Origin of the sequence: Staphylococcus sp. LKG4-2 (assembly GCF_050955665.1) — a bacterium.
Classification (GTDB): Bacteria; Bacillota; Bacilli; order Staphylococcales; family Staphylococcaceae; genus Staphylococcus; species Staphylococcus saprophyticus.
Genome location: NZ_CP194532.1, coordinates 1,730,146 through 1,787,816, shown reverse-complemented (window position 1 = coordinate 1,787,816; position 57,671 = coordinate 1,730,146). Strand labels below are relative to the sequence as shown.

General features: G+C 33.2%; 44 protein-coding genes and 6 pseudogenes (2 of these 50 only partly in view). 47 read left to right on the top strand and 3 right to left on the bottom strand.

Going from position 1 to position 57,671, the window contains the following annotated elements:
- The 13 genes from pyrH to ACM6UH_RS08750 all read left to right on the top strand — a co-directional run.
- A protein-coding gene (gene pyrH, locus ACM6UH_RS08810; RefSeq protein ID WP_048787216.1) for a UMP kinase crosses the window boundary here: on the top strand, window positions 1-220 show its end. The gene continues 503 nt to the left of window position 1, outside the view; 220 of the gene's 723 nt are visible here — the last part of the coding sequence; the start codon falls outside the window, past its left edge; it ends in the stop codon at window positions 218-220.
- A 16-nt stretch (window positions 221-236) separates the two neighbouring features.
- Window positions 237-791: a ribosome recycling factor gene (gene frr, locus ACM6UH_RS08805; RefSeq protein WP_002483464.1), complete on the top strand. Its 555-nt coding sequence runs from the start codon at window positions 237-239 to the stop codon at window positions 789-791.
- Between the two features lie 229 nt (window positions 792-1,020).
- Window positions 1,021-1,785 carry an isoprenyl transferase gene (locus ACM6UH_RS08800; protein ID WP_011303261.1) on the top strand — a complete coding sequence of 255 codons (765 nt, stop codon included), beginning with the start codon at window positions 1,021-1,023 and terminating at the stop codon, window positions 1,783-1,785.
- 17 nt (window positions 1,786-1,802) lie between these two features.
- A complete protein-coding gene (locus ACM6UH_RS08795; RefSeq protein WP_002483462.1) occupies window positions 1,803-2,585 on the top strand; it encodes a phosphatidate cytidylyltransferase in 783 nt (260 codons plus the stop codon).
- Between the two features lie 323 nt (window positions 2,586-2,908).
- Complete coding sequence (rseP, locus tag ACM6UH_RS08790; protein WP_011303260.1) at window positions 2,909-4,195, top strand: RIP metalloprotease RseP; 1,287 nt, start codon at window positions 2,909-2,911, stop codon at window positions 4,193-4,195.
- Window positions 4,196-4,214: 19 nt separating this feature from the next.
- Complete coding sequence (locus ACM6UH_RS08785) at window positions 4,215-5,915, top strand: proline--tRNA ligase (RefSeq protein ID WP_011303259.1); 1,701 nt, start codon at window positions 4,215-4,217, stop codon at window positions 5,913-5,915.
- Between the two features lie 406 nt (window positions 5,916-6,321).
- Entirely contained in the window at window positions 6,322-10,638 is a 4,317-nt protein-coding gene (locus ACM6UH_RS08780; protein WP_011303258.1) for a PolC-type DNA polymerase III, read from the top strand.
- A 290-nt stretch (window positions 10,639-10,928) separates the two neighbouring features.
- Window positions 10,929-11,396, top strand: a complete 468-nt coding sequence (rimP, locus tag ACM6UH_RS08775) for a ribosome maturation factor RimP (protein ID WP_002483458.1) — start codon at window positions 10,929-10,931, stop codon at window positions 11,394-11,396.
- 23 nt (window positions 11,397-11,419) lie between these two features.
- On the top strand, window positions 11,420-12,613 hold the full coding sequence (gene nusA, locus ACM6UH_RS08770; RefSeq protein WP_002483457.1) for a transcription termination factor NusA: 1,194 nt from the start codon (window positions 11,420-11,422) through the stop codon (window positions 12,611-12,613).
- A gap of 17 nt (window positions 12,614-12,630) precedes the next feature.
- On the top strand, window positions 12,631-12,915 hold the full coding sequence (gene rnpM, locus ACM6UH_RS08765) for an RNase P modulator RnpM (RefSeq protein ID WP_002483456.1): 285 nt from the start codon (window positions 12,631-12,633) through the stop codon (window positions 12,913-12,915).
- Window positions 12,912-13,229, top strand: a complete 318-nt coding sequence (locus ACM6UH_RS08760) for a L7Ae/L30e/S12e/Gadd45 family ribosomal protein (RefSeq protein WP_002483455.1) — start codon at window positions 12,912-12,914, stop codon at window positions 13,227-13,229. The genes rnpM and ACM6UH_RS08760 overlap by 4 nt, the downstream gene beginning before the upstream one ends.
- Before the next feature lie 4 nt (window positions 13,230-13,233).
- Complete coding sequence (infB, locus tag ACM6UH_RS08755; RefSeq protein WP_011303257.1) at window positions 13,234-15,339, top strand: translation initiation factor IF-2; 2,106 nt, start codon at window positions 13,234-13,236, stop codon at window positions 15,337-15,339.
- Window positions 15,340-15,974: 635 nt separating this feature from the next.
- A complete protein-coding gene (locus ACM6UH_RS08750; protein ID WP_011303256.1) occupies window positions 15,975-16,973 on the top strand; it encodes a hypothetical protein in 999 nt (332 codons plus the stop codon).
- 49 nt (window positions 16,974-17,022) lie between these two features.
- Here the strand turns inward: ACM6UH_RS08750 and ACM6UH_RS08745 are convergent, their stop codons facing one another.
- The gene (locus ACM6UH_RS08745) at window positions 17,023-17,628 is read right to left on the bottom strand and encodes a hypothetical protein (RefSeq protein WP_199189036.1); all 606 of its coding nucleotides are present in this window, start codon (window positions 17,626-17,628) and stop codon (window positions 17,023-17,025) included.
- Between the two features lie 87 nt (window positions 17,629-17,715).
- A complete protein-coding gene (locus ACM6UH_RS08740) occupies window positions 17,716-17,895 on the bottom strand; it encodes an HTH domain-containing protein (RefSeq protein WP_011303254.1) in 180 nt (59 codons plus the stop codon).
- A gap of 442 nt (window positions 17,896-18,337) precedes the next feature.
- Between ACM6UH_RS08740 and rbfA the strand changes: the two genes are divergently transcribed.
- The 18 genes and pseudogenes from rbfA (at window position 18,338) to rny (ending at window position 39,019) form a co-directional block, all read left to right on the top strand.
- Window positions 18,338-18,682 (top strand): 30S ribosome-binding factor RbfA, encoded by a 345-nt coding sequence (gene rbfA, locus ACM6UH_RS08735; RefSeq protein WP_283995355.1) that lies wholly within the window; start codon window positions 18,338-18,340, stop codon window positions 18,680-18,682.
- A 227-nt stretch (window positions 18,683-18,909) separates the two neighbouring features.
- A pseudogene (truB, locus tag ACM6UH_RS08730) lies at window positions 18,910-19,828 on the top strand (tRNA pseudouridine(55) synthase TruB).
- 13 nt (window positions 19,829-19,841) lie between these two features.
- Window positions 19,842-20,814, top strand: a pseudogene (locus ACM6UH_RS08725) (bifunctional riboflavin kinase/FAD synthetase).
- 104 nt (window positions 20,815-20,918) lie between these two features.
- Entirely contained in the window at window positions 20,919-21,188 is a 270-nt protein-coding gene (gene rpsO, locus ACM6UH_RS08720) for a 30S ribosomal protein S15 (protein ID WP_002483448.1), read from the top strand.
- A 154-nt stretch (window positions 21,189-21,342) separates the two neighbouring features.
- The gene (gene pnp / locus ACM6UH_RS08715) at window positions 21,343-23,436 is read left to right on the top strand and encodes a polyribonucleotide nucleotidyltransferase (RefSeq protein ID WP_047503628.1); all 2,094 of its coding nucleotides are present in this window, start codon (window positions 21,343-21,345) and stop codon (window positions 23,434-23,436) included.
- A gap of 380 nt (window positions 23,437-23,816) precedes the next feature.
- Entirely contained in the window at window positions 23,817-25,490 is a 1,674-nt protein-coding gene (gene rnjB, locus ACM6UH_RS08710; protein ID WP_433911954.1) for a ribonuclease J2, read from the top strand.
- Between the two features lie 301 nt (window positions 25,491-25,791).
- Window positions 25,792-26,677, top strand: a pseudogene (locus ACM6UH_RS08705) (cell division protein FtsK); the annotation flags it as partial.
- A gap of 101 nt (window positions 26,678-26,778) precedes the next feature.
- Window positions 26,779-28,242 (top strand): annotated as a pseudogene (locus ACM6UH_RS08700) (DNA translocase FtsK); the annotation flags it as partial.
- A gap of 2 nt (window positions 28,243-28,244) precedes the next feature.
- The gene (locus ACM6UH_RS08695; RefSeq protein WP_011303248.1) at window positions 28,245-28,958 is read left to right on the top strand and encodes a GntR family transcriptional regulator; all 714 of its coding nucleotides are present in this window, start codon (window positions 28,245-28,247) and stop codon (window positions 28,956-28,958) included.
- Between the two features lie 31 nt (window positions 28,959-28,989).
- Window positions 28,990-30,258 carry an EF-P 5-aminopentanol modification-associated protein YfmF gene (gene yfmF / locus ACM6UH_RS08690; RefSeq protein WP_225791758.1) on the top strand — a complete coding sequence of 423 codons (1,269 nt, stop codon included), beginning with the start codon at window positions 28,990-28,992 and terminating at the stop codon, window positions 30,256-30,258.
- On the top strand, window positions 30,258-31,550 hold the full coding sequence (gene yfmH, locus ACM6UH_RS08685; protein ID WP_047503636.1) for an EF-P 5-aminopentanol modification-associated protein YfmH: 1,293 nt from the start codon (window positions 30,258-30,260) through the stop codon (window positions 31,548-31,550). Before yfmF ends, yfmH begins: the two co-directional genes overlap by 1 nt.
- A gap of 2 nt (window positions 31,551-31,552) precedes the next feature.
- On the top strand, window positions 31,553-32,257 hold the full coding sequence (ymfI, locus tag ACM6UH_RS08680; protein WP_011303245.1) for an elongation factor P 5-aminopentanone reductase: 705 nt from the start codon (window positions 31,553-31,555) through the stop codon (window positions 32,255-32,257).
- Window positions 32,258-32,598: 341 nt separating this feature from the next.
- The gene (locus tag ACM6UH_RS08675; protein WP_002483440.1) at window positions 32,599-33,429 is read left to right on the top strand and encodes a DUF3388 domain-containing protein; all 831 of its coding nucleotides are present in this window, start codon (window positions 32,599-32,601) and stop codon (window positions 33,427-33,429) included.
- Between the two features lie 32 nt (window positions 33,430-33,461).
- A complete protein-coding gene (locus ACM6UH_RS08670; RefSeq protein WP_011303244.1) occupies window positions 33,462-33,854 on the top strand; it encodes a helix-turn-helix domain-containing protein in 393 nt (130 codons plus the stop codon).
- A 50-nt stretch (window positions 33,855-33,904) separates the two neighbouring features.
- Window positions 33,905-34,486 carry a CDP-diacylglycerol--glycerol-3-phosphate 3-phosphatidyltransferase gene (gene pgsA, locus ACM6UH_RS08665; protein WP_011303243.1) on the top strand — a complete coding sequence of 194 codons (582 nt, stop codon included), beginning with the start codon at window positions 33,905-33,907 and terminating at the stop codon, window positions 34,484-34,486.
- Between the two features lie 229 nt (window positions 34,487-34,715).
- On the top strand, window positions 34,716-35,858 hold the full coding sequence (locus tag ACM6UH_RS08660; RefSeq protein ID WP_011303242.1) for a CinA family nicotinamide mononucleotide deamidase-related protein: 1,143 nt from the start codon (window positions 34,716-34,718) through the stop codon (window positions 35,856-35,858).
- 175 nt (window positions 35,859-36,033) lie between these two features.
- Window positions 36,034-37,083, top strand: coding sequence for a recombinase RecA (recA, locus tag ACM6UH_RS08655; protein ID WP_002483436.1), 1,050 nt, complete (start codon window positions 36,034-36,036; stop codon window positions 37,081-37,083).
- 376 nt (window positions 37,084-37,459) lie between these two features.
- Window positions 37,460-39,019, top strand: coding sequence for a ribonuclease Y (gene rny, locus ACM6UH_RS08650; RefSeq protein ID WP_011303241.1), 1,560 nt, complete (start codon window positions 37,460-37,462; stop codon window positions 39,017-39,019).
- A 281-nt stretch (window positions 39,020-39,300) separates the two neighbouring features.
- On the opposite strand, the gene ACM6UH_RS08645 is transcribed toward rny, so the two are convergent.
- Window positions 39,301-39,516 (bottom strand): hypothetical protein, encoded by a 216-nt coding sequence (locus ACM6UH_RS08645; RefSeq protein ID WP_002483434.1) that lies wholly within the window; start codon window positions 39,514-39,516, stop codon window positions 39,301-39,303.
- Between the two features lie 162 nt (window positions 39,517-39,678).
- On the opposite strand from ACM6UH_RS08645, the gene ACM6UH_RS08640 reads away from it, so the two are divergent.
- The 16 genes and pseudogenes from ACM6UH_RS08640 to glpK all read left to right on the top strand — a co-directional run.
- Window positions 39,679-40,467, top strand: a complete 789-nt coding sequence (locus tag ACM6UH_RS08640; RefSeq protein ID WP_002483433.1) for a TIGR00282 family metallophosphoesterase — start codon at window positions 39,679-39,681, stop codon at window positions 40,465-40,467.
- A gap of 114 nt (window positions 40,468-40,581) precedes the next feature.
- On the top strand, window positions 40,582-42,342 hold the full coding sequence (locus ACM6UH_RS08635; protein ID WP_011303240.1) for a 2-oxoacid:acceptor oxidoreductase subunit alpha: 1,761 nt from the start codon (window positions 40,582-40,584) through the stop codon (window positions 42,340-42,342).
- Window positions 42,343-43,209: a 2-oxoacid:ferredoxin oxidoreductase subunit beta gene (locus tag ACM6UH_RS08630; RefSeq protein WP_002483431.1), complete on the top strand. Its 867-nt coding sequence runs from the start codon at window positions 42,343-42,345 to the stop codon at window positions 43,207-43,209.
- 160 nt (window positions 43,210-43,369) lie between these two features.
- A complete protein-coding gene (locus ACM6UH_RS08625) occupies window positions 43,370-43,996 on the top strand; it encodes a poly-gamma-glutamate hydrolase family protein (protein ID WP_047503640.1) in 627 nt (208 codons plus the stop codon).
- A gap of 188 nt (window positions 43,997-44,184) precedes the next feature.
- A pseudogene (locus tag ACM6UH_RS08620) lies at window positions 44,185-44,697 on the top strand (poly-gamma-glutamate hydrolase family protein).
- A gap of 68 nt (window positions 44,698-44,765) precedes the next feature.
- On the top strand, window positions 44,766-45,146 hold the full coding sequence (locus tag ACM6UH_RS08615) for an RrF2 family transcriptional regulator (protein ID WP_433911953.1): 381 nt from the start codon (window positions 44,766-44,768) through the stop codon (window positions 45,144-45,146).
- Window positions 45,147-45,362: 216 nt separating this feature from the next.
- Window positions 45,363-45,659, top strand: coding sequence for a thiamine-binding protein (locus ACM6UH_RS08610; RefSeq protein WP_002483427.1), 297 nt, complete (start codon window positions 45,363-45,365; stop codon window positions 45,657-45,659).
- A 597-nt stretch (window positions 45,660-46,256) separates the two neighbouring features.
- The gene (miaB, locus tag ACM6UH_RS08605) at window positions 46,257-47,798 is read left to right on the top strand and encodes a tRNA (N6-isopentenyl adenosine(37)-C2)-methylthiotransferase MiaB (protein WP_047503645.1); all 1,542 of its coding nucleotides are present in this window, start codon (window positions 46,257-46,259) and stop codon (window positions 47,796-47,798) included.
- On the top strand, window positions 47,798-48,148 hold the full coding sequence (locus ACM6UH_RS08600; RefSeq protein WP_041080475.1) for a RicAFT regulatory complex protein RicA family protein: 351 nt from the start codon (window positions 47,798-47,800) through the stop codon (window positions 48,146-48,148). The genes miaB and ACM6UH_RS08600 overlap by 1 nt, the downstream gene beginning before the upstream one ends.
- 39 nt (window positions 48,149-48,187) lie before the next feature.
- Window positions 48,188-48,676, top strand: coding sequence for an energy coupling factor transporter S component ThiW (gene thiW, locus ACM6UH_RS08595; protein WP_002483424.1), 489 nt, complete (start codon window positions 48,188-48,190; stop codon window positions 48,674-48,676).
- A gap of 468 nt (window positions 48,677-49,144) precedes the next feature.
- Window positions 49,145-51,515: pseudogene (gene mutS / locus ACM6UH_RS08590) on the top strand (DNA mismatch repair protein MutS); the annotation flags it as partial.
- Window positions 51,516-51,820: 305 nt separating this feature from the next.
- Window positions 51,821-53,788 carry a DNA mismatch repair endonuclease MutL gene (gene mutL, locus ACM6UH_RS08585; protein ID WP_011303231.1) on the top strand — a complete coding sequence of 656 codons (1,968 nt, stop codon included), beginning with the start codon at window positions 51,821-51,823 and terminating at the stop codon, window positions 53,786-53,788.
- Window positions 53,789-53,799: 11 nt separating this feature from the next.
- The gene (locus tag ACM6UH_RS08580; protein ID WP_002483421.1) at window positions 53,800-54,333 is read left to right on the top strand and encodes a glycerol-3-phosphate responsive antiterminator; all 534 of its coding nucleotides are present in this window, start codon (window positions 53,800-53,802) and stop codon (window positions 54,331-54,333) included.
- A 205-nt stretch (window positions 54,334-54,538) separates the two neighbouring features.
- Window positions 54,539-55,573 (top strand): S66 family peptidase, encoded by a 1,035-nt coding sequence (locus ACM6UH_RS08575; protein ID WP_047503656.1) that lies wholly within the window; start codon window positions 54,539-54,541, stop codon window positions 55,571-55,573.
- A 171-nt stretch (window positions 55,574-55,744) separates the two neighbouring features.
- Entirely contained in the window at window positions 55,745-56,563 is an 819-nt protein-coding gene (locus tag ACM6UH_RS08570) for an MIP/aquaporin family protein (RefSeq protein ID WP_011303229.1), read from the top strand.
- Window positions 56,564-56,740: 177 nt separating this feature from the next.
- Window positions 56,741-57,671, top strand: the 5' portion of a protein-coding gene (glpK, locus tag ACM6UH_RS08565; RefSeq protein WP_011303228.1) for a glycerol kinase GlpK. Its footprint extends 572 nt past the window's final position; 931 of the gene's 1,503 nt are visible here — the first part of the coding sequence; it begins with the start codon at window positions 56,741-56,743; the stop codon falls past the right edge of the window.

The following is a 57,671-nucleotide window of genomic DNA, read 5'->3' as shown; positions in this document are numbered from 1 at the left end:
TGTTTATTCTGCTGATCCAAAAGTAGATCCAAATGCAATCAAATATGAGCACCTAACGCATATCCAAATGTTACAAGAAGGTTTACAAGTTATGGATTCAACAGCTTCATCATTCTGCATGGATAATAATATTCCATTAAATGTATTTTCAATAACTGAAGAAGGTAATATTAAACGCGCTGTCATGGGTGAAAAAATAGGAACATTGATTACAAAATAATTAGAGGTGTATGACTATGAGTGACATTATTAATGAAACTAAATCAAAAATGCAAAAATCAATAGACAATCTTTCAAGAGAATTAGCTAATATCAGTGCTGGTAGAGCGAATTCAAACTTATTAAATGGTGTAAATGTTGATTATTACGGTGCGCCAACACCAGTTCAACAACTTGCTAGTATTAGTGTGCCAGAAGCACGCTTATTAGTCATTTCTCCATATGATAAATCATCAGTTGGCAATATTGAAAAAGCAATCAATGCAGCTAACTTAGGTGTTAATCCTTCAAGTGATGGAGAAGTTATCCGTATCAGTGTACCAGCATTAACTGAAGAACGTCGTAAAGAGCTTGTTAAAGATGTTAAAAAAATTGGCGAAGACGCTAAAGTTGCAGTAAGAAATGTGCGTCGTGACTCAAACGATGAGCTTAAAAAACAACAAAAAAATTCTGACATCACTGAAGATGATTTAAGAACACAAACAGATGATGTACAAAAATTAACTGACGATTCAATAAAAGAAGTTGAAAAATTGTTAGAAGAAAAAGAACAAGATATTATGTCAGTATAAACATGGTAATGATGATAATGGCTTCAATCATTAAGGCGATATAATTGAACTTATATTGTTGCTGATTAAGAGGCTAATCATATTTTTATCTGAACTGTATCAAATCAGACTTTGGTACAGTTTTTTTATTTGTTTATTCAATGCAACAATCTAGTATGATAAAATGGTAGATAATTGCATCTAGAACCTATTATAATAAACATAGATGATCACGCTCGGAGGAAATACCATGTTTAAAAAGTTAATTAAAAAAAATAAAAATCAGCCAATCCAATCAGAGTTTGGCTTGGACTTACATAACATACCTGAACATGTTGCTATAATCATGGACGGTAATGGTCGCTGGGCAAAACAAAGAAAATTGCCTAGAATTAAAGGTCACTATCAAGGTATGCAAACAGTTAAAAAAATCACAAAAGTTGCTAGTGATATTGGAATTAAATATTTAACATTGTATGCATTTTCTACAGAAAATTGGACTAGACCTGAAAATGAAGTCAATTATATCATGAACTTGCCAGTTAACTTTTTAAAAACATTTCTACCAGAGTTGATAGAAAATAATGTAAAAGTCGAGACAATTGGTTTTATGGAATATTTGCCATCATCTACACTCAAAGCAATCGCTAAAGCCAAAGAAGATACTAAAGATAATACAGGTTTAAAATTAATCTTCGCGATTAATTATGGTGGTCGTGCTGAAATATTAAACAGTGTAAAAACAATCTATGATGAACTAACTGCTAAAGGATTAACTAGTGATGACATTACAGAACAGATGATTGATGATCATTTGATGACACATGCATATCCTGACCCAGATCTTTTGATAAGAACATCAGGTGAACAAAGAATAAGCAATTTCCTTATTTGGCAAGTATCTTACAGTGAATTTATTTTCAATGAAAAGCTATGGCCAGATTTCGATAAAGAAGAATTAATAAATTGTATTAAAATTTATCAATCACGGCAGCGTCGATTTGGTGGATTATAAATAGTTAGGAGAATAGTATGAAAGTTAGAACTTTAACGGCAATTATAGCACTTATCGTTTTCCTCCCAGTTTTACTTAAGGGTGGCCTTATTCTAATGCTATTTTCATATTTATTGGCATTCATCGCTTTAAAAGAATTGCTTAATATGAATATGATTAAGTTCTTATCAATACCAGGGATAATTAGTGCATTAGGTATTTTAATCATTATGTTACCTCAAGATGCGGGGAGCTGGGTTAACGACCTTCAATTAAAATCGTTAATAGCAATGAGTTTTATTTTATTAAGTTATACAGTACTTTCTAAAAATAGATTCAGCTTTATGGATGCGGCATTTTGTCTAATGTCCATCGCATATGTAGGTATCGGATTTATGTATTTATATGAAACACGCTCAGAAGGTTTACATTACATATTATTTGCGTTTTTAGTGGTTTGGTTAACTGATACAGGTGCGTATATTTTTGGTAGATTGATGGGTAAACACAAATTATGGCCAGTCATTAGCCCTAACAAAACTGTTGAAGGCTTTGTAGGTGGTTTGATTTGTAGTTTAATCGTACCGCTAGTAATGATGATCTTTGTAGATTTCAATATCGCACTATGGTTATTGCTAATCATTACGATTATTTTAAGCATGTTTGGTCAATTGGGTGACTTAGTAGAGTCAGGATTCAAGCGTCACTTTGGCGTAAAAGATTCTGGAAGAATTTTACCAGGTCACGGTGGCATTTTAGATCGTTTTGATAGTTTTATGTTTGTCTTACCATTATTAAATATTTTATTAATTCAAATATAATACATTTACGATATGACTTTTATAATTTTATAAAAATGCGAAAGGAGTTAATGGATTGAAATAACTGGTTATTTAATAACAGTTAATGATATTCTTAACTCCTTTTGACAAGGTCGAAAGATTTCACAATGCTAAATTAAATTTTCAATATTTATAAGTTAGCATGTTGATAACTGTTGAATAAAAATGATTAGAGTTACGTGTATGACAAAGTATAGTTGTGGTATACTTTTATAACTTAAAGTTGGTAGTATACATTACTGACACATTGCATTTTATCCAACATGCAGTTAATTTATTAAGAAAATATGAGGTGTATCAAATTGAGTTTTCTAGTAACAATTATTTCTTTTATCATTGTTTTTGGTGTCCTCGTAACCGTACATGAATATGGGCATATGTTTTTTGCTAAACGTGCAGGAATTATGTGTCCAGAATTTGCTATTGGTATGGGACCTAAAATATTTAGTTTTAGAAAAAATGAAACATTATATACGATACGACTATTACCAGTTGGTGGTTATGTGCGTATGGCTGGTGATGGTTTGGAAGAACCGCCGGTACAACCAGGTATGCATGTTAAAATAAAATTGAATGATAAAGATGAAATTACACATATCATTTTGGATGACCAACATAAATTCCAACAAATTGAAGCGATAGAAGTGAAACAATGTGATTTTAAAGATGGCTTGTATATCGAAGGTGTAACGCCTTATGATCAAGAACGTCATAGGTATAATATTGCTAAAAAATCATATTTTGTTGAAAATGGTAGCTTAATTCAAATTGCACCAAGAGATAGACAATTCACGTATAAAAAGCCTTATCAAAAGTTTTTAACATTATTTGCTGGACCACTATTTAACTTCTTACTTACATTGGTATTATTTATCGGTCTTGCGTATTATCAAGGTACACCGACAAATGGCATTGATGAAGTCATGAAAGATTCACCGGCACAACAAGCTGGTCTTAAATCTGGTGATAAAATTGTTAAATTAGATGATAAAAAAATTGAAACTAAAGGCGATATAGATAGTGTTGTAAAAAATATTAAAGATAATAAGACAGAAGTTACGGTTGAACGTGATGGAAAAACACATACGATGGATATCAAGCCTAAAAAAGTAGAACAAAAAGTGACGAAAACTAATACACAAACTAGATATTTATTAGGCTATAGTGCAAGTACCGAACATACAATATTTAAACCAATTGCAGCTGGTGTTGAACGATCACTAGAGGCGGGTAAATTAATATTTACAGCTATTGTAAGTATGATTGCCAGCATATTTACTGGTCATTTTTCTTTCGATATGCTAAACGGACCAGTTGGTATATATCACACTGTGGATTCAGTAGTTAAAACAGGTATCATTAATTTAATTTCTTGGACGGCACTATTAAGTGTTAACTTAGGCTTAATGAACTTGTTACCAATACCTGCACTAGACGGTGGCCGTATTTTATTCGTCATATATGAAGCGATATTTAGAAAACCGGTTAATAAGAAAGCCGAAACAACAATTATTGCGATTGGTGCTGTTTTTGTACTTATTATAATGGTCTTAGTGACATGGAACGATATTCAACGTTATTTCTTATAAAAGGGAGAGAGGTAGTTAAATGAAACAATCAAAGGTATTTATTCCAACAATGAAAGAGGTACCAGCAGGAGCAGAAGCACTGAGCCATCGTTTATTACTGAAAGCTGGTTTAATTAAACAAAGTACAAGTGGGATCTATAGTTATTTACCTTTAGCTGCACGCGTACTGAATAATATTGAAGCAATTGTGCGTGAAGAAATGGAACGCATAGATGCGGTTGAAATCTTAATGCCTGCATTACAACAAGCAGAATTATGGGAAGAGTCAGGTCGCTGGAGTGCTTACGGTCCAGAACTGATGCGTCTACAAGATCGTAACGGACGTGAATTTGCATTAGGACCAACACATGAGGAAGTTGTAACGTCCATCGTTAGAGATGAATTGAAGTCATACAAACAATTACCACTTACGTTATTCCAAATACAATCTAAATACAGAGATGAAAAGCGTCCACGCTTCGGTTTGTTACGTGGTAGAGAATTTATCATGAAAGATGCTTATTCGTTCCATGCGGATGAGGACTCTCTAGATGCATCTTATCAAGACATGTATAACGCATACGGTCGCATATTTAAACGTGTTGGTATTAATGCGCGACCAGTTGTTGCAGATTCAGGAGCAATTGGTGGCAGTCACACACATGAATTTATGGCACTAAGTGAAATCGGCGAAGATACGATTGTGTATAGTGAACAGAGTGACTATGCTGCAAATATTGAAAAAGCGGAAGTAGTCTATCAAGCCAATGAAAAACATGAAGATTTACAACCATTAACAAAAATAGAAACACCAAATATTCATACTGCGCAAGAACTGGCTACATTCTTAGACAAACCCTTAGACGAAATTACTAAATCTATGGTATTTAAAATAGATGGAGAATTTATTATGGTCTTAGTTCGTGGTCACCATGAATTGAATGATATTAAGTTAAAAGCATACTTTGGTACGGATAATATTGAATTAGCTTCTGAAGACGAAATTGTTAATCTTTTAGGTGCGAAACCTGGCTCGCTAGGTCCAGTTTTTGATAAAGAGATTAAAGTCTATGCCGATAATTTCATTCAAGATTTAAATAATATTGTCGTTGGTGCAAACGAAGATGGCTATCATTTATTAAATGCTAATATTGGTCGTGATTTCGAAGTTGATGCTTTCGGAGACTTTAGATTTATATTAGAAGGTGAACCATTATCAGATGGCTCCGGACCAGCTCGCTTTGCAGAGGGCATTGAAGTTGGACAGGTATTTAAATTAGGAACGAAATACTCTGAATCAATGAATGCAACATTTTTAGATAATCAAGGTAAAGCACAGCCACTATTAATGGGTTGTTATGGAATTGGCGTATCAAGAACATTAAGTGCGATTGTTGAACAAAACAATGATGAAAATGGCATCATTTGGCCAAAATCTGTAACACCATTTGATTTACACTTAATTACGATTAATCCTAAAAAAGATGATCAACGTGAATTAGCAGATCAATTATATACCCAGTTAAAAGAAAACTACGATGTTTTATATGACGATCGTAAAGAACGTGCAGGTGTTAAATTTAATGATGCTGATTTAATTGGATTGCCAGTGCGTGTGGTTGTTGGTAAAAATGCAGCAGAGGGTATAGTAGAAGTGAAACGTCGTGATACAGGTGAAAGTGAAGACGTCCATGTGGATAATTTAATTAATTATGTAAACACATTGTATTCTAATATCTAATTTTAGAGCAGGAACTAGGATAATTTGTTATAATATACAAAGTAAACTGTGCGTTAAAAAGTATAAATATGGGAGATAGGTAGAAACCGGATTTTTCAAAAGGTTTCATTGTCCCAGCTTGACAATTATGACTAGGGTAGATGATTACTTGAATTGAAGCTCATGTATAAGAGTGAGACTTTACATCTACTGCCAATTGACAAAAAAGTCTGAGACATCTATTTGTGTCTCAGACTCTTTTGTTATTCATGTAAAGTAATATCATAGTGCGACAAGTTGAACTAATAGAAATTTTTAGATATTCCGTTATAGTATAGAATATGTAAATTCATACATACACCGTCATAAAATATAAGTATCTATATATAAGAAAAGTAGTGTAATTAATAGTAAGGTGGTTATCGTCATGGCAATGACAAATGAGGAAAAATTTAAAATACTAGCTGACCAAATCAAAATTACTGAGCATTTAGATTCAGAAATATTGGAAAATAGTGAATTAACACGTGTTGATGTCAAAACATCAGATCGAACTTGGGTATTTCAAATTACATTCCCACATTTTTTAACAATTGAAAATTATTTGCTTTTTACAGGTGCAATCATTGAAGAATTTAAAACGATTGCAGATGTAAAATGTAATTTCACGGTAAAAGATAAAACAAATCAAGATGAATTTGCAATAAAATATTTTAGCCACTGTATTGATCAAACAAAATTATCACCCAAAGTAAAAGGACAATTAAAACAAAAACGCTTAATTATGTCAGGTGATGTATTAAAAGTCATGTGCCAAAACGATGTTGAACGAGATCACTTTGATAAAGCGTGTAATGGTAGTTTGATTGCAGCATACCAACAGTGTGGGTTTAATATAAGTAAAGTCGTTTTCGAAACAGATAGTGCAGTTAACGATGGGGATTTAGCGTCATTAGAAGCACATATTCAAGAAGAAGATGAGAAAAGTGCGCGTGAAGCAACAGAAAAATTAGAGAAAATGAAGGCTGAAAAAGCAAAACAACAGGACAATAACGAAAGTGATGTTTCAAAATGTCAAATTGGTAAACCAATCCAAGTTGAAAATGTACGTCAAATTGACTCAATTATCGAAGAAGAATTTAAAGCTGCTGTAGAAGGTGTTATTTTCGATATCAATTTAAAAGAATTGAAGAGTGGGCGTCATATTGTAGAATTAAAAGTAACAGATTATACAGATTCTCTTGTCTTGAAAATGTTCACACGTAAAAATAAAGATGATTTAGCGCATTTTAAAGCTTTAAGTGTAGGTAAATGGGTTCGTGCACAAGGGCGTATTGAGGAAGATACATTTGTACGTGACCTAGTTATGATGATGTCAGATATCGAAGAAATAAAAAAAGCTACAAAACAAGATAAAGCTGAAGACAAACGTGTTGAATTCCATTTACATACGTCAATGAGTCAAATGGATGGTATTCCAAACATATCAGATTATGTAGATCAAGCTGCGAAATGGGGACATAAAGCCATTGCGGTAACAGACCATAATGTTGTGCAAGCATTCCCAGATGCACATAGTGCTGCCGAAAAAAATGGAATTAAAATGATTTATGGCATGGAAGGTATGCTGGTAGATGATGGTGTACCAATCGCATATAAACCAAAAGATTGTGACCTAAAAACAGCTACTTATGTAGTATTTGACGTTGAGACAACGGGACTTTCAAATCAATACGATAAAATTATTGAACTTGCAGCTGTTAAAGTAAAAGACGGCGAAATTATTGATAAATTTGAACGATTCAGTAATCCTCATGAACGATTGTCAGAAACAATTAAAAACTTAACGCATATTTCAGATGACATGTTAGTAGATGCCCCTGAAATAGAAGAAGTGCTTACTGAGTTTAAATCATGGGTAGGCGACGCCATTTTTGTAGCGCATAATGCATCATTTGATATGGGCTTCATCGATACAGGTTATGAACACGTTGGCATTGGTGCTTCCACGAACGGCGTCATTGATACATTAGAATTATCTAGAACAATTAATACAGAATATGGTAAGCATGGCTTAAATTTCTTAGCTAAAAAATACGGGGTTGAATTAACGCAACACCATAGAGCGATATATGATACAGAAGCAACGGCTTATATGTTCATAAAAATGCTTAAGCAGCTAGAAGCGCTTGGTGTTCACAACCATCAAGATATCAATACGTCATTGTCAAATGAAGATGCGTATAAGCGTGCACGACCAAATCATGTAACACTCATTGTGCAGAACCAAGATGGTTTGAAAAATCTATTTAAAATTGTGAGTGCATCTCTTGTTCAATATTATTACCGTACACCAAGAATTCCACGTTCCTTGTTGGATGAGTATAGAGAAGGAATACTTGTAGGCTCTGCGTGTGATGAGGGCGAAGTATTTACAGCAGTTATGCAAAAAGACCAGTCTCAAGTAGAGCGAATTGCCAAATATTACGATTTTATTGAGGTTCAACCGCCAGCACTTTATCAAGATCTAATTGATAGAGAGCTAGTAAGAGATAATGAAACTTTACATGAAATTTATAATCGTTTAATTCGAGCGGGGGATGTAAATAATATTCCAGTGATTGCAACAGGTAATGCACATTATTTAAATGAACATGATGCGATTGCTCGTAAAATATTAATTGCCGCTCAACCGGGTAATCCATTAAATCGCTCTACTTTACCAAAAGCGCATTTTAGAACAACGGATGAAATGTTAGATGAATTACACTTTTTAGGTGAGGAAAAAGCATATGAACTTGTAGTTCAGAATACGAATGATTTAGCAGATAAAATAGAACGTGTCGTACCAATTAAAGATGAACTATTCACACCGAGAATGGAAGGTGCGAATGAAGAAATACGTGAAATGAGTTACGATAATGCAAAAGCACTTTACGGCGATGATTTACCACAGATTGTCATTGATCGTTTAGAGAAAGAATTGGAAAGTATTATAGGTAATGGTTTCTCAGTAATATATTTAATTTCTCAAAGATTAGTTAAAAAATCACTGAATGATGGTTACTTAGTAGGTTCACGTGGTTCTGTTGGTTCGAGCTTTGTGGCAACAATGACTGAAATTACAGAAGTGAATCCCCTACCACCACATTATATTTGTCCAGAGTGTAAGCAAAGTGAGTTCTTTGATGATGGTTCTGTTGGTTCAGGATTCGATTTACCAGACAAGAAATGTGAATCGTGCGGTTGTGATTTGATTAAAGAAGGCCAGGATATTCCATTCGAAACTTTCTTAGGATTTAAAGGGGATAAAGTACCTGATATTGACTTGAACTTTAGTGGTGAATATCAACCTGAAGCGCATAACTATACTAAAGAGCTATTTGGTGAAGATAAAGTATTTCGTGCGGGAACGATCGGTACGGTTGCAGAAAAAACTGCTTTTGGTTTTGTGAAGGGATATTTAAACGATCAAGGTATTCATAAACGAGGAGCAGAAATAGACAGACTTGTAAAAGGTTGTACTGGTGTTAAACGTACGACTGGACAACATCCAGGTGGTATTATTGTTGTTCCCGATTATATGGATATTTACGATTTTACACCTGTTCAATTCCCAGCAGATGATCAAGGTTCTTCTTGGATGACAACGCACTTTGATTTCCATTCCATTCATGATAATGTGTTGAAATTGGATATACTGGGTCACGATGATCCTACTATGATACGTATGTTGCAAGATTTGTCAGGTATTGATCCAAAAACGATTCCAGTAGATGATAAGGAGACGATGGGCATTTTTAGTTCGCCAGAGCCTTTAGGTGTCACTTCCGATGAAATTTTATGTAAAACAGGTACATTTGGTGTACCAGAATTCGGAACTGGATTTGTTAGACAAATGTTAGAAGATACGAAACCAACAACATTTTCTGAATTAGTTAGAATTTCAGGGCTATCTCATGGTACGGATGTATGGTTAGGTAATGCACAGGATTTAATACGCTCTGGTAAATGCGATTTAGCAAGTGTAATTTGTTGTCGTGATGATATCATGGTCTACTTGATGTATAACGGTTTGGAACCTTCATTAGCCTTTAAAACAATGGAATTTGTTCGTAAGGGTAAAGGTTTAACTGATGATATGGTAGAAGCGATGGTTGATAATGAAGTGCCAGATTGGTACTTAGACTCATGTAGAAAGATTAAATACATGTTCCCTAAAGCCCACGCAGCAGCTTATGTACTAATGGCTGTACGTATTGCTTATTTCAAAGTGCACTATCCATTATATTACTATGCTAGTTACTTTACTGTACGTGCTTCAGACTTTGATTTAATCTCAATGATTAAAGATAAAGAAAGTATACGTAACACGGTAAATGATATGTATTCACGTTATATGGATTTAGCAAAAAAAGAAAAAGATACGTTAACGGTGCTTGAGATTATGAACGAGATGGCACAACGTGGCTACCGAATGCAACCAATCAGTTTAGAGAAGAGCAAAGCATTTGAATTCATAATCGAAGGGGATACTTTAATTCCTCCATTTATTGCTGTACCAGGTTTAGGTGAAAATGTTGCACAAAGAATTGTAGAAGCGCGCGATGAAGGGCCTTTCTTATCTAAAGAAGATTTAAATAAAAAAGCTGGTTTATCTCAAAAAGTTATTGAGTATCTAGATGAATTAGGTTCATTACCTAATTTGCCAGATAAAGCACAGCTTTCCATTTTTGATATGTAATCCTTAAATATGATTTACTAGAGACTATTTAGATTTCAATTAAGTGTATTATTTTATAGATTTAGTAAAAGTATAAGAGGTTGATATATTTTACTTGAATTTGACATTAATTAAATATAAGTAAATTTGAGAATAACTTAAGTAAGTTGTCATTGTGCCGTTTAACAAATATAGTTATTTGTATAGAAAATGAACATATGGTATAATAATAGTGCTTAAAAAATTAGACTCAGGCAGAAAGAGTGGGCATAATACCCGCTCTTTTCTATTTGCCAAAAAAGGAGGTCAGCATGAGTAAAATAACTGAGCAAGTTGAGACTATCATTCAACCTGTCCTTAACGACTTAAATTTTGAATTAGTAGAAGTTGAGTTTACCAAAGAAGGAAAAGACCATTTTTTAAGAGTATCTATAGATAAAGAAGGCGGCGTTGATTTAAACGATTGTGCGCTAGCTTCTGAAAAAATCAGCGAAGTCATGGACGCGGAAGATCCTATACAAGAAATGTATTATTTAGATGTCGCGTCACCTGGTGCTGAAAGACCAATTAAAAAAGAAAAAGATTTCCAAAATGCAATAACAAAACCAGTATTTGTTTCTTTATATGCACCGATTGAAGGTTCTAAAGAATGGTTAGGTATTTTACAATCTGTTGATGAAACAAACATTGTTATGGAAGTTAAAGAAAAGGCTAAAACAAAGCAAATTGAAATTCCAAGAAATAAAATCGCAAAAGCACGCCATGCTGTAATGATATAACGTGATGAGGAGGATGATAAGTCGTGTCAAGTAATGAATTATTATTAGCTACTGAGTACTTAGAAAAAGAAAAAAAGATTCCTAGAGAAGTATTAATCGATGCCATTGAAGCAGCTTTAATCACTGCTTATAAAAAGAACTACGATAGCGCGAGAACTGTACGCGTAGAATTAAATATGGATCAAGGTAGTTTCAAAGTAATCGCTCGTAAAGAAGTGGTTGAAGAATCAATGGATGATAGAGAAGAAATTAGTTTAGATACTGCATTAGTAAAAAATCCAGCCTATGAAATTGGTGATATTTACGAAGAAGATGTAACGCCAAGTGACTTTGGTCGTGTAGGTGCGCAAGCAGCGAAACAAGCTGTTATGCAACGTTTACGTGATGCAGAACGCGAAATCCTTTACGATGAATTCATCGATAAAGAAGATGATATTGTAACGGGTTTAATTGATAGAGTAGACCATCGTTATGTATATGTGAATTTAGGCCGTACTGAAGCTGTACTATCTGAAGCTGAAAGAAGCCCAAATGAAAGTTATATTCCGAATGAAAGAATTAGAGTGTACGTAAATAAGGTTGAACAAACTACAAAAGGTCCACAAATTTATGTTTCTAGAAGTCATCCAGGCTTATTAAAACGTTTATTTGAACAAGAAGTGCCTGAAATATTTGATGGTACAGTTATTGTTAAATCTGTTGCACGTGAAGCAGGAGATCGCTCTAAAATCAGTGTGCATTCTGATAACCCTGATATTGATGCAGTTGGCGCATGTGTTGGTGCTAAAGGTGCACGTGTAGAAGCGGTTGTAGAAGAACTTGGTGGCGAAAAAATTGATATTGTTCAATGGAATGAAGATCCTAAGGTATTTGTTAAGAATGCATTAAGCCCTTCACAAGTGCTACAGGTTATCGTGGATGAGCCAAATCAATCAACAGTCGTTGTTGTCCCTGACTATCAATTATCACTAGCAATTGGTAAACGTGGTCAAAACGCGAGATTAGCAGCAAAATTAACTGGTTGGAAGATCGATATTAAATCAGAAACTGATGCGAGAGCAGCAGGCGTTTATCCTGCAGAAGAAGCATTAAATGAAGAAGATGAAATGCAATTAGATGATGTTGTGTCGTCTGAAAATATTGAAGTAGAAGAAGATACTACTGAATCGCAACCAACAGAGACAGTTGAAATAGAAGACGAAGACGCAGAAAAATAAATTGGAGTGGATACTTTATGAAAAAGAAAAAAATTCCAATGCGTAAATGTATACTATCAAATGAAATGCATCCTAAAAATGACATGATTCGAGTTGTAATCAATAAAGATGAGCAAATTTTTGCTGATGCGACAGGTAAACAACAAGGTCGTGGTGCCTACGTATCAAAGGATGTTAAGCTAGTAGAAGAAGCTCAACAAAAAGGTGTTTTAGAAAAGTATTTTAAAGCTGATGCTGATACATTAGAGCCTGTGTATAAAGAAATTATACGTCTTATATACCGTGAAGAGATACCTAAATGACCAAAGAACAAATCGTAAATTTTTTAGGTTTAGCAATGCGTGCTGGAAAAGTAAAAACAGGTGAATCAGTTATTTTAAATGATTTGAAAAAGAACAAACTAAAGCTCGTAATCATTGCAACGGATGCTTCTGATAACACAATTAAAGTGATACAGAACAAATGTGAAAGTTACCATATATCATTACGTATATTTGGAACGAGAGCTGAATTAGGACAAGCTTTGGGTAAAGCAGAACGTGTAAACATTGGAATCACTGATCAAGGCTTTGCTAAAAAGTTATTGTCAATGATTGATGAATATCGTAAGGAGTGACTATATGAGTAAAAAAAGAATTTACGAATACGCAAAAGATTTAAAAATTAAAAGTAAAGAAATTATTCATGAATTGAAAAAAATGGACGTTGAGGTAACGAGTCATATGCAAACGTTAGAAGACGACCAAATTAAAGCTTTAGATAAAATTTACAAACCAGAAAAAGCAGAACAAAGTGAGAAATCACAACAAAAGAATACTCAAAATAAACAACAAACAACTCACAATAAAGGTAACCAATCGAATAAAGGTAACCAAAATAATAAGCCGAATAATAAGAAAAATAATAAAAATAACAAGAACAACAAAAATAATAAAAATAACAAACAACCTAAACAAGAAGAACCAAAAGAAATGCCATCAAAAATTACCTACCAAGATGGCATAACAGTTGGTGAACTTGCTGAAAAATTAAATGTTGATTCTTCAGGTATTATCAAAAAATTATTCTTATTAGGTATCATGGCTAATATCAATCAATCATTAGATGACGAAACATTAGAACTTATTGTAGACGATTATGGTGTTGAAATTGAAAAAGAAATCGTAGTTGATGAAGAAGACTTGGCGATTTATTTTGATGATGAAACAGAAGATGAAAATGCAATAGAACGTCCAGCAGTAGTTACAATCATGGGGCATGTTGACCATGGTAAAACGACGTTATTAGATTCTATTCGTCATACAAAAGTTACAGCTGGAGAAGCTGGTGGTATCACACAACATATCGGTGCTTACCAAATTGAAAATGATGGCAAAAAAATCACTTTCCTTGATACACCTGGTCACGCTGCTTTTACAACAATGCGTGCACGTGGTGCTCAAGTTACCGATATTACTATTTTAGTAGTGGCAGCTGATGATGGGGTAATGCCTCAAACAATTGAAGCAATAAATCATGCCAAAGAGGCTGAAGTGCCAACAATTGTAGCTGTAAACAAAATTGATAAACCTACTTCAAATCCAGACCGTGTGATGCAAGAATTAACTGAATACGGTTTAATTCCAGAAGACTGGGGTGGCGATACAATCTTCGTTCCACTTTCAGCATTAAGTGGCGACGGTATTGAAGATTTATTAGAAATGATTGTATTGACTTCAGAAGTACAAGAATTAAAAGCTAATCCAGAGAAAAATGCTGTAGGTACAGTGATTGAAGCTGAATTAGATAAGTCACGCGGTCCGTCTGCTTCATTATTAGTTCAAAATGGTACACTCAATGTGGGTGATTCACTCGTAGTTGGTAACACGTATGGTAGAATTCGTGCAATGGTTAATGATTTAGGCCAACGTATTAAAACGGCTGGTCCTTCTACACCAGTTGAAATTACTGGTATTAATGATGTGCCACAAGCTGGTGACAGATTTGTTGTATTTAAAGATGAAAAACAAGCAAGACGTATTGGTGAAGCACGCCATGAAGCTAATGTGATGCAACAACGTCAAGAAAGTAAGAGTGTTTCATTAGATAATTTATTTGAACAAATGAAACAAGGTGAAATGAAAGATCTTAATGTCATCATCAAAGGTGACGTTCAAGGTTCAGTTGAAGCACTTGCTGCGTCATTGATGAAAATAGATGTTGAAGGCGTTAATGTGCGTATTATACACACAGCTGTAGGTGCTATAAATGAATCAGACGTTACTTTAGCTAATGCCTCTAACGGTATTATTATCGGTTTCAATGTTCGACCAGATACTGGTGCAAAACGTGCGGCAGATAATGAAGGCGTAGATATGCGTTTACACCGTGTCATTTACAACGTTATAGAAGAAATAGAATCAGCAATGAAAGGTATGCTAGATCCAGAATTTGAAGAACAAGTTATTGGGCAAGCAGAAGTTCGTCAAACTTTCAAAGTTTCTAAAGTCGGTACAATTGCAGGTAGTTATGTTATTGATGGTAAAATCACACGTAATGCAGGTGTACGTGTCATTAGAGACGGCATTGTACAATTCGAAGGGGAACTAGACACATTGAAGCGTTTTAAAGATGACGCAAAAGAAGTAGCTCAAGGTTACGAATGTGGTATCACAATTGAAAAGTATAATGACCTTAAAGAAGGCGACATCATTGAAGCGTTCGAAATGGTAGAAATTAAAAGATAAAATTTAAATTAAAATAAAGATTCAGGCATATAATCACCTCAGACTAACGATAATCATTTTCTTTATTGAAATCATCATAAGCACGCCAAAAGTGAGATTAAAATCTCATTTTTGGCGTGCTTTTTTATTATCAATGAAGTTTCTGTATAAGGGCGTAAATTGAGTCACCATCAGTCATCATTAGGGACTTTTAGATTTAATTAAGATATGTTTATGAATCGATGAGAGTATATCTGTTAACAACTAAATAGATTATATTTGATAATGATGTAAAGCTTTCGTACTCTGAAGCATCGTATAAAAGAGAGTGTTGATAGTAGATGTGAAAAATATCAGGGATGTTGATTTATGTATTATGTTGTTATATAATATATATTCCAAAATTCGATGGCTTATCAGTGATTCGAATTTTAAGTATACGTCGTTTATAGTTTATTAAACAATTAATATCAAAAGATATTAAAATTAAATAATTGAAACATACAAATGTTATCGCACTATTTTATATAATTAATAGATGTTTTTTATAATTGTAAATTAGATATAAAAAATATTGTAAAATTACCTTTATTTATATTGGCTGACACTGGCTGTCTATGTGCATGATTAAACTTAGAATAAATAGGAGGTTATAAATGATGAGTGAATATTTAAAAGAAATAAATGAATTCTGGCAACAATATTTAGATCAATATAACTCTATTTATGATGAATCGACATTAAAAGCAATCATTAAAAATAATGATACTACAGCATTTTTACATCCTAGAGATTTAGAATATATAAAAAAACATTTCGGTGAAAATTTTATGGAAATTCCAAGATTTAAGAAAATGATTGATTTCGCTAATGGTAAAGTGACAGTTAATAAAAATAGACAAAAAGTGACATTCGAAAATGCTGAACTTAATCCTGCGACTGCGCGACCTTATTTTGGAAATCCTGAAATTGCAGATATCGTTATATTAAAAAAACAACCCGAAAATGATTTTAAAATATACGAACTCAGTTTGCCTGAAGCTGAAGCAATAGAGTATAGAAAAAGGATCTTGTTAGATATTCAAGGTAAATTAACATTTGATGGTCAAAAATTATTTTTACCTTATATTGATTGCCATAGATGGTTTGTAAAATATTTATATAGTAATGCGTCAACTTTAAAATACTTTAATATTGACCCTAATCGTTTAATGGTTATTAAATTTTTCCCTTATCAAACAGGTCATGCAGCAGGTATACCGAAAGATTTCTTATCATTTAAATATATACTTCCTTCCCAGAGGCAAAATTTTAACTTGTTAATTAAAATGCTAAAAGATGATAAAAAACGAATTTATATCGTAAGTGAGGAAGAATTATATATATCCATTTTCAAAAATTTTGCGGATAGTGATATTTGTGAATATTTAATTGAAAACCTATTTGTATTATCTTCTAAACAAAATAGACATCTTACGTTATGTAACGTATTGAGTTATAAAGAGCATAGGGAACGTCTGAGAAAAAAACAAGCGTTATCAAAAATTGAGTATTACAAATGGAATCAAGAACAAAAGGCTGCACGCGAAAATGGTGATTCTGATTTTCACAAGAAAATGGATTCTATGAGATATGAATTTTCTAATTCTAACTAATAAATAAAAAAGCTTATAGTATGTGTGTCTCACTAACTGTAAGCTTTTTTTAAATGTCGTAATTATTGAATAAAACTTGTATTTTTCTTTTAAATTCATCGACATAGGATTGTGGTTGTAGAAGTATGATAGCCTGAGGATATAGATACGCTAAATGCATACTTTCTTCTTTTGAAATAATTAGGTTAACGATAGTCCCATCTGCTGAAGGAGTAGTATCTAAGATAATGAATTGTCTCTTTATTTCTGGCCAAATATCATCTTTCACTAGCAGTTTCACTTGTTTAATATGATTAAAGATATCGCGTTCAAATACTTGATTTGTTAGTTTAATATCTGTAATTGTTGTTAAATCACGCGTATATATTTCTTCCTCATATAAGTACGTAATCCAATACACGTTATCAAAATAGCGCGTATAAATTGGAATGATGTTAGGGAGCTCGACATTATCAAGTTGTATAGTGAGTTTATGATTATTCTCGATTGCAAGTTGAATTTTATAGATTAAAGTAGACTCATTGAGTTCACGATGTATTTTGAATTGGCTTAATAATTTATTAGATAATAATTTTTCTGCTAGATTTGAATTAGCATTCAAACCACGAATGAGATTATATGTATCTTCATGAATAACCGGGGTGAAATCTTTCATTCGAAAAATAAGATTTAGCAATCTATTTTTTTTAAAATTTATAACTATCAATCTTTAAGCGATGTTTTTCAATTGTAGTATCGTATATTACTTTGCCTTCAAGACCATGCCATTCATGATCTTCATAAATAAATTATTTATATCACTAATGTCTCTTTGAATCGTACGTATATTAACTTGTAGTTTTTGTGATAAGGCTTCTTTGCTTATCGTTTTACCATTTAGTAATCGGGTGTAAATATAGAGCAGACGTTCTGGTTTTTCCAAAAAAGATGCAACTCCTAAAGTTTTAAAATCAAATCAATTATAATATCGATTAGTTTTATAGTATAGCACTATATTTTTATAAATGTGTAAAATCATTATGAATTGACGTACTAAAGTTGATGGCTTTGATGAAAAACACATGCCATTTACACTTAAGCATAAAAATTCATCGCTTAGGCAATTTAAATATAGAATTATAGCGTTCTTATGAAATAATGTTTCAAAAATTAACAGTTAGGAATTAAAATTATGCTCAACTGTCATATAATATGTTGTATTTATATATGACATGCAATATATTGTAATGACAAACATAACTCTACTGATTCGATAAAAGGGAATACAAAGTAATAATATTTGTTTGACGTCATGAAATAAACTGTCATATAATTTGTTAGTAAGGAAACAATTGACGAAGTAAGATATATGTGAGGTGAAAAATATGAATACGAGAGCAGAACGTGTAGGCGAACAAATGAAACAAGAAATCATGGATATCGCTAATAATAAAGTTAAGGATCCAAGAATTGGTTTTTTAACAATTACTGACGTACAATTAACCAATGATTTATCTATTGCAACGGTTTATTTAACTGTTTTAGGTAATGAAAAACAAAAAGCAGATACCTTCAAAGGCTTAGAAAAAGCTAAAGGCTTTATAAAATCTGAATTAGGCTCTAGAATGAGACTCCGTATCATTCCAGAATTGAATTTTGAATATGATGAATCGATTGATTATGGTAATAAAATCGAAAGAATGATTCAGGATTTGCATAAAAAAGACTAAATATTAATTAACATGTCTTTGATTCAATATGAAGTGGACAGTTGATTAATATATTATTACATTCTATTTAGCTCAATATTTGAATTTAGATTGTAGATTCTTAGTGTAGGAGCGAGAACTTGAAATCGAATAGATTTCAGTCTCGCTCTTTTTTACATAAACGCGTAAATCAATACATGTTAGTATAGTATATATAATAAAAATGAGACTCTGAAGGTGAATTGAAAATGTATAATGGGATTTTACCGGTGTTTAAAGATCGTGGATTAACAAGTCATGATGTTGTATTCAAGTTGAGGAAAATTTTAAAAACGAAAAAGGTTGGTCACACGGGTACGCTAGACCCAGAAGTTTCAGGTGTTCTACCAATTTGTATTGGCAGTGCTACGAAAGTGAGTGACTACATTATGGAAATGGGTAAAACTTATAAAGCTACAGTTAGTTTGGGCATAACAACGACGACTGAAGATCAAACTGGAGAAATATTAGAACAAACAGCTGTTAATGAACAAGATGTTTCTGCTAAGTCGATAGATGATGTTTTACAACAATTTAAAGGTGAGCTGATACAAATTCCACCAATGTATTCTTCCGTAAAAGTAAATGGTAAGAAACTATATGAATATGCAAGAAACAATCAAGTAGTTGAAAGAACCAGAGCGAAAGGTCAACATTTATCAAATTAATCGAATTTCAGATTTGCGTTTTGTAGACGATACTTGTCAATTTGATATGATAGTTGAATGTGGTAAAGGTACATATATTAGAACACTTGCCACAGATATTGGTAAAGCACTTGGGCTACCTGCACATATGTCAAAATTAACACGTACGCAAAGTGGTGGATTTGATATCAATGAGAGTCTAACACTTGAAGATATAAAGTCACTGCATGAGCATGACACGTTACTTGAGAAATTATTTCCTATAGAATATGGTTTGAAAGGTATTGAACAAATTTTAATTACTGATAACGCCATTAAAGGAAAAATATTAAATGGACAAAAGTTTTACAAAGCTGAGTTCAAGCAAAATATAGACGACATCGTTATAATGGTAGATAATGAAACACATAAAGTGTTAGCAATTTATGAACCACACCCAGAAAAACTTGATGAAATTAAACCTAAAAAAGTGTTTAACTAAAGGAGTCATACACATGAAAGTGATAGAAGTAGCTCATCCAATTCAAGATAATCAATATATAACAGAAGCGGTTGCGATGGCTTTCGGATTTTTTGACGGTATGCATAAAGGTCATGCAAAAGTATTTGAAACATTAGATGCCAAAGCAAAATCCCAAAATTTAAAAAAAGCAGTCATGACATTTGATCCGCACCCTTCAGTTGTATTAAATCCTAAATTAAAGAGAACAGATTATTTAACACCAATTCAGGATAAGGTGGAAATTTTAGAGTCATATGGTATAGATTATTGTATCGTTATTAATTTTTCATCTAAGTTTGCTGAAGTTACGGCTGAAGAATTTATTCAGGATTATATTATCAAAAATAATGTAAAAGAAGTGATTGCTGGCTTTGACTTTACATTTGGTAAATTCGGTAAAGGGAACATGATGATTCTTGATGAAATGTCTGAGTTTAATACAACAGTTGTGAGTAAACAAGAGATTGAGTCAGAAAAAATATCTACAACAGATATTAGAAAATCGCTTAAAACAGGCGATTTGCAGAAGGCCAATGAAGAATTAGGTTACCGATACCGTATTAAAGGTACAGTTGTTCAGGGTGAAAAACGAGGGAGAACAATTGGTTTCCCTACGGCTAATGTGCAACCGAGTGGTGATTATGTATTGCCGAAAAATGGCGTTTATGCTGTCAGCATGGAAATTGGTGTAAACAAAGAAACATATCGAGGCGTAGCCAATGTTGGGGTTAAACCGACGTTTCATGATCCTTCCAAAGCACAAGTAGTTATTGAAGTGAATTTATTCGACTTTAGTGAAAATATTTATGGTGAACGTGTAACCGTATATTGGCATCACTATTTAAGAACCAGAAATTAAATTTGATGGAATAGATCCTTTAGTTGAACAGATGAACAAAGATAAAGAAAAAGCAAAATATCTATTATCGGTTGATTTTGGTGATGAAGTATCATATAATATTTAAGTCGAATGTGTAATCCACATTTATGCACCTTTACCTTGGCAGCTCGAGACTCCGACGTTTTGCTCGGATAAAGGCGAATAAAAATTAAAAGGAGGAAATTGACAATGGCAATTTCACAAGAACGCAAAAATGAACTAATTAAAGAATATCGTACACACGAAGCAGACACTGGTTCTCCAGAAGTCCAAATCGCTGTATTAACTGCAGAAATCACTGCGTTAAACGAACATTTACGTGAACACAAAAAAGATCATCATTCACGTCGCGGATTATTAAAAATGGTAGGTCGTCGTAGACACTTACTTAACTATTTACGTGACAAAGATGTTCAACGTTACCGTGAATTAATTAAATCATTAGGTATCCGTCGTTAATTTTAAGACGTTTATTGATAGGGAAAGAACCTTTAGGGTCCTTTCCCTTTTTTATAATTTAGAACAGCTATTTTTTAAAAAGGAATATACTAATATAAAATTATTCTAAGAAATGATATGATAGAACTAATAGATATATGAGAGGAGATTCGTAATGTCTCAAGAGAAAAAAGTTTTTAAAACCGAATGGGCAAACAGATCATTAACGATTGAAACAGGTCAACTTGCTAAACAAGCTAATGGTGCCGTACTCGTTCGTTATGGTGATACAGTAGTTTTATCTACTGCAGTAGCTTCAAAAGAACCACGTGATGGTGACTTTTTCCCATTAATGGTTAACTATGAAGAAAAAATGTATGCAGCTGGTAAAATTCCAGGTGGATTTAAGAAACGTGAAGGTCGTCCAAGCGATGAAGCAACGTTAACTGCACGATTAATTGATAGACCAATCCGCCCATTGTTCCCTAAAGGTTATAAGTATGATGTTCAAATAATGAATACTGTACTTAGTGCTGATCCAGATTGTTCACCAGAAATGGCAGCTATGATAGGTTCATCTATGGCATTGAGTGTTTCTGACATTCCATTCCAAGGGCCTATTGCCGGTGTGAACGTGGGATATATTGATGGTGAATACGTAATCAATCCAACGGTAGCACAAAAAGAAGTGTCGCGTTTAGACCTAGAAGTTGCTGGTCATAAAGATGCAGTGAACATGGTTGAAGCGGGCGCTAGCGAAATTACTGAGAGTGAAATGCTAGAAGCTATTTTCTTTGGACATAGCGAAATTCAACGATTGGTTAATTTCCAACAAGAAATTGTTGATCATATCCAACCAAAGAAAAAAGCATTCGTTCCTGTAGAAAAAGATGAAGTATTAGTTGAAAAAGTTAAACAACTAACACAAGAGAACGGTTTAAAAGATGCTGTTTTAACATTTGATAAACAACAACGTGATATCAATTTAGATGCGCTCAAAGAAAAAGTAGCAGCTGAATTTATTGATGAAGAAGACGCAGATAACGAAGTGTTAATTAAAGAAGTGAATAGTATATTAAATGACTTAGTCAAAGAGGAAGTTAGACGTTTAATTGCTGAAGAAAAAATCAGACCTGATGGCCGTAAAACAGATGAAATTCGTCCATTAGAATCAGAAGTAGGTGTCTTACCTAGAGCGCATGGTTCTGGTTTGTTTACACGTGGTCAAACACAAGCACTATCTGTCCTAACTTTAGGTTCAATGAGTGAATATCAAATCCTAGACGGTTTAGGGGAAGAAGAACAGAAACGTTTCATGCATCATTATAACTTCCCAAACTACTCAGTAGGTGAAACGGGTCCTGTTCGTTCCCCAGGTCGTCGTGAAATTGGTCATGGTGCATTAGGTGAACGTGCATTGAGCCATATTATACCGGATTTGAAAGACTTCCCATATACTGTAAGAATTGTAAGTGAAGTATTAGAATCCAATGGTTCGTCTTCACAGGCATCAATTTGTGGGTCTACATTAGCATTAATGGATGCTGGTGTGCCGATTAAAGCACCTGTTGCAGGTATTGCTATGGGCTTAGTGACACGTGATGATAGTTATACAATCTTAACAGACATTCAAGGTATGGAAGATGCACTCGGCGATATGGACTTTAAAGTTGCAGGTACAGCTGAAGGTATCACTGCAATTCAAATGGATATTAAAATTGATGGTTTAACAAAAGAAATTATTAAAGAAGCGTTAGATCAAGCACGTGAAGGTCGTCTAGCTATATTAGATCACATGCTACAAACTATCGATACGTCTCGTAGCGAATTAAGTGCTTTTGCACCTAAAGTAGTTACGATGACAATTAAACCAGAGAAAATTAGAGATGTCATTGGACCTGGTGGTAAAAAAATTAATGAAATCATTGATGAAACTGGCGTGAAACTTGATATCGAACAAGATGGTACGATCTTTATTGGTGCAGTTGATAAAGATGCCATAGCACGTGCACGTTCAATCATTGAAGATATTACACGTGAAGCAGAAGTTGGACAAGTTTATGAAGGTAAAGTCAAACGTATTGAGAAATATGGTGCGTTTGTTGAATTATTCCCAGGTAAAGATGCACTTGTTCACATTTCGCAAATTGCGAATGAACGTATTGATAAAGTCGAAGATGTTTTAAAAGTCGGCGATATTTTCAAAATCAAAGTAACTGAAATTGACAAACAAGGTCGTGTCAATGCATCACATAAAGCATTACTATAAATTAGAGTTTTATCATAAAATTGGTATTGTAACTATAACGAGAGACTAGTTAACTGAATGTAACTTCCTACAATAGCATGTCATCGATTCTATTGTAGGAAGTATCACATTGCAGTATTTGCTAGTTTCTTTTTTTATATATATAAAAATGCTAATAAGGAAGTTTGTAATTATAAATAGTATATAAACGGAATTTCAGTTTGTGGAAAATTTTCAAGTCGCATTGTATATTAAGTCAATATAAATTGAGTAATTATAGAATTAAAATAGATATAAACTATTTGTTGTAATTACTTTAATAGTGTACATAAAGCGCATTTTAACTTATAATAAATTATGAGTTTATATATGGACGGGGAAATTAAATAGGAGGTAACATTTTGAGTTTAATAAAGAAAAAAAATAAAAACATTCGTATCATTCCACTCGGCGGAGTTGGAGAAATTGCGAAAAATATGTATATCGTCGAAGTGGACGATGAAATGTTTATGCTTGATGCTGGTTTAATGTTCCCAGAAGACGAAATGCTGGGCGTAGATATTGTTATTCCAGATATTCAATACGTAATAGAAAATAAAGAAAAATTAAAAGGGATCTTTCTAACGCATGGACACGAACATGCTATTGGTGCTGTAACGTATGTGTTAGAACAAGTTGATGCTCCGGTATACGGTTCGAAATTGACGATTGCTTTAATTAAAGAGAATATGAAAGCACGCAATGTTAATAAAAAAGTTAGATACTACACAGTGAATAATGAATCAGTGATGCGTTTTAAAGGGGTAAATGTCACTTTCTTTAATACGACGCACAGTATTCCAGATAGTTTAGGTATTTGTATCCATACTTCTTATGGCGCAATTGTTTATACGGGTGAATTTAAATTCGACCAAAGTTTACATGGACATTATGCACCAGATTTGAAGAAAATGACTGAGATAGGCGAAGCGGGGGTGTTTGCTTTAATTAGTGATTCGACTGAAGCTGAAAAGCCAAGTTATAATACACCAGAAAATGTGATCGAATCACATATGTACGATGCATTTACAAAAGTGAAGGGCAGATTAATTGTATCTTGTTATGCTTCTAATTTTATAAGAATTCAACAAGTATTAAATCTTGCGCAAAGATTAAATAGAAAAGTGTCATTCTTAGGACGTTCACTTGAAAGCTCATTTAACATTGCTAGAAAAATGGGATATTTTGATATTTCAAAAGATTTATTAATTCCAATCAATGAAGTTGAAAATTATCCTAAGAATGAAGTGATTATCATAGCCACTGGTATGCAAGGTGAACCTGTTGAAGCGCTTAGTCAAATGGCTCAGAAAAAGCATAAGATAATGAATATCGAACCAGGGGACTCTGTCTTTTTAACTATTACAGCTTCTGCCAATATGGAAGTGATAGTAGGTAATACTTTAAATGAATTAGTACGTGCAGGTGCTGAAATTATACCAAATAGTAAAAAAATTCATGCTTCTAGTCATGGTTGCATGGAAGAGTTGAAGATGATGATTAACATAATGAAACCAGAATACTTTATACCAGTAAATGGTGAATTTAAAATGCAAATTTCTCATGCTAAATTAGCTAATGAAGCAGGTGTACAACCTGAAAAAATCTTCCTTGTAGAAAAAGGCGATGTTGTTAACTACGATGGTGAAGAAATGATTTTAAATGAAAAAGTAAATTCTGGAAATGTACTTATTGATGGTATCGGTGTAGGAGATGTCGGTAATATCGTATTAAGGGATCGTCATTTATTAGCGGAAGACGGTATATTTATTGCTGTGGTTACGCTTGATCCAAAAAATAGAAGAATAGCGGCAGGTCCAGAAATTCAATCAAGAGGTTTCGTTTATGTAAGAGAAAGTGAAGCACTTTTAAATGAAGCTGAAGAAAAAGTCCGTGAAATTGTCGAATTAGGTTTACAAGAGAAACGCATTGAATGGTCTGAAATTAAACAGAGTATGCGTGATCAAATTAGTAAATTATTATTTGAAAATACGAAACGTCGTCCGATGATTATTCCAGTTATTTCTGAAATTTAATAATTTCAATACTAAACAAAGAGGTTAAGACATACGCTTAGGTAAATATATTTAAAAGTAGATTAAGGTGACATGTTAAGCAATTTTGCCATAAATCCAACCTTTAAATGCACTAAGAGCGAAAAAATGTCTTACCTCTTTTATGTTATTATGTAAGAATGCGAAACTTTATTTATACATAAATATTAATAACTATGAGAAACTTGCATATATTTTAAACGAAAATGTTATATCACATATGTAGGAATTGAACATATGATGACGCATATTTGAAAACTGAGTCGAAAAGAAGGTGTTAAATTTGGCACAAACGAAAAAAAGATCAACAGCTAAGCGAAAACCTGCAAATACAAGAAGAAAGACATCGAATAAGAAGAAACAACAAGGTGATCATCCCTTAAGATATATATTGGCAATTGCAATTTTTGTCATCATCGTCTTAGGTGCTTTTCAACTTGGTATAGTGGGAACAATGATTGATAGTTTCTTTAATTATTTATTTGGTAACAGTAGATTTTTAACTTATATACTTATTTTGATTGGAACTATATTCATTACATATTATAAAGCATTACCTAAAACGAGACGTACAGTGGGTGCCTTCGTATTACAATTAGCTTTATTGCTAGTTACACATATTGTTTTTTATTTTACAAACAAGGTACAAGCGCAACGGGAACCAGTATTGTCATTTGTATATAGTTCATATAAACATACGAATTTTCCGAATTTTGGCGGAGGACTCTTAGGTCATTATTTATTATCGATATCTATACCGCTTATTTCAATTGTAGGTATTATTATTGTCACAATTTTACTTATAGCTTCAAGTATTATTTTACTTTTAAAACAAAAGCACCGAGATGTATCTAAAATATTATTTGAAAAGTTAAAAGTTAAAAGTCAGGATGCTTCAGAAAATTATAAAGAAAAGCGCAAACAAAATAAAATCAAAAAAGAAGCGAATGCACGCGTAAAAGCTGAGAAGAAAGCTGAGCGTGAGAAACAACAACTAGAAGCGAGTGAGCAACAAGACATTAAAGATGTTAGCGAGCTAGAAGAAGTACCAAACGAAACAAGTAACCAACAATTATCTATCCCTATATACGGACATAGTGAAAATGATGAAGAATCTACAAATCAAAGTCCAAATACTAAAAAACAACGTACTAAACGCATGTACGATCATGAAGCGGATAATGTTCAACATACAGAGCATGATACAAATGATGCGGATTTGGCTTCATTAGATCAATCTATGGATGCTACTGAAGAAACTGAAGATAGTCAAAGCGATGCGGTTAACTCGATTTCAGAAGCTGGAGAAGTGGAAAACGAGGCATACACGATTCCACCACTCTCATTACTTAAGCAACCAGCGAAACAAAAAGCAACTTCAAAAGCAGAAGTTCAGAAAAAGGGGCAACTGCTAGAAACAACACTTAAAAATTTTGGTGTAGATGCTAGAGTGACACAAATAAAAATCGGTCCTGCGGTAACACAATATGAAATTCAACCTGCACAAGGTGTTAAAGTAAGTAAAATTGTAAACTTGCACAATGATATCGCACTTGCACTTGCAGCTAAGGATATTCGTATTGAAGCACCTATTCCAGGACGTTCTGCAGTGGGTATTGAAGTACCAAATGACAAAATTTCACTTGTATCACTTAAAGAAGTATTAGATGAGAAGTTCCCTGCAAAAAATAAATTAGAAGTAGGATTAGGAAGAGATATCTCAGGTGATCCTATAACAGTTGAATTAAATAAAATGCCTCATTTACTTGTTGCTGGATCTACAGGTAGTGGTAAATCCGTATGTATCAATGGTATTATCACTAGTATTTTACTTAATGCAAAGCCGCATGAAGTAAAACTTATGTTAATTGATCCGAAAATGGTAGAATTGAATGTATATAATGGGATTCCCCATTTATTGATACCGGTAGTTACAAATCCTCATAAGGCATCTCAAGCTTTAGAAAAAGTTGTGGCCGAAATGGAGCGTCGTTATGATTTATTCCAACATTCATCTACAAGAAATATAGAAGGTTACAACGAAGCGATTAGAAGACAAAATCTTGAGCTAGATGAAAAACAAGCTGAACTACCTTATATCGTGGTTATTGTGGATGAATTAGCTGATTTAATGATGGTTGCTGGTAAAGAAGTAGAAAATGCAATTCAAAGAATTACTCAAATGGCTCGTGCAGCAGGCATTCATTTAATCATTGCAACACAACGTCCTTCTGTGGATGTGATTACTGGTTTAATCAAAAATAACATTCCAAGTAGAATTGCTTTTGCTGTTAGTTCACAAACGGATTCTAGAACGATTATTGATAGCGGTGGCGCAGACAAGCTATTAGGAAAAGGTGACATGCTATATGTTGCAAATGGTGGTTCTACAAGAACGCGTGTGCAGGGTGCATTTTTAAGCGATCAAGAAGTGCAAGACATTGTTAATTATGTAGTAGAACAGCAAAAAGCGAATTATGTTAAAGAAATGGAACCAGACACACCAGTAGAAAAATCAGAAATGAAGAGTGAAGATACGCTTTATGATGAAGCATATTTATTTGTCATTGAACAACAAAAAGCGAGTACTTCTTTATTACAAAGACAATTTAGAATTGGTTATAATCGCGCTTCCAGATTAATGGACGATTTAGAACGAAATCAAGTTATTGGACCACAAAAAGGAAGTAAACCTAGACAAATATTAGTGGATTTAGATAGTGATGAGGTGTAAAAATGGAACTGACTTCTGTTTATAAAGTTAAAGAGTGGATGATACAACAAATCAAAGATGGCAAATTACAACATGGTGAACCATTACCAAGTAATTTAGCAATAGCTAGAACATTAAATGTAAAGACAGATGATGTCTATGATGCAGTAGATGAATTAATCACTGAACAAGTTTTATCAAATAATTTAGAAGAAGGTGCACGTGTTAAATCACTGCACCCATTCTATTATCCTTTAGGAGAAGTTGTAAGTATAAGTAGAATGATTGAAGATCAGGGTTATAGTGCTGGGACAGAATATATTAGTTTTGATGAAAAACCAGCGACCTCATTAGATTCAAAACGATTAAATATTGCAGATAAGGCAAACGTTACAATTATAGAACGTGTCAGAACGGCAAATAAGAAACCCGTAGTATATTGTTTAGATAAAGTGCCTGCGAGTGACTTAACATGCGCACAATATCAAAATAGCGATGAATCGCTACTAGGTGCTATCGAAGCACATACGGGAAAAAAAGTGGCATATGCTGATACTGAAATGGAGGCCATCAGTTATGAGCCGCACATTTCAGACATCTTAGGTGCATCACCACATGAAGGGCTTATGTTATTGAAATTAGTCCATTATGATAAAGATGACCAACCAATACTTTATTCTTTTAATTATTTCAAAAGTAGTTTAGTAAAATTTAAAACGGTTAAAAATAGTTTATAATAAGAAATTTATGAAAGTGAGGCATGACAATTTGAAGAACAAAAATACTCAGAATGACATACATATTAAAGTAATGCCAACTACAAAATTTAAAACGACCACAATAACGTTGAAATTTATGGCTCCCTTAGAAAGTGACACCATGACTGCGCGTTCGATTCTAAGCAAAGTATTAGTTCGAGCAACCAAACAATGGCCTACAGATAAAGCATTCAATAGACATTTATCACATTTATATGGCGCCTATGTGAATAGTTTTGTTTCAAAATTTAAAGATAAGCATGTTATAAGCATTTCATTAGAGTTAATTAATGAACGTTATTTGAAAGACCAAACACCATTATTTGAAAAAGGTGTGGCATTGTTAAAAGAAATTATTTGGAACCCGTTAGTGACTGATCAACAATTTGATGAGGTTTTTGTGTCACAAGAAAAATCTTTATTAGGTAAAAAACTAGAAGCGATGGTTGATAACAAATCGCAGATTTCATTTTTAAATTTATTAAAACATATGTTTGGAGAACATCCTTATAGACATTTGGCTACAGGTCAAATAGAATGCATAAAAAGTGTAACGCCAGAAACTTTATACGATACATATCAATCTATGCTACAAAATGATTACTGTGCAGTTTACGTCGTTGGTAACGTAGATGAAGCACAAGTTAAAACGCAATTGAAAACTTATTTCGATATCAAACCTTTCCACTTTGAATTAACGCAAGACGCACCTATGAAACAAGCACATACATTACCACAAGAAATTGTTGAAGTGGACGATGTAGATCAAGCTAAGTTGAATATGGGCTTTAGAATGCCTGCAAAATATGGCGACGCAGCGTATTTTACAATGGTTGTATTTAATGTAATGTTCGGTGGTGACCCTTCATCTGTATTATTTAATGAAGTCCGTGAAAAACAAAGTTTGGCATATTCAATTCATTCACAAATTGATGCAAAAAATGGCTTCATGTTTGTATTGAGTGGTGTATCCATAGATAAATATGAAGTTGCAAAAGATACAATTATCAAAGAATTTGAAAAGTTCCAAAACGGTCAATTTGAAGAAGATAAGCTAGCATTAGCTAAAAAAGTAATTCTTTCGCAGAGACAAGAATCACATGACAGACCAAAAAGTATGATAGAAATTTTAAACAACAATATCTTATTAGATGAGCCCATGTCAGAAGAAAGTTATTTTGAAGGTATCCAAAGTGTTACAAAATCAGATGTGCAACAATTAGCGCAAGCGGTTGTGCTTGATACCATTTATATTCTGACAAAAGGAGGTAATGACTAATGCGAGAAAATTATTATGAACAAATAGATGAACGTGTATTTGAAGCAGAATTAAATAATGGATTGAAATTATTTATCATCCCCAAAAAAGGGTTCCAAAAAACATTTGTGACGTATACTACAAAGTTCGGCTCGTTAGATAATAAATTTAAGCCACATGGTAGTGATACTTTTGTCACTGTTCCAGATGGTGTAGCGCATTTCTTAGAACATAAATTGTTTGAAAACGATGATGATAGTGAAGATTTATTTACGGCATTTGCTGAAGATAATGCACAAGTCAATGCATTCACTAGTTTTGATCGTACAAGTTATCTATTTAGTGCAACAGATCATGTGGAGCGTAATATTAAACGCTTATTAACAATGGTTGAGTCACCTTATTTCACTAAAGAAACAGTAGATAAAGAAAAAGGCATCATAGCTGAAGAAATTAAAATGTACCAAGAACAGCCTGGTTACAAATTAATGTTTAATACATTGAAAGCTATGTATGATACACATCCTATTCGTGTGGATATTGCAGGCAGTGTAGAGAGTATTTATGAGATTACTAAAGATGATCTTTATTTATGTTATGAGACATTTTATCATCCATCGAATATGGTACTCTTTGTTGTCGGCGATGTAGATGTAGCAAATATTTATGATGTCGTGGCAACGCATGAAAATCAACGCGATAAAGAAGCACAACCGCAAATAGTTAGAGATCCATTGATAGAAAAAGCAACTGTAAATGAATCCAAAGTGACTGAAACTATGAAATTGCAATCACCTCGATTGATGTTAGGCTTTAAAAACAATCCGTTAGTTGATGAACCCGACGCATCTTTTGTAAAGAGAGATTTAGAGATGACACTTTTCTATGAAATGTTATTTGGTGAAGAAACAGATTTTTATCAATCTTTACTTAACGAAGATCTAATTGATGAGACATTTGGATATCAATTTGTATTAGAACCGACATATAGTTTCTCAGTAATTACGAGCGCAACACAGTATCCTGATAAATTAAAAGCGTTACTTTTAACAGAAATTGAAAACAACCAAGGACAACTGAATGATGAAGAAGCATTTAGTTTACTAAAAAAACAATTCATAGGTGAATTTATTTCAGGGTTAAATTCTCCGGAATACATAGCGAACCAATATACGAAATTATATTTTGAAGGCGTAAGTTTATTCGATTTATTGGAAATTGTTGAAAGCATCACTTTAGAGAGTGTAAACGAAACTTCAAAAATGTGCTTGAACCTAGAGCAAGTTGTTGATAGTCGTTTGGAGATGAAATAAAAATGAAGGCATTAGTGATGGGTGGTTCTGGTAGTATAGGTACAGCTATCGTTGATCGTCTATTGTATGACGGTTATGAAGTTATCATTCAGTATAATCAGGCTAATGTTGATACACTGCAGTCGCAATATAAAAGTCAGCCTGTACAATTCATACAAATAGATTTAATGCAGGACATCGATTTTGCGGATTACTTTGATTTTATTACTAATTTGGATTGCCTTATTTATGCGAGTGGCACTGCATTATATGGACAAATACAAGATATGACTGACGAAATGATTGATTTAGCTTATCAAATTCACGTAAAACAATTCATACGTGTTTGTAGGTATTTTGTTGATCAACTAAGACAAAGTCAGAGTGGTAGGATTGTTGTTATTTCATCTATTTGGGGTGAAACAGGTGCAAGTATGGAATCAGTTTATTCTGCAATGAAAGGTGCCCAAATTGCTTTTGTAAAAGCATTGAGTCAAGAACTTGCAATGACTTCAGTAACGGTGAACGCTATTGCACCCGGTTTGGTAAGTGGTAATATGGCTAGAGTTTGGAGTGAAGCGGAATTGGCAGCAATTACTGAAGACTTGCCACAACAAAGATTGATAGATCCGACTGAAATTGCTCACACATGTAGTTATCTATGTCATCCTTTTGCGAAAAGTATCACCGGAACAATTCAAAAAGTGAATGGCGCTTGGTACTTGTAAATAATTTAAGTAAACTATAGAAAATAAAACAACTTTGAAACATTCAATGATATAATGTCAGTAAGTATGAGGAAGTAATTTTCTAAAAAGTTTTGTATTACTATTTAACTTAGATGACTGATGAAAGGATTATTATAGCTAAAGTGAAGTAGCACGTTTGTAGTTCATTCTAGTCGTTAGTTGTTCATATGATCTAATAGGATGATTCTTATATTTATGCTCAGCCAATAAAACAAAACGTCAATGATATAATTTATAAAATAATGTTTATTTAAAGTGTATCATTTGCTGTTTATCATAAAAGACAACATATGGTTTATAAACAAAGGGGTGTTTATTTCATGACAGTAGCAACTAAAAAAGAATGGTATTTAGAATATGAGATAACAATGAACCGAGCTGGCCTTTTAGGAGATGTTTCTAGTTTATTAGGTTTGATGGGAATTAGTATTGTGACTATCAATGGTATTGATGAAGGTCGTAGAGGGCTATTAATAAAGTCAGATAGTCTAGATAAAGTGCATAGATTTGAAAATATCGTAACAGAAATAGATGATATATCTATAACAAAATTGCGTAAACCAGAGTTACGTGATCGTTTAGCTGTGAGACATGGAAGATACATAGAACAAGATGCAGATGATAAAAAAACGTTTCGTTTTGAAAGAGATGATTTAGGTTTACTTGTTGATTTTATGGCAGAATTATTTAAAGAGAAAGGCCATAAATTAATTGGTATTAGAGGTATGCCGAGAGTAGGTAAAACTGAATCAATCGTTGCAGGTAGTGTGTGTGCGCACAAGAGATGGTTATTTATCAGTTCAACGTTAATTAAACAGACTGTTCGTAGCTCTTTAATTAAAGGAGAATATGATTCTGATCATGTTTATATTATCGACGGTGCAGTCACAGCGAGAGAGTCTAGTCAAAAACATCAAGAATTAGTTAAAGAAGTTATGAGTTTACCAGCAATAAAAGTAGTCGAACATCCTGACTTGTTCGTTGAAACGAGTGATTATGAAATGAGTGATTTTGACTATATCATCGAATTACGAGAAAATAAAAATCAAGAAATTCAATATGAAGAAATGAAAAAGAAAACAGTTAAAAGTAAAAATAACTTAGATTTTGGTGATGATACGTTTGGTGGCGGATTTGGATTTTTTGAATAAAATATGAATAGTTATTGAGGAGGACTAACATTTTGAATTTAGTTGGTCAAACTTTAAAAGGACGTCGAGAACGTTTAGGTATGACACTAAACGAACTTGAAACGCGTACCCAAATAAAAAGAGAAACACTTACACTGATTGAGAATAATGATTTTGAATCGTTGAAAAATGTAAATTATGCAGAAGGTTTTATTAGGAAATATGCAAAAGCAGTGAATATCGACTCAGTACAGTTAATTGAGGCGCATAGAGAAGAAATTCCTAGTAATGATGAATCGCTTCAAAATGCAATAACTGCTTTTTCAAAAGAAGATAAACCGACTTATCGAACTAAAAATAAAGAACCATTGCAAGTGGCCGTTGTAATAAGTATATTTGTTATTATTACAGCACTTTTATGGATTTTTTCAGTATTAATTTTTTAATCTGTAAGTCCAAGTACGTCATAAGTTATAAATAGAAAAGAGGACTTTGTATGAATATACCGAATTGGATAACTGTATTTAGAGTTATACTCATTCCAATCTTCCTATTGTTTGCTCTAGCGAATTTTGGATTTGGTAAAATTTCATTTATCGGTGGTAATGAAATTAGAATAGAATTATTAATTAGTGGCATTATTTTTATCGTCGCATCATTAAGTGACTTTGTAGATGGTTACTTAGCGCGTAAATGGGAACTTGTAACAAACATGGGTAAATTTTTAGATCCATTAGCAGATAAATTACTAGTATCAAGTGCTTTGATTGCGCTCGTACAAGTAGATTTAACCAATTCTGTAGTTGCAATTATTATTATTGCTCGAGAATTTGCTGTTACGGGATTACGCTTATTACAAATAGAACAAGGTTTTGTTAGTGCTGCAGGTCAGTTAGGTAAAATAAAAACTGCTGTTACTATGGTTGCCCTTGTTTGGATTCTTTTAGGCGATCCATTGTCTAGCTGGATTGGTTTTGAATTAGGACAGGTATTACTATATATCGGTGTATTTTTCACTATCCTATCAGGAATTGAATATTTTTATAAAGGTAGAGATGTGTTTAAGGCAAAATCATAAACACATTAACATCATAACGCTATAAATCGGGGCATGTAGATAATTTGGACATGCTTCGATTTTTTTAATTTTTATAAACAAGTCGTATAGAAGCGCTTTTACATGAACGAATCTTTCGTTATTTATGGTTTTTCATTTTATAATATAGGGAAGTAGAAATATATTGTTAATTAGAAGCTATAAGGAATAAATTATTTACAAAAATGTAAATGTCTCAGGAGGAAACGTTTTGAATATATCTATTATTGCGGTAGGATCAGAATTATTATTAGGACAAATCGCTAATACTAATGGTCAATACTTATCAAAATTATTTAATAGTGCTGGCCATAATGTGGTTGAACATACAGTGATTGGTGATAACCCACAAAGATTAGAGAGAGTAATTAATAAAGCATTAGAAAATTATGATACCGTTATATTAACTGGAGGCTTGGGCCCTACAAAAGATGATTTAACTAAGCATACAGTTGCGAAAGTATTAGATCGAGATTTAGTTATCGATCAAAATGCACTCGACTACATCGAACAATATTTTAATGAACAAAACGTCGAAATGACGCCAAATAACCGTCAACAAGCGTTAGTCATTGAAGGTGCGCATGTCTTGGATAATAAGGTCGGTATGGCCCCAGGAATGCTTGTCCAACAACATGGAAAGCAAATTGCTTTGTTACCAGGTCCACCAAAAGAAATGAAATCGATGGCTAAAGAGGCGTTATTACCTTATTTTATAAATGGTGAAAATACAATATTTTCAGAATTACTTCGCTTTGCGGGTATAGGAGAATCAAAGGTCGAAACAGAATTAATGGATTTAATCGATCAACAAACGAACCCTACGATAGCGCCATTAGCTGGGTCTCACGAAGTCAATGTAAGATTGACAGCAAGTGGTGAGACACAACAAGTATGTGAAACGTTAATAGCGCCGCTTAAAGAAGAAATTTTAGAACGTATCGGTAAATATTATTATGGTTCTGATGATATTGTTATAGAACAAGCATTTATGAATAATATGACAAAAACATTTGCCATTTATGATGGGGTGACAGATGGTATATTATTTTATCGGATGAAAAATTTTGATAATAATCAGTTACTTCAAGGTATGTTATCTCACCACACGCAATTTATAGATGAACGTGATATAATAACATCTCAACTTTCAGTATCTGCTCAGATTGTCAAAGACATGTTTAACACGGAAATAGGTATTTCAGTGATACATCAACATGATACGGTATATTTAGGTATTTTAGAAAATGATGAATTAGCTGTACAATCATTTAAAATGACACAAAGAAGACATTTAATTAAAAGCAGAACTCAAAATTATGTGTTGATTAGATTACTAAATTGGTTTAAATAAATACGAACAGTATACAGAAAACGCGAAAAATAGCACGTGTGTTCTATTTTAGCATTATTGAATTCAAATATTAGCGAACAAATATTCGCAAAATACTTGCGAAATTATCTGAATCAAGGTATAGTGAATATAAGATATTTTTTCGAGAGATAAATCTCATTTAGGAGGTCCAGCATTGGATAACGATCGTCAAAAAGCTTTAGATACGGTAATTAAAAATATGGAGAAATCATTTGGTAAAGGTGCTGTTATGAAATTAGGCGACAACAAAGCGCGCAAAGTTTCGAGTGTATCAAGTGGTTCTGTAACATTAGATAATGCTTTAGGTGTAGGTGGTTACCCTAAAGGAAGAATCGTAGAAATTTATGGTCCAGAAAGTTCTGGTAAAACAACTGTAGCGTTACATGCTATCGCTGAAGTACAAAAAAATGGCGGTGTTGCAGCGTTCATAGATGCTGAGCATGCATTAGATCCTGTTTACGCAGAAGCTTTAGGCGTAGATATACAAAATTTATATTTATCTCAACCTGATCATGGGGAACAAGGTTTAGAAATTGCCGAAGCATTTGTTAGAAGTGGCGCTGTTGATATCGTTGTGGTCGATTCAGTTGCTGCGCTTACACCTAAAGCTGAAATTGAAGGTGAAATGGGAGATACGCACGTTGGTTTGCAAGCACGTCTTATGTCCCAAGCCTTGAGAAAGCTTTCCGGTGCAATTTCAAAATCAAATACAACAGCAGTATTTATCAACCAAATCCGTGAAAAAGTTGGTGTGATGTTCGGTAATCCTGAAGTTACACCAGGTGGACGTGCTTTGAAATTCTATAGCTCTGTTCGTTTAGAAGTGCGCCGTGCGGAACAATTGAAACAAGGTCAAGAAATTGTTGGTAATAGAACAAAAATTAAAGTCGTTAAGAATAAAGTAGCACCACCATTTAGAGTTGCAGAAGTTGATATTATGTATGGTAAAGGTATCTCTAAAGAAGGAGAATTAATTGACCTAGGTGCTGAACATGAAATTGTAAATAAATCAGGGGCTTGGTATTCATACAATGGTGAACGTATGGGACAAGGTAAAGAAAATGTGAAATTATACCTCAAAGAAAACCCTGCTATTCGAGAAGAAATTGATCAAAAATTACGGGAAAAATTAGGTATCTTTGACGGTGACGTTGAAGAAAAAGAAGCTGAAAGTCCTGCTACACTTTTTGATGAGGAAGAATAACTAAAGTTCTGGTTATCAGTAGAGCGTTATAAAATATAATTTGAGTTATTTATTACTAATAACATAATAATAAGCTTAGACATTCAAGCGTGTCTAAGCTTATTTTTTGTATATGAATAAGAATATAAAAATATTATATGAAAATATTTTTCATTTCAAATGTGCTGTGAGTTAAGTAAGCGCAATCGGTAAAGTAAATATTGTGTAAAAGGAACGCTTCAAATATTGAATTAATGTGTATGGAAACCTTGACACTTCTTAGCTGTAAACCGTACAATTACATTGTATGATTCTTTTAGAACTTCATATAATCATATTTAATCATATTGAAATTTGATATACAGAGCAAAATCCTAGATAAAAAGGGGGTGTTTGTGTGAATTTATTAGGCCTCCTACTCATTTTGCTAGGTATTATTCTCGGAGTTGTTGTAGGGTATATTGTTGCCCGAAATTTGTTGCATCAAAAGCAATTACAAGCAGGACAAACTGCCGAAGATATTATCGAACAAGGTAATAAAGAAGCAGAGAATATTAAGAAGGAAAAGCTCCTAGAAGCTAAAGAAGAAAATCAAATCATAAAAGAGCAAAGTGAAATTGAACTTCGTGAAAGACGTGGTGATCTTCAAAAGCAGGAAGCAAGACTTCTACAAAAAGAAGAAAACTTAGAGCGAAAATCTGATCTATTAGATAAAAAAGATGAGATTTTAGAGCAAAAAGAGTCTAAACTTGAAGAACGACAACAACAAGTAGATGCAAAAGAGAGTAGTGTTCAAACATTAATAAATAAGCATGAACAAGAATTAGAACGCATCTCTGGTCTCACTCAAGCAGAAGCTGCACAAGAGCAACTTCAAAGAGTTGAAGATGAATTGTCACAAGATATTGCAATACTTGTTAAGGAAAAAGAGAGAGAAGCAAAAGAAGCAGTCGATAAAAATGCAAAAGAACTATTAGCAACTACTGTTCAAAGGTTAGCTGCAGAGCATACTTCTGAATCTACAGTTTCTGTTGTTAATTTACCGAATGACGAAATGAAAGGTCGAATCATTGGTAGAGAAGGTAGAAATATCAGAACGTTAGAAACGTTAACTGGTATTGACTTAATTATAGATGATACACCAGAAGCCGTAATTCTTTCTGGTTTTGACCCAATTAGACGTGAAATTGCAAGAACTGCATTAGTAAATCTTGTTTCGGATGGTCGAATCCATCCTGGACGAATTGAAGATATGGTAGACAAAGCTCGAAAAGAAGTAGACGACATTATTAGAGATGCAGGGGAACAAGCTACATTTGAAATAAATGTACATAACATGCATCCAGATCTTGTTAAGATCTTAGGTCGTTTACAGTATCGTACTAGCTATGGACAAAATGTATTGAAACATTCTATCGAAGTTGCTCACTTAAGTGGTATGTTAGCAGCAGAATTAGGTGAGGATATTACATTAGCTAAACGTGCTGGCTTACTTCATGATGTTGGTAAAGCTATTGATCACGAAGTAGAAGGTAGCCATGTTGAAATCGGTGTAGAATTAGCGAAAAAATACGCTGAAAATGAAACAGTCATTAATGCAATACATTCCCATCATGGTGATGTTGAACCAACTTCAATTATTTCTATCTTGGTTGCTGCAGCAGATGCACTTTCAGCTGCGAGACCGGGTGCTCGTAAAGAGACTTTAGAAAATTATATTAGAAGATTGGAAAGATTAGAAACACTATCTGAAAGTTATGAAGGTGTTGAGAAAGCATTCGCAATCCAAGCAGGTAGAGAAATTCGAGTTATTGTATCACCAGATACTATCGACGACTTAAAATCACATCGCTTAGCAAGAGATATTAAGAGCCAAATTGAAGATGAACTTCAATATCCAGGTCATATAAAAGTGACAGTTGTTCGTGAGACTAGAGCAATTGAATATGCAAAATAAAAGTTAATTATTAAACGATTAATTTTTGAAATTTAAACAAACTAAACGATATTTCGTTTAGTTTGTTTTTTTTAATATTTTAGAATAAAAGAACATCCGCGACAATTTATTTATGTCGCGGATGTTTCACATTGAGGTTAAAAATAACTGCAATGAAAAGTATTGGTAACAACTCATTAAGATAATGTAGTATATGTCATACTTTTATACAGTTTATCGATACGCTCAATGATGTATATGGATTTAATAATTCAAGTTCATTGTAATTAACATGTTAAATTTTAAGTGAGCTCTAAATCTGCCTGTTGTACTTCTTTAATTATTTCTGCAGTATCATAACAGTTTGTAGAGATATTGGCATACCTTTCAGCTAAACGGTATGCATTGATATATAGCTCCAAACTTTCTTTAGCTATGTCTTCTGCATCTTCACTTTTTGATGGATTTGCTGTAACAACTAAGTCAGCAAAATGTTGTGGATCGATATTAATTGACATGTATTACTTCCAACTCCTATATTTTGAATTAGCTCTTAACTACTATAATCTATACCACTATTTTTATAATTAAAACTTAGCTAATTTAATAAATTTTCATCAGCACCTTTTCATTGTAAATAAATTGAATTAAACTAACACTAAGAGAGGATGAACACGTAAATGAGATTATTATTTATTGGGGATATTGTAGGAAAAGTAGGGCGCGAGGCCATTACAACATATTTATCAAGACTGAAGCAGACATATCGTCCTACAGTTACAATTGTGAATGCTGAAAATGCGGCACATGGTAAAGGCCTGACAGAAAAAATATACAAAGATTTATTAAGAGAAGGCGTAGATTTTATGACGATGGGTAACCACACATATGGTCAGCGTCAAATTTATGATTTTATAGATTCAGCAAATCGTATGGTAAGACCGGCTAACTTTCCAGAAGAAGCGCCAGGCGTAGGTATGCGATTTATTCAAATAAATGAAATTAAGCTAGCTATCATCAACTTGCAAGGTCGTGCTTTTATGCAAGATATTGATGATCCTTTTAAAAAGGCAGATGAGCTTATAAACGAAGCAAAAAAAGAAACGGATTATATATTCGTAGATTTTCACGCTGAAACGACATCTGAAAAAAATGCTATGGGTTGGTATCTTGATGGTAGAGCAAGTGCTGTTGTGGGCACGCACACACATATACAAACTTCGGATGAACGTATATTACCAGGAGGGACAGGTTATATTACGGATGTTGGTATGACAGGTTTTTATGATGGTATATTAGGTATAAATAGACATGAGGTGATTACGCGTTTTATTACAAGTTTGCCACAAAGACATGTTGTGCCAGATGAAGGTCGCAGTGTATTATCGGGCGTGATTATAGATATCAATAAAGAAGGAAGAACAACACACATTGAACGTGTATTAATCAATGACGATCATCCTTTTTAAAATATCGTCCATTAGTATGAATTTAAAAAAGTACCACTCTGTACATAGTAATAGGGTGGTTTATTTTGGTATGATGAACAATGAATTATTATAACCACTAGGAGGCAAGATGATATGAAATCACAAGTATCATGGAAAGTGGGCGGTCAACAAGGCGAAGGTATTGAATCTACTGGGGAAATCTTTGCTACTGCTATGAACCGTAAAGGATACTACTTATATGGATATCGTCATTTTTCAAGTAGAATCATGGGCGGACACACGAATAATAAAATACGCGTATCCACGACACCAGTGCATGCAATTAGTGATGATTTAGATATCTTAATTGCATTTGATCAAGAAACAATCGAATTAAACCATCATGAAATGCGTGAAGACAGCGTAATTATTGCAGATAGTAAAGCAAAGCCAGAGAAACCAGACAACTGTCGTGCTCAATTGATAGACCTACCATTTACTGCAACTGCTAAAGAATTAGGTACTGCATTGATGAAAAATATGGTAGCGATTGGTGCCACTTGTGCTGTTATGGACCTCGATATTTCAGATTTTGAAACATTAATTACAAACATGTTTACTAAAAAAGGTGACAAGGTTGTAGAATTGAATATAGAGGCGTTAAATGAAGGTTATCGTTTAATGAATGAACAGTTAAATAACGTTGATGCTGATTTTATCTTAGATAAAACGGATGGAAAGCCACATCTATATATGATTGGTAACGATGCCATTGGTTTAGGTGCGTTATCAGCAGGATCAAGATTTATGGCGGCTTATCCAATAACACCAGCTTCAGAAATTATGGAATATATGATTGAAAATCTTCCAAAAGTGGGCGGAACAGTTGTACAAACTGAAGATGAGATTGCTGCAGCAAACATGGCAATCGGTTCAAACTATGCAGGTGTACGTGCATTTACTGCTAGTGCGGGACCAGGACTATCGCTAATGATGGAAGCGATTGGTTTATCAGGTATGACAGAAACGCCTTTTGTAGTTATAAATACACAGCGTGGTGGCCCTTCAACAGGATTGCCAACGAAACAAGAGCAATCAGACTTAATGCAAATGATTTACGGTACACATGGTGATATTCCTAAAATTGTAGTCGCGCCTACTGATGCAGAAGATGCATTTTATTTAACTATGGAAGCTTTTAATTTGGCTGAACAATATCAATGTCCAGTCATAGTATTAAGTGATTTACAACTTTCATTAGGTAAACAAACGGTTGAACAATTAGACTATAATAAAATAGAAATCAATCGTGGTGACATGATCCAATCCGATATAGAACGTGAAGAAAATGACAAAACTTACTTTAAACGTTATGCATTAACAGAAAGTGGTGTTTCCCCAAGACCTATTCCTGGGGTAAAAGGCGGCATTCATCATGTTACAGGTGTTGAACATAATGAAGAAGGAAAAACGAGTGAAGCTGCAGATAATAGACAACAGCAAATGGATAAACGTATGCGTAAAACAGAAAACCTATTAATACAAAATCCAGTAGAAGCTGATGTACAACATGAAACAGCAGACATACTATATTTAGGATTTATTTCAACTAAAGGTGCAATTCAAGAGGGTAAATCAAGATTAGAATCACAAAATATTAAGGTTAACCACATACAAATTAGACAATTGCATCCATTCCCTAGTGAAACGATTCAAAAAGAAGTCGACAAAGCTTCAAAAGTCGTTGTAGTTGAACATAATTATCAAGGTCAACTTGCCAATATATTAAAAATGAACGTAAATTTAGGTGATAAATTAGTAAATCAAACGAAATACGATGGCACACCATTTTTACCACATGAAATTGAAGCTAATGGACTTGAGATAGCTAAAGAAATAAAGGAGTTGGTATAAATGGCGACATTTAAAGATTTTAGAAATAATGTAAAACCTAACTGGTGTCCTGGTTGCGGAGATTTTTCAGTACAAGCAGCCATTCAAAAGGCAGCAGCCAATGTTGGTTTAGAACCGGAAGAAGTAGCGATTATTACGGGGATTGGTTGTTCTGGACGTTTATCAGGATACGTAAATTCATATGGCGTTCATGGTATACATGGCCGTTCATTACCATTGGCACAAGGTGTAAAAATGGCTAATAAAGATTTAACGGTTATTGCTTCTGGTGGTGATGGAGATGGTTATGCCATTGGTATGGGTCATACGATTCATGCATTACGTAGAAATATGAATATGACTTACATTGTTATGGATAATCAAATTTATGGCTTAACTAAAGGTCAAACGTCACCTTCTTCAGCTCAAGGATTTATTACTAAATCTACACCAAAAGGAAATATTGAACAAAATGTAGCACCTTTAGAGTTAGCACTTTCATCAGGTGCAACCTTTGTAGCGCAAGGTTTTTCAAGTGACATTAAAGGACTAACAAAAATGATTGAGGACGCAATTAATCATGATGGCTTCTCATTTGTGAATGTATTTTCTCCATGTGTAACATATAACAAAGTGAATACGTATGATTGGTTTAAAGAAAATTTAACAAATATCGATGATATTGAAGATTTTGATATTAAAGATAAGCAAAAAGCCACTCAAAAAGTGTTAGAATATAATTCATTAATAAAAGGTATTGTTTATCAAGATACTGAAACACCTTCATATGAATCACAAATTGAAGAAATGAACGGTACACCTTTAGCTAAACAAGACATTCATATTGATGAAGAACAATTTGAGGCATTAACGAAACAATTTGTATAAAATATTTTTAACTAAATAAGCTAATGAACTGTCACATTATTAACGAAATAATCATGCACGCATTGATTGTCGTATTGAGCATGTGACAGTTTTTTTATATGTTTGATTAAGCATGATTTGTAGTACATATTTTCATTACACGATAGAGAGGACATTCATTATGATAGATCAATTTATGTCAATGTCAGAACTGATTGATCACACTGAAGAACATAAAGATTGGCAAATTTTATATAACGAGCGAGTTGCAAAAAGTTTAATAACAGCTGTTCATGGTGGTGCGATTGAACGTGGCACATCAGAAATTGCACAATTAATTAGTGAAATTGGTGGTTATAGTTTTTATACATTTAAAGGAATCAGGAAAAATAAAAATCATGAACTTCATGTTACATCAAAGCATTTTGATGAGCCCATACTTAATGAATTAGTACCGACACATGAAGTTGTAGTATCGTTACATGGTTGTATGGGTAATGATGTAGCAGTTTATATTGGAGGTAAAGATTTAGAATTATCCTATGAAATCACACAACAATTACAAAAAATAGGTATAAAGGTCAAACCGGCTCCAGCACATATAGCTGGAATGCAAACAGAGAATTTTGTAAATAAGGGTAAACGTGACGCAGGTGTACAATTAGAACTAACTGTGGCATTAAGGAAACAATGTTTTAAAAATAATAAATATAATTTACATGATAGAGAGAATCGAGAGAATTGGTCGCAGTTAATGTTTTCATTTTCCACTGCAATTGCCAATGCTTTAAAAATATTAAATGATTAAGTACGACTTTACAAAATCTTAAGATAATAGTGCTTAAGTTAGGGAATAGGTTGAATAGAAACTATGAAGGGAGTTTATTTATGGCAGATAAATATAAATCAATGACTGAATTGGCTGAATATACGACTGAAAATAGTGATTGGTCAGTGGTTCGTCGCGACTTAGATAGCCAAGTTATTATTTAGGCGATTCATGGTGGAGCGATTGAACCTGGTACAACGGAAATTGCTGATTTAACAGCACAAAAGGGTGATTTTGATTATTTTACTTTTAAAGGAACAAAATCAAAAGGAAATGAAGCGTTACACGTAACTTCTCGTCATTAAGACCAACCGGATATGATGGAAATGGTCAAAAATAAGACGCAAGCAGTAGCAATTCATGGCTGCGTGGGTGATGATAGCATTGTATATATGGGCGGCAAAGATGAAAGTTTGATTCGTGCATTAAAAGAACAATTTGAGCAATTAGATATTAAAGTAGATCAAGCGCCTAAACATATGTCTGGTGCACACGATGATAATATTATCATCGTGTGCACAGGTGAAGGTGTACAGCTAGAATTAACTTCGGGATTAAGAAAATTGTGCTTTAAAAATCAAAAATATAATAAACATAGCCGAGAAGACCAAAGTAATTGGAGTCAGTTTATGGATAACTTTACAATTGCAATCGTTCAAGCGATACAAAAGGTGCAGTAACGCTTGTAAATAATGGACACTTAAGCTATTATAGATTCAAGATGTCTATAGTAGGAAGATGATGATAAATGAAATATTCTAAAGCGACCAATTATGCGTTACACGCGTTATTATTTATGATCAAAAATAATGGTGATGTTCAACGAATTCCGGTACAAGATCTTGCTAAAGCATTAGGTATTTCTACAACTTACTTGTCAAAAATTTTAACAAGATTAGTTAAAGTTGGTGTTATTTCAGCGAGTAGCGGTGCTAAAGGTGGATACCAATTAAGTTTAAATTGGCAAGATGTAACAATCTATGAAGTGATTACAACAATTGATGGTAAACAAAGCTTGTTTGAAGATAGTTTTAATCATGGTGATAGTTGTCCAATTAATAAGTTAATGATTGAAGCGGAGCAAGCGCTCATAGGCAGTTTGAAAAAAAAGCTAAAGGATCTCATATAAATAATTGAGGTTCTTTAGTTTTTTTGTACGAGTAATTTAGATATTGGATGATTATAAAGCTGTACATCATGAGTACACATGATGAAATGATAATTGCATTGTTGTACATTAGTTTTCATTTTGTTTTTGAATAAAGTAACACGCGAATAACTGTGCGTATTATGTTTAATTTGCTAAAATATAAAGTAAATAAAGTAATTAAGGGGTTGACGTAGTATGAATGATACATTAATGAGTATTCAGATTATTCCTAAAACTGCTAACGGAGAAGACGTAATTCCATATGTTGATGAAGCGATTAAAGTAATAGATGACGCAGGTTTAACGTACCGAGTAGGTCCATTAGAAACAACAGTACAAGGTGAAATGAATGAATGTTTAATATTAATTCAAAAATTAAATGATCGCATGGTTGAACTAGAAATTCCTAGTATTATAAGTCAGGTTAAATTTTATCATGTACCTGAGGGGATAACGATTGAGACACTGACTGGGAAGTATGATGAACTTTAAAAAGTTCAAATATAGATTTATGTATGCGCCAGATTTATTTTATAAATAAACTTTTTTTTAGAACCACTTCTCAATTTATTGAGATAGTGGTTCTTATGCAAGTGCAAAGGCACTTGTAAACCAAAGCTGATACTTCTCAATTTATTGAGATAGTGGTTCTTATGCAAGTGAAAAGGCACTTGTAAACCCAAGCCAGAGCTTCTCAGTTTATTGAGATAGTGGTTCTTATGCAAGTGAAAAGGCACTTGTAAGCCCAAGCTAGAGCTTCTCAATTTATTTTCTTCGTATTGCTTAATCTATAAACTTTAATTGCTGAAAGTCATTGATTTCATACTGACATGGCTACTTTTGATTATATTTTTGAGCGCGGCCACATTTATTGAATGATGAAAGTTGTTTATAAAGGTTAACTGCAAAAAAAGTTGACTTTAATTATTTACAAGTCTTTTTGCACTTTGTGTTCAAATTTAATATAATGTAATAATGATTATGGATAAAGTTATAGAACTTAGAACTACGATGTTGTTAAACAAAATGATGCGAAATCTTTTGAATTACTTGTTCTTAGTTTTTATGATATAGAAAGGATTTTGTAGAGTGAATGAAGAACAAAGAAAAAGTACTTCTATTGATATCTTAGCAGAACGTGATAAAAAGACTAAAGATTATAGCAAGTATTTTGAACACGTGTATCAGCCCCCGAGTTTAAAAGAAGCACGAAAACGTGGTAAAGAGGAAGTTAATTATAATGACGATTTTCAAATAGATGAAAAGTACCGAAACATGGGACAAGGCAAAACATTTTTGATTAAAACATATGGTTGTCAAATGAATGCGCATGATACAGAAGTCATGGCAGGCATACTTGGAGCATTGGGTTATACACCAACGGAAGATATTAATCATGCAGATGTTATATTAATTAATACATGTGCGATTCGAGAAAACGCTGAGAATAAAGTATTTAGTGAAATAGGTAATTTAAAACATTTGAAAAAAGAAAAACCTGAAACGGTCATCGGTGTATGTGGTTGTATGTCACAGGAAGAGTCTGTGGTCAATAAAATATTAAAATCTTATCAAAATGTTGATATGATATTTGGAACACATAATATTCATCGTTTACCTGAAATTTTGGAAGAAGCTTATCTTTCAAAAGCAATGGTTGTTGAAGTATGGTCTAAAGAAGGAGACGTCATTGAAAATCTTCCTAAAGTAAGAGAAGGTAATATCAAAGCGTGGGTTAATATTATGTACGGTTGTGACAAATTCTGTACATACTGTATAGTGCCTTTTACTAGAGGTAAAGAGCGAAGCAGACGACCAGAAGATATCATAGATGAAGTCCGTGATTTAGCGCGCCAAGGCTATAAGGAAATCACATTATTAGGTCAAAATGTTAATGCTTATGGTAAAGATATTGATGGCTTAGCATATGGTTTAGGAGATTTATTAGAAGACATTTCAAAAATTGATATTCCGAGAGTAAGATTTACGACGAGTCATCCATGGGATTTCACAGACAGAATGATTGAAGTCATTGCAAATGGTGGAAATATTGTGCCACATGTCCATCTTCCTGTACAATCTGGTAATAATGCAGTGCTTAAGATTATGGGACGTAAATATACACGTGAAAGTTATTTAGATCTCGTTAACAGAATTAAGACACATATTCCTAATGTTGCACTTACAACTGATATTATAGTTGGTTATCCAAATGAAACAGATGAACAGTTTGAGGAAACTTTAACATTATACGACGAAGTTGAGTTTGAACACGCATATACGTATATATACTCACAAAGAGATGGCACCCCTGCAGCTAAGATGAATGATAATGTGCCATTGGATGTAAAAAAAGATAGATTACAGCAATTAAATAAAAAAGTTGCGTATTATTCTGAACGTGCAATGCAACAATATGAAGGACAAACAGTTCAAGTATTATGTGAAGGTGTAAGTAAAAAAGATGATACGGTCTTATCTGGTTATACCTCAAAAAATAAATTAGTGAATTTTAAAGCTCCTAAATCAATGATTGGAAAAATAGTTAATGTATATATTGACGAAGCTAAACAATTTTCACTTAATGGTACGTTTATCAGTGTGAATGATAAAACGGTGGTGACACAATAATGTATGAAAAAGATGATATTTTAGCTGAAGCAGAACGTTTGAGTGAACGTATTAAATCTCTAGATACTGTCAAAGAATATCATAAAGTAGAATCACAAATTCATCATAATGAAAATTTAGAACAACGAATGAAAGAATTAAAGAAAAATCAAAAGCAATCGGTCAATTTGCAAAATTACGGTAAAACACATGCGTTACAGGCCTCGGAAGAAAAGATTCAAGACATCGAAGAAGATATCAATATACTGCCAATTGTAGAAGAATTTAGAGAATCACAAGCAGAAGCCAATGATTTATTACAAATGATGATTCACACAATGTCCGATAGATTAAATAAACACCAAGAATAAGCAATTTTTTATTGCACTTATGGAAAGGGTTTGAACACTATGAAGACTAAAAAGTTAACATTAACAGCAATTTTTATTGCTATAAATGTTGTGTTAAGCAGTATAATTGTGATTCCACTAGGTCCTATAAAAGCAGCACCTATGCAGCATTTAATTAACGTACTTTGCGCTGTATTTGTAGGTCCTTGGTTTGGACTTGCTCAAGCTTTCATTTCATCAATCTTGCGCATGATTTTTGGTACCGGTAGTTTCTTTGCCTTTCCAGGTAGTATGATTGGTGTATTACTCGCTAGTGGTTTTTATTATTATAGAAAGCACCTATTTATGGCAGCTGTGGGAGAAGTGATTGGCACTGGAATTATCGGTAGCATCATGTGTATACCACTTGCTTGGGTCCTTGGTTTTTCAAATCTTGCAATTAAACCATTAATGCTCGCTTTTATTGTTTCAAGTGTAATTGGGGCAATTATTAGTTATATCATTTTAATGATATTGAAGCGAAAAGGCATTTTAAAACGCTACTTATAAAACACTATTATTATGAGATTGAGACATATTATTTTAATCAATAAGTAAATTTATGAAGTTAACTTGTAATCGTTAAGGTCATTTATTACTTAAAGATAAAATAAAGTGTCTTAATCTCTTTTGTTATATATGGGAGTTGGATTATGAAATCTCTATTAGAAAATTTGATTTCTGTCCCGCTCCCATTGAATTTTTAATATGATGAGAAATGTTTAAATTTAATAAACAGGCGTAAATTGAAAACTTATGTTAAAATTTAAGAGTTAAATTAGCTAGAAAAGCTGAAAATCGTGTGGTTATTAAAACAAATTTCAAACAATATAACGAGATAGTAAAATGATATTAGATGTAAGTACATCTCTTATAATCAATGTAGGATGAGATGCAAAAAGACAAAACTTACTTTCTATGACTAAATCAATGAACTAAGTGAAAATAAGAAAAATAAAAGGATTGTGAAATATATTTATGACAAACCAAACCCCAATGATGCAGCAATATTTAAAAATAAAATCACAATATCAAGATTGCCTATTGTTTTTTAGATTGGGTGACTTCTATGAAATGTTTTTTGAAGATGCTAAAGTAGCATCGAGAGTACTAGAAATTACTTTGACAAAACGTGATGCAAAAAAAGAAGACCCGATTCCAATGTGTGGTGTGCCATATCATTCAGCTGATGGCTACATTGAGACATTAATAAGTAACGGTTATAAAGTAGCCATTTGTGAACAAATGGAAGACCCTAGACAAACTAAAGGCATGGTTCGACGTGAAGTTGTTCGTATTGTCACGCCTGGTACAGTAATGGATCAAGGCGGTGTAGATGAAAAACAAAACAATTATATTCTGAGTTTTATTCAAAGTGCATCAATGTATGCATTGAGTTATTGTGATGTTTCAACAGGTGAATTAAAAGTAACTCATTTTGAAGATGAAGCAACTTTAATTAATGAAATTACGACAATAAATCCAAATGAGATTGTTGTTAAAGAAGCCATTGGTGAATCGCTAAAACGACAAATTAGTCTAACGACAGAGACTATCACGGTGCTTCCAGATATTTCTGATGTAAAATATGATGTTAATACAACGAATGATAGCCATTTATATCACGTAACACAATTATTATTAGATTATGTTTATCATACGCAAAAAAGAGATCTTTCTCATATTGAATCTGTGATTACATATGAAGCAGTAGACTTTATGAAAATGGACTTTTACGCAAAACGTAATCTTGAATTAACAGAAAGTATACGTTTAAAATCAAAAAAAGGAACGTTACTTTGGCTAATGGATGAAACGAAAACACCTATGGGTGCCAGACGTTTAAAACAATGGATCGATAGACCGCTTATTCAAAAAAAGCAAATTGAATCACGTCTTGATACAGTAGATCAATTTATCAATCATTTTATTGAGAGAGATACATTGAGAGGCTATTTAAATCAAGTGTATGATATTGAACGTCTAGTTGGTCGTGTGAGTTACGGCAATGTTAACGCACGTGATTTAATTCAGCTAAAACATTCTATTTCAGAAATACCCAATATAAAAAATCTCTTACAAGCTTTTGATGAACAAATGACAGCACAGTTTGAGGCGTTAGAACCACTAGATGATTTGCTTAATTTATTAGAAGAAAGTTTAAAAGAAGAACCACCCATTTCAGTTAAAGAAGGCGGTTTATTTAAAACTGGATTTAATGAAACGCTTGATAGCTATTTAGAAGCTTCAAAAAATGGAAAAAATTGGTTAGCAGAATTACAAACAAAAGAAAGACAACGAACTGGAATTAAGTCATTAAAAATTAGTTTTAATAAGGTTTTTGGTTATTTCATAGAAATTACTAGAGCTAATTTACAAGGGTTTGATCCCACTGAATTTGGATATCATAGAAAGCAAACACTTTCAAATGCAGAACGTTTCATTACCGATGAATTAAAAGAGAAAGAAGATATCATTCTAGGTGCAGAAGATAAAGCTATTGAATTAGAATATCAATTGTTTGTGCAACTTAGAGAACAAATTAAAGCATATACGGAAAGATTACAAAAACAAGCAAAAGTAATCTCTGAACTGGATTGCCTGCAGAGTTTTGCAGAAATAGCTCAAAAATATAATTATGCTCGCCCGACTTTTAGTGAAGATAAGACATTAGAACTTGTTAATTCACGACACCCAGTTGTAGAACGGGTTATGGATCATAATGATTATGTGCCTAACGATTGTGAATTAGATAAGGAAACGTTTATATATTTAATTACTGGCCCTAATATGTCGGGTAAATCAACATATATGAGACAAGTCGCAATTATTAGTATCATGGCTCAAATGGGTGCTTATGTACCATGTGAATCGGCAATATTACCTGTGTTTGACCAGATTTTCACTAGAATAGGTGCAGCGGATGATTTAGTTTCTGGGAAAAGTACTTTCATGGTAGAAATGTTAGAAGCTCAAAAAGCACTTGCACATGCTACAGAACACAGTTTAATCATATTTGATGAAATCGGTAGGGGTACATCGACATACGATGGTTTGGCTTTAGCTCAAGCAATGATTGAATATGTCGCACATACGTCGCATGCTAAGACTTTATTCTCAACACATTATCATGAATTAACTACGCTAGATCAATCATTGGCATGTTTGAAAAATGTGCATGTTGCTGCAAATGAATACAATGGTGAATTGATTTTCTTACACAAAGTTAAAGATGGCGCCGTAGATGATAGTTATGGTATACAAGTAGCTAAATTAGCGCATTTACCAGTGGAAGTGATTAATCGAGCGCAAGTGATATTGGATGCATTTGAACAATCGAATAATCAAACAAACAATAAGAATACCATGAATCATGTTGATATTCCTACTGATAAAAATCTAAATGCTTCAAGTGATGAAGTGACAGAAACAAAAGCTACGTATTATGTTGATAATGAACAGTCAGCTGCAACACAACATGCAAAAAGTGATGGACAATTTGAGCAAGCTGCCTTTGATTTATTTGATTCGCCTGCAAAACAAAGTGAAATAGAAAATGAAATTAAAACATTAAATTTATCAAATATGACGCCAATTGAAGCATTAGTAAAACTAAGTGAATTACAAAAACAATTGAAATAGAGGTGAAGTCATATGGGTAAAATTAAAGAACTACAGACATCCTTAGCGAATAAAATTGCTGCTGGCGAAGTTGTAGAACGACCTGGATCAGTAGTGAAGGAATTGTTAGAAAATGCGATTGATGCCCAAGCGACTGAAATCAATATAGAAGTTGAACAATCCGGCGTAGCATCTATACGAGTTGTGGATAATGGCACAGGTATCCACATAGACGATTTAGGCCTCGTCTTCCACAGACATGCTACGAGTAAATTGGATGCAGATGATGACTTATTCCATATACGTACACTCGGTTTCCGAGGTGAAGCTTTAGCAAGTATCTCTTCAGTAGCAAAGGTTACATTAAGTACATGTACAGATAATGAAGAAGGACAACAGATCTATGTGGAAAATGGTGAAATATTAGATCAAAAACCTGCTAAAGCGAAACGTGGTACAGATATCTTAGTAGAATCGTTATTCTATAATACGCCAGCGCGTTTGAAATATATTAAGAGTTTGTATACGGAATTAGGCAAAATTACAGATATTGTTAATCGTATGGCAATGAGTCATCCAGATATTCGTATTTCATTAATATCAGATGGCAAAACGATTATGAAAACAAATGGTTCGGGCCGTACAAATGAAGTAATGTCAGAAATTTATGGTATGAAAGTGGCAAAAGATTTAGTGCATATTTCTGGTGACACGAGCGATTACCATTTAGAAGGTTTTGTTGCAAAACCAGAACATTCACGTAGTAACAAACATTATATATCGATTTTTATCAATGGGAGATATATTAAAAATTTCTTGTTAAATAAAGCCATTTTAGAAGGTTATCACACCTTGCTCATGATAGGTCGTTACCCAATATGCTATATCAATATTGAGATGGATCCAATTCTAGTTGATGTCAACGTTCATCCGACTAAATTAGAAGTAAGACTGTCCAAAGAGGATCAATTATTTAATTTAATAGTTGAAAAAATACGTGAAGCTTTTAAAGATCGTATTTTAATTCCGCAAAATGATATGGATAAAATTACCAAAAAGAATAAAGTGTTGGATCAATTTGAGCAACAGAAATTAGATTTTGAAAAGAAACAACAACAAGAGAATCATTCACAACCTGTAAATAGCCATGAGGAAGATGAAAAGAATGACGACAAAGCATATCATTCCAGTCAAACTCATTACGAACCTACAGATTATATACTGAAAGAGGAAAACAACACATCAGTTTCTACATCGCCTAATAGTGATGATGACTATACCCAAACGCAAAAATCTGTTTTATATGATTTAGAAAATGAAAATCAATCTGAATTTATAAATGAAGCTGATTTTGATTCAGATATAAGCAATCACTCAGATTCTGATATTAAAGGAAGTGTCAGTAAAGACCCTTCACGTCGTGTGCCTTATATGGAAGTGGTCGGACAAGTTCATGGCACATACATTATCGCTCAAAATGAAAATGGTATGTATATGATTGATCAACATGCGGCACAAGAACGTATCAAATATGAATATTTTAGAGAGAAAATTGGTGAAGTGACGAATGAAATTCAAAATTTGTTAATTCCGTTAACTTTCCACTTTTCAACTGATGAATTAATGATTATTAATCAGCACAAAGAAGAGTTAGATAAAGTAGGCGTTCATCTCGAACCATTTGGGGGTAATGACTATATTGTAGATAGTTATCCGGTTTGGTTTCCCACAGCTGAAGCAGAAGAAATTATAAAAGATATGATTGAATATGTTTTAGAGCATAAGAAAGTAAATGTAAAAAAAATTCGAGAAGACGCTGCCATAATGATGAGTTGCAAAAAATCAATTAAAGCAAATCACTATTTAAAAAATAATGAAATGGCAGATCTAGTCAACCAATTGAGAGAAACTGAAGATCCTTTTACTTGTCCACATGGTAGACCAATTATTATTAATTTTTCAAACTACGAATTAGAAAGATTGTTCAAAAGAACTATCTAGGAGGTAAGTGGATGAAACCATATATTTTACCAGCAATTAGATCAATGAAAGATTTAGAAAAAATGACGCAAACAGATTATAAAGAATGCGTATTGCTCGATACACATATTGGTCATATTAAAAGTATAATGGATTTATTAAATAAGCATCACATTGAAACATATATGCATATTGATTTAATTAAGGGCATGAGTCACGATGAATTTGCCTGTGAATATATTATTCAAAATTATCATCCTAAAGGTATTGTCTCTACTAAGACTAAAGTGATCAACAAAGCCAAAGCATTGAATACGACGACTGTGTTCCGTGTTTTTGTATTAGATAGTCATGCATTACGTAGAAGTATTGAATTAATCAAACGTGTAGAACCAGACTATGTTGAAGTATTACCGGGAGTTGCAACTAAAGCAATACAAATTATCAACGAGGAAACGAACACGTCTGTAATTGCAGGTGGATTAATCAATACGGTAGAAGAAGTTGATATCGCAGTTAAAAATGGTGCTAAATATATAACGACAAGTGATCGCCATTTATGGTAACCATCATGAAGAAAAATATCAATTCTATTTAAACCAAATTTAAGATAAAAGCTAGGCTAGCCAAACACAGAGATAATATTGCTATTTGACAAAGATATTAGCGATACTCTGTTAGCGCTAGCCTTTTTTTCTGATATTGTTAAAGGATTCAATATATATGTTATGATTAGTGGAATTTTATTAGATTGTGTTAAGGGGTGATTTGATGATTAAACCAAAACAATTAAAGCGTGGCGATACGGTAGCAATTGTTTCTTTATCATCAGGACTAGCTGGTGAAACTGACATGTTATGGCGTACGTATCAAGGTATTAATCGATTGAAATATGTATTTGGTTTAAATGTGAAGGTAATGCCAAATGCTTTAAAAGGAAGAACTTATATTAGCCAACATCCCGAAGCGCGGGCTGAAGATTTTAATAATGCCGTTAAAGATCCCACAATAAAGGGTATTATCAGCTGTATTGGTGGTGATGATGCTATTAAAATATTGCCATTTGTGAATCTAGAAGCACTACGGGAGCACCCAAAAATTTTTTCGGGCTATTCTGATTCAACCACGGTTCATATGATGTTTTATAAAATGGGTGTTGTCAGTTTTTATGGGCCTGCATTACTGACAGATTTTGCAGAAAATATTGCTATGGACGATTATACGGTTCGAGATATAGAGAAATTTTGGTTTAATACTAATATAATAGGTGAGATTCTTCCAGCAAAGTATATTAGACCATTTGGATTAGCGTGGCATATAGAAAATAAAATGATTGCTAGACAAACGATACAACAACAAGGTTATGAGTTGATTCAAGGATATGGTATTAAACAAGGACACTTAATTGGTGGGAATTTGGAAACATTGACTAGTTTAATAAACACGGACTTATTTCCAAATAAGACAGATTTTGAAGATGCTATTATATTTTTAGAAACATCTGAAGATACACCAGATCCTCAAGCATTTGAAGCGATGTTGGTCCAATTAATTCAACAAGATGCATTAAAACAGTGCAATGGAATGATTATAGGTAAACCATTTGATAATGTGTATTACACAGCTTATAAAGAAAAAATATTAGATGTATTGAAACAATACAATTACACGAATATACCAGTATTATACAACATGTCTTTTGGTCATAATGAGCCTAAGCACATGCTACCGTATGGTTTACAAGCAAAAATAGATTGTAATAAAAAACAATTTAAAATCAAGGAAAATGCTGTCAATATCACTTGAATTGTGACAAGATTTTTACAAAAAGATTGACAACGCTTACAAAATCGGTGTAAGATGAACACAAGTTAATAAATAGAACAGAGATGGGAGATTTCTACAGTAATTAAACCGGTGGTTCGCAACTGGCTATAATTGTAGGAATCTCTCTATCTTTTTTTAGGAGGAGTCTCTATGAGTGTGTATTTTGCTGAATTTTTGGGAACAGCAATACTAGTATTATTTGGGGGTGGCGTTTGTGCCAACGTCAATTTGAAAAAAAGTGCCGGTAACGGTGCAGATTGGATTGTTATTGCATTAGGTTGGGGGCTTGCAGTTTCAATGGGTGCATATGCGGTTGGAAATATTTCCGGAGCGCATTTAAATCCCGCAGTTACATTAGCGTTTGCTATGGACGGCGCGTTAAGTTGGAGTATGGTACTAGGCTATATCGTTTGTCAAATGCTCGGCGGTATTTTCGGTGGTGTTTTAGTTTGGTTAATGTATTTAGCACATTGGAAACAAACAGAAGATCAAGGCGCAAAATTAGGTGTATTCTCTACAGCACCAGCAATTAAAAATTATTTTGCCAACTTTTTAAGTGAAATCATTGGTACTGCTACACTTACTTTAGGATTACTATTTATTGGGATGAATAAAATTGCTGATGGATTAAATCCATTAATCGTTGGCGGTTTAATTGTAGCGATTGGTTTAAGTTTAGGTGGACCAACTGGCTATGCCATTAATCCTGCGCGTGATTTAGGACCTCGTATTGCACATGCGATATTACCAATTGCTGGGAAAGGGAAATCTAATTGGAGCTATGCGATTGTGCCAGTTTTAGGCCCAATTACTGGAGGAATGATTGGTGCAGTCATTTATAGATTATTCTATAAAGGCGCGTTTGATACAATGTCAGTTGTAGCGATTGTATTACTAATTGTTACTATTGCGCTTGGTATAGTGTTAAATAAAGCTAAAAGTGCAAAAGGTATCGAATCTGTATATTGATTAAGTTTTAAACAGTCCTGTTTATAAGTTAAACTATAAGCAGGCTTTATATTATAACAATTTTTGATTTAGATTAATGTTTGTAAAAATGAATATATGGCAATGTGTATAATAACGTGTAAAAAAGAGTTACATATATATAGCCACGATAAACGAGATAAGAGGGAGATTTTAATTATGGAAAAATATATTTTATCAATTGACCAAGGAACAACAAGTTCAAGAGCAATTCTTTTTGATAAAGAAGGTAAAATTAAAGGCATCGCACAACGTGAATTCAAACAATTCTTTCCAAAATCTGGTTGGGTAGAACATGATGCTAATGAAATTTGGACATCTGTTTTAGCTGTTATGGCAGAAGTATTAAATGAAAGCAATGTAGGAGCAGAACAAATTGCTAGTATTGGTATCACAAACCAACGTGAAACAACAGTTGTGTGGGATAAACATACGTCACGTCCTATATATCATGCAATTGTATGGCAATCTCGTCAAACACAAGGTATTTGTCAAGACTTAAAAGAACAAGGCCTTGAAGATAAATTCCGCAATAAAACTGGTTTGCTTTTAGATCCTTATTTTGCAGGTACAAAAGTGAAATGGATTTTAGATAATGTGGAAGGTGCAAGAGAAAAAGCAGATAACGGTGATTTATTATTTGGTACGATTGATTCATGGCTTGTTTGGAAATTATCAGGTGGACAAGCGCATATTACAGATTATACAAATGCAAGTCGTACATTAATTTATAATATTTATGATTTAGAATGGGATCAAGAATTATTAGATATTTTAGAAATTCCTAATACAATGTTACCTGAAGTCAAAGCATCAAGTGAAGTTTATGCACACACAATTGATTACCATTTCTTTGGTGAAGAAGTACCTATTTCAGGTATTGCTGGCGACCAACAAGCAGCATTATTCGGACAAGCTTGTTTCGACCGTGGAGATGTAAAAAATACTTACGGTACGGGTGGATTCATGTTGATGAATACAGGTGAAGAAGCTGTTTCATCTAAGAGTGGTTTATTAACTACGATTGCTTATGGTTTGGACGGTAAAGTGAATTATGCTTTAGAAGGTTCAATATTTGTTTCAGGTTCTG

Excerpts from the sequence above, each read along its gene's own strand:
- infB (WP_011303257.1), top strand. The coding sequence starts at position 13,234 with ATGAGTAAAAAAAGAATTTACGAATACGCAAAAGATTTAAAAATTAAA.
- ACM6UH_RS08615 (WP_433911953.1), top strand. The coding sequence starts at position 44,766 with ATGAAATATTCTAAAGCGACCAATTATGCGTTACACGCGTTATTATTT.
- ACM6UH_RS08635 (WP_011303240.1), top strand. The coding sequence starts at position 40,582 with ATGAAATCACAAGTATCATGGAAAGTGGGCGGTCAACAAGGCGAAGGT.
- ACM6UH_RS08625 (WP_047503640.1), top strand. The coding sequence starts at position 43,370 with ATGATAGATCAATTTATGTCAATGTCAGAACTGATTGATCACACTGAA.
- ACM6UH_RS08695 (WP_011303248.1), top strand. The coding sequence starts at position 28,245 with ATGGAACTGACTTCTGTTTATAAAGTTAAAGAGTGGATGATACAACAA.
- pnp (WP_047503628.1), top strand. The coding sequence starts at position 21,343 with ATGTCTCAAGAGAAAAAAGTTTTTAAAACCGAATGGGCAAACAGATCA.
- ACM6UH_RS08785 (WP_011303259.1), top strand. The coding sequence starts at position 4,215 with ATGAAACAATCAAAGGTATTTATTCCAACAATGAAAGAGGTACCAGCA.
- pgsA (WP_011303243.1), top strand. The coding sequence starts at position 33,905 with ATGAATATACCGAATTGGATAACTGTATTTAGAGTTATACTCATTCCA.
- ACM6UH_RS08675 (WP_002483440.1), top strand. The coding sequence starts at position 32,599 with ATGACAGTAGCAACTAAAAAAGAATGGTATTTAGAATATGAGATAACA.
- ACM6UH_RS08745 (WP_199189036.1), bottom strand. The coding sequence starts at position 17,628 with ATGAAAGATTTCACCCCGGTTATTCATGAAGATACATATAATCTCATT.
- frr (WP_002483464.1), top strand. The coding sequence starts at position 237 with ATGAGTGACATTATTAATGAAACTAAATCAAAAATGCAAAAATCAATA.
- ymfI (WP_011303245.1), top strand. The coding sequence starts at position 31,553 with ATGAAGGCATTAGTGATGGGTGGTTCTGGTAGTATAGGTACAGCTATC.
- ACM6UH_RS08580 (WP_002483421.1), top strand. The coding sequence starts at position 53,800 with ATGAAACCATATATTTTACCAGCAATTAGATCAATGAAAGATTTAGAA.
- ACM6UH_RS08640 (WP_002483433.1), top strand. The coding sequence starts at position 39,679 with ATGAGATTATTATTTATTGGGGATATTGTAGGAAAAGTAGGGCGCGAG.
- mutL (WP_011303231.1), top strand. The coding sequence starts at position 51,821 with ATGGGTAAAATTAAAGAACTACAGACATCCTTAGCGAATAAAATTGCT.
- ACM6UH_RS08570 (WP_011303229.1), top strand. The coding sequence starts at position 55,745 with ATGAGTGTGTATTTTGCTGAATTTTTGGGAACAGCAATACTAGTATTA.
- ACM6UH_RS08800 (WP_011303261.1), top strand. The coding sequence starts at position 1,021 with ATGTTTAAAAAGTTAATTAAAAAAAATAAAAATCAGCCAATCCAATCA.
- ACM6UH_RS08760 (WP_002483455.1), top strand. The coding sequence starts at position 12,912 with ATGACCAAAGAACAAATCGTAAATTTTTTAGGTTTAGCAATGCGTGCT.
- ACM6UH_RS08575 (WP_047503656.1), top strand. The coding sequence starts at position 54,539 with ATGATTAAACCAAAACAATTAAAGCGTGGCGATACGGTAGCAATTGTT.
- ACM6UH_RS08610 (WP_002483427.1), top strand. The coding sequence starts at position 45,363 with ATGAATGATACATTAATGAGTATTCAGATTATTCCTAAAACTGCTAAC.
- thiW (WP_002483424.1), top strand. The coding sequence starts at position 48,188 with ATGAAGACTAAAAAGTTAACATTAACAGCAATTTTTATTGCTATAAAT.
- ACM6UH_RS08780 (WP_011303258.1), top strand. The coding sequence starts at position 6,322 with ATGGCAATGACAAATGAGGAAAAATTTAAAATACTAGCTGACCAAATC.
- rpsO (WP_002483448.1), top strand. The coding sequence starts at position 20,919 with ATGGCAATTTCACAAGAACGCAAAAATGAACTAATTAAAGAATATCGT.
- ACM6UH_RS08795 (WP_002483462.1), top strand. The coding sequence starts at position 1,803 with ATGAAAGTTAGAACTTTAACGGCAATTATAGCACTTATCGTTTTCCTC.
- rimP (WP_002483458.1), top strand. The coding sequence starts at position 10,929 with ATGAGTAAAATAACTGAGCAAGTTGAGACTATCATTCAACCTGTCCTT.
- rbfA (WP_283995355.1), top strand. The coding sequence starts at position 18,338 with ATGAATACGAGAGCAGAACGTGTAGGCGAACAAATGAAACAAGAAATC.
- ACM6UH_RS08630 (WP_002483431.1), top strand. The coding sequence starts at position 42,343 with ATGGCGACATTTAAAGATTTTAGAAATAATGTAAAACCTAACTGGTGT.
- ACM6UH_RS08750 (WP_011303256.1), top strand. The coding sequence starts at position 15,975 with ATGATGAGTGAATATTTAAAAGAAATAAATGAATTCTGGCAACAATAT.
- ACM6UH_RS08600 (WP_041080475.1), top strand. The coding sequence starts at position 47,798 with ATGTATGAAAAAGATGATATTTTAGCTGAAGCAGAACGTTTGAGTGAA.
- yfmH (WP_047503636.1), top strand. The coding sequence starts at position 30,258 with ATGCGAGAAAATTATTATGAACAAATAGATGAACGTGTATTTGAAGCA.
- rnpM (WP_002483456.1), top strand. The coding sequence starts at position 12,631 with ATGAAAAAGAAAAAAATTCCAATGCGTAAATGTATACTATCAAATGAA.
- ACM6UH_RS08645 (WP_002483434.1), bottom strand. The coding sequence starts at position 39,516 with ATGTCAATTAATATCGATCCACAACATTTTGCTGACTTAGTTGTTACA.